This is a genomic window from Streptomyces sp. NPDC054757 (genome assembly GCF_053612185.1).
In genome coordinates this window covers 278,853-335,965 of the sequence record NZ_JBSHBW010000003.1, presented here as the reverse complement: position 1 = coordinate 335,965, position 57,113 = coordinate 278,853, and the positions used below count along the sequence as shown (strand labels likewise).

Here is a 57,113-nt window from a genome sequence, read left to right as displayed (position 1 = left end):
CACCCGGTAGGACAGCGCCGAGTAGTCCTTGCGCCAGTCCAGCATCCCGGACTCGATCCGTACGGCGAACACCTCGCCGCCGACGACCAGGACGCGGAGGTCGGCCGCCTTGTCCACGACGGCCTGGAACAGGTGCGGCACCAGGGACACGCTCGCGTCGATCTCGGCCGCGGTGACGCGGTCGGCCCAGCCGGTAACGGCAACCCCATCGCGCTGGTAGGGCGTCCACCGGAGCGTCTTGTAGATCACCCGATCGTGGGCGCCGATGAAGGACCGGGATTCGTCCGGGTCGTTCGTGACCAGCGTCGGCGGCACGGCCAGTCCGAGACGCTGGGCTACGGCGAGCTGGGCGGGCTTGTAGTCCGCGGCGGCATTCCGCAGCGGGTGGTTGACCCACAGCGGTCCGTCGAGGGAGTACAGGGTCCCGCCGAGTCCGTAGCGGGTCTGCGCCGCCGCGAACCGTGCGTCGTCATTGTCGAGGTGGCCGAAGGAGGGCCATACCGGGCGGCGCCAGTACACCGATCGGATATGGGTCAGGTCCACGGTCCGCGATGGTGTCCGGAGCTGCCCGGCCACGGGGGTCGGGCAGCTTCCGAACCGGGCGGAGACCGTCAGAGTCGCCCCGATGTCGGCGGGATTGAACCTGGCCACGGGCACGTTGCGCCGGTTCAGCTGGCTGATCACCATGTCGGCGGTGAGGTCATCCAGCTCCGTGGCCACGAGCACCGCTCTCCCGTCGGTCACCGGTCAGTCCCGCTCTGAGTCGTGGTCGTGGCCCTGGTCGGGCGATGAGTCCGAGTTCGTGGTCGTGTTCGTCTCCGTGCCCTTGCTGGTCCCGTACTTGCCCATCTCGATCACCGTGCCCATCCGGTCGGTGTAGACGCCGAGCTGGGTTTCGGGATCGAGCGTGACCGACGCGTGGGGGCGACGGGCGACGGTCGGGTACGGGGCGGTCGACCGGCCCCCCGTTATGTTTTTCGCGGTCCTGCAACGGGGCCGCTGGCCTCCGGGCCCGGCATGACTGTGTCCCCCTGTCGAAGGCATGACCTGGGGGGTGGTGTCACCGGGTCCGGGGGTGTTCGTCGGAGACGCTGATGAGAGGTCCGGCCACCGTCCGGTCCGGCGCAATGCCGGACAGTTCGCGGGCGGCAGGTCTGCATAACGTGGATGCGTGAGCACGACACCCGAGCCGAGGCCGGCACCGCCAAATCCCCTGGAAGGACGCGATGTTCGAGATTGAAGACGTGGGCGTGTTCCTGGGCCTGGACGTCGGCAAGAGCGCCCATCACGGGCACGGGCTCACCCTGGCCGGGAAGAAGATCTTCGACAAGCAGCTGCCCAACAGCGAGCCGAAGCTGCGGGTCGTGTTCGACAAGCTGACCGCGAAGTTCGGCAGCGTCCTGGTCATCGTGGACCAGCCCGCCTCCATCGGCGCCCTGCCCCTGGCCGTCGCCCGCGACGCCGGCTGCCAAGTGGCCTACCTGCCCGGCCTGGCCATGCGCCGGATCGCCGACCTCTACCCTGGCGAGGCCAAGACCGACGCCAAGGACGCGGCCGTCATCGCCGACGCCGCCCGGACCCTGCCCCACACCCTGCGCTCGCTCGAACTCACCGACGAGATCACCGCCGAGCTCACCGTCCTGACCGGCTTCGACCAGGACCTCGCCGCCGAGGCCACCCGCACCAGCAACCGGATACGCGGCCTGCTCACCCAGTTCCACCCGTCGCTGGAGCGCGTCCTGGGCCCCCGCTTGGACCACCAGGCCGCCACCTGGCTCCTGGAGCGCTACGGGTCCCCGGCCGCCCTGCGCAAAGCCGGCCGACGCCGCCTTGTCGAGCTGATCCGCCCGAAAGCCCCGCGCATGGCCGCACGGCTGATCGACAACGTCTTCGACGCTCTGGACGAGCAGACCGTCACCGTTCCCGGCACCGGCACCCTCGACATCGTGATCCCGTCCCTGGCCCGCTCGCTCGCCGCCGTCCACGAACAGCGCCGGACCCTCGAAGCCCAGATCAACACCCTGCTGGAGGCCCACCCTCTTTCCCAGGTCCTGACCTCGATGCCCGGCGTCGGCGTCAGGACCGCCGCAGTCCTGCTGACCACCATCGGCGACGGCACCAACTTCCCCACCGCCGCCCGCCTCGCCTCCTACGCCGGCCTCGCCCCGACAACGAAGTCCTCCGGCACCTCGATCCACGGCGAACACGCCCCACGAGGCGGAAACCGGCAGCTCAAACGGGCCATGTTCCTGTCCGCCTTCGCCTGCATGAACGCCGATCCCGCCTCCCGCACCTACTACGACAAACAGCGAGCCCGCGGCAAAACCCACACCCAAGCCCTCCTCCGCCTCGCCCGCCAACGCATCAGCGTCCTGTTCGCCATGCTCCGCGACGGAACCTTCTACGAATCCCGGACACCGAAGGACGTCGAACTCGCCGCATAACCCCACCATCCACCCGCCCCCAGACCCCGGCAGGGATGCCTTGACGAACGACATAGAGGCACCCCCCAGACACGAACGCCGGTCTCAACTGCGGTAGCCATTCTGGCCTCCTTATCGCCGCCCGAGGCTGGACATCCCACTGGGCGAGCGCACGGTCAACTGCCGCCGCCTTAGCGCGGCTTGGTGACGGTCAGCCATTACTGGACTTCATCGACCGGGGTCTGGCGGACGACGACATCGCCGAAACCGCTAACCTCAACTACTGGGCCTACTGGCTCGGTTCGATCCGTGAACCGCAGCCAGACGACAGGTTTATGCGACAGGGGTGGACCGGCTGGGAACCCGTGAGTCTCCTGCGTGGGCTCGTGGCCGGCCTCCACGAGGCTCCGGCGTACACGGACCTGTACGTCCACTCGCTCTGGGCCTTGCTGACCACCACACGATGGCTGCCCCTGGCAGACCCTGACCTGGCGGCCAGTCTGAGCGCACACACCGCCCGACTTCTTGATCACGACCGGATCTCCCCGCGATCGAGGCGGGAACTCAGTTCGGTGCATTACGTTCTACGCGAGAACCGCAGATGACACATCGGAGGACGGGTTTCATGGCGGACACAGAGCAGGAGCAGGCGAAGGGCACCACGGGCTTCCTGCTGGAGATGGGGATGCTCAAGCGCGCCAAACGGACAGGATGGTGGATCGCCGGGGTGAAGGACCCCGAGACGATCGCCGAGCACTCGTTCCGCGTGGCTCTCATCGGCTCCGTGCTCGCCATGATGGAGGGCGCCGACCCCGCGAAGACGGCCCTTCTCGGGCTCTGGCACGACACCCAGGAGACCCGTGTCAGCGACATCCCTCATGTCGGTCGCCGCTACCTCGAAGCCACCGGCAACGAAAAGGTCACAGCGGACCAGGTATCCGCCGCGCACCCCGCTGTGAAGGACGGGGCCCAGCGAATCGTGGAGGAGTACGAGAACGGCGACTCCCTCGAAGTGATCTGCGCGCACGACGCGGACAAACTCGAATGCCTCATCCAAGCCGTCGAGTACCGCGAACAGGGCTGCTCGAACGTCCAGCCCTGGATCGACAGCAGCGTCGCCAAGCTCAAGACGGCCTCCGCCCAGTCCCTCGCTGACGCCGCGCTCACCATGACCTCGATCGAATGGCAGCAGACATACCTCCGCTGAGTCCAGACCGCGAAAACGCCGGAGCTCCACGAAACCACGAGGGCGGGCGGAAGAAATTCCGCCCGCCCTCAATGCTGAATGCGCCTGCCTCTACGTACTCATGGCTCGCTGACACTCTTCCAGGGCGAAGGACCCAAAGTTCCCTCCAACCCTCTCCATGCTGTCACGACCCGGAAGTCCGGGATTCCAGGCGAACACTGGGCACTCGCCGTCCTGGTCTCCCTGGGAAGTGTCGAGGACAACATAGGCCCATACGTCATCGACCATGACGACCATCAGGTCGGCCGGCAGACCGATCTGATGACGAGCCTCCAGGGTTTGCTCGACAGTTCCCAAAAGGGCATCCCCTCCGGCAGGCGACTTGTATACGCCAAAGAACTCCTTCCCGGCGATTTCCCAGGTGCCGAATTCTTCGAGGAGACGCCGGTAGGACGGAGGGAATACGAGGCCCATCTCCCGCTCCGCAGCATCCAGCATGTCAACGTCACAGCCGTCGGCATGGTTCGCGCTCTTCTCGTTGCCACAGACCAGCGCGATCACCTTTTCACTTGACTCGAGGGCTCTCGTCATTGGCTGAATCCCTTCGCCCTGGAGCGTTCGGATTTCGGTGCCCGCGACATCAGCCGTACTGCGGCCTCGGCGACGCTGATCCGCCCTCGCACCACGTCGACCACGACCTCCGTGATGGGCATCTCCACTCCGTGGCGACGAGCAAGCTCCAGGATCGATTCGGAAGACTTGACGCCTTCGGCGGTCTGACGGGTGGCGGTGGTGGCCTGTTCGAGGGTCACGCCCCGGCCGAGATGTTCGCCGAAGGTGCGGTTACGGGACTGCGGTGAGGAGCAGGTGGTCGCGAGGTCACCGAGGCCGGCAAGACCGGCGAGGGTCTGCGGGCCGGCTCCAAGTGCCTGCCCGAGGCGGATCGTCTCGGCGAGGCCGCGAGTCATCAACAGCGCACCGGCGTTGTCTCCCAGCTCCATACCGGAGGCGAGACCGATGGACAGGGCGATGACGTTCTTGACCGCGCCACCGAGTTCGCATCCCACGATGTCGGTGTTGGTGTACGGGCGGAAGGACGGCGTCATGCAAGCGGTCTGGAAGGCGGTCGCGGTGTCCTCGTGGCTACTGGCGATGACAGAGGCGGCGGGTCGGCGTGCGGCGATTTCTTCGGCGAGGTTGGGGCCGGACAGCACCACGATCCGCTTGGGGGCAACGCCGGTCACTTCGGTGATCACTTCACTCATCCGCAGACCGGTGCCGACTTCGATGCCCTTCATCAGACTGACGATCACGGTCTGCGGTTCGATCAGCGGCGCCCACCGGATGAGGTTGGTGCGGAGCGACTGGGCGGGGATGGAGATGACGGCGTAGTCGGAGCCCGCCAGCGCCTCCGCCGGGTCCGTGGTCGCTGTCACCTGATGGGCCAGGTGTGCGCCGGGCAAGTAGTCCGGGTTCTCCTGTCGCACATTGATCGCGTCGGCGACTTCGGCCCTGCGGGCGTGCAGAACGACCTCGTTGCCCGCGTCGGTGAGAACGGTGGCGAAGGCCGTGCCCCAGGAGCCGGCGGAGAGCACGGCGACCCGATGTTCAGCGGCAGGCGCCCGGTGGTTCATGGGGTGGTGATCGGCCATCGTCGTCCCGCATCTGTCCCAGGCCCGGTCCGAGGCGACGGGGCGCGGGCAGCATATCGGGCACCCCGCCTGCCGGGGCGGCCCGTTGGGCCCCCAGCGTGAGGGCGACGCCCCGGCGCCCGGGGTATGTGGGCGGGGCTCGGTCGGCATCATGGCGCAGGGGGCCGGCCTGGGTGAGGACGGCGCGTGCCTTCGACGAAGGAACCGTGCGGAGGGGAGTCACGGGGGGGGGACCGCGATCTGTCCTGCCCGCAAGGCGGCTGCTTTCCGTGAGCTGGGCGACCTCGACGGCGCTGTGGGCACCGCCGAGGAGGCAGTGGCTCTCATGGGCGGGGTCAGCTCGGCGAGAGGGAACAGTTGCTCCGGAGGACCTGCGAAGCGATCGTCCGGCACGGGACAGTTCCCGCGGTCGCGGTCTTCCTGAAGGCCACCGGCTGACCCGCGCTGGTGACCGATGTGATGCTCTGCGCCGGCTCCTCGGAGTGCTCGGCGGCAGAAGTCCGATTCACCGTCCAGGCACGGGCATCGGCTCGGTGCCAGGCGGCGGCCACGGGTCGCCCCACGCCGTGTCGCGGGCCGCGCGGTAGAGGTCGCCGTGGCGCTTGGAGACGGTCTCGCGGGTGAGTTCGTCCGCCGCCGTGCAGAGTTCCAGCTGGACCAGGCCCTTGCGGATCTGCGGTCGGCGTACGACCCGGGACGGCACGGTCGCCACCTCGCCCCTGAACGCGGCGACATAGCTGAACTTCTCGTCCTCGTACGCCAGTGAGCCGCCCTTGACCTGGCGGTGCAGCGAGGATCTGCTCACCCGGGCCGAGAAGTGGCACCAGTCCGTGCCGCGCACGATGGGGCAGGCGTCGCTGTGGGGGCAGGGGGCGGCGGTCCGCAGTCCGGCCGCGGCCAGGCGGTCCCGGGCCGCCATGATCCGAAGATAGCCGTCGGGGGTGCCGGGTTCGACCACCACGACCGCCTGGGCGGCCTGGGCCGCGGCGTCCACCACGGCGGTGCGGCCGGCTTCGGTCAGCTCCCCCAGGACGTACGAGACCGTCACCAGATCGGTGCTCTCCAAGGTGAGCCCCGGTCCGATACGGGTGCGCTGCCAGTCGGCCGTGCGCAGTGCGGAGGAGCCGGAGTGCGCGGCCAGTTCACGGCCCAGTACGAGTGCGGGGTCCGCCCAGTCCAGCACGGTGGTACGCCGGGGGCCCTTTGTCCCACCGGCCCCACCAGCACCATCGGTCCCGTCGGCCCCACCGGTCCCGTCGGCCTCCGCCTGCTCGTCCGGGTCGTCCCAGGCCCCGGCCACCGCCCAGCTCGCCGCGCCGGTGCCCCCGCCGATGTCGGTGTGCCGGGCGGGCACCCATCCGGGCACCGCGGCACGGAAGGCGGCGAGCGCCGCCCGTACGGCTTCGAAGGTGGCGGGCATCCGGTACGCGGCGTACGCGGCGACGTCCGAACGGTCGCGCAGCAGCGGGGTCCCGGTGGGGGTGGTCCCCCGGTAGTTGGCGATCAGCCGCTCGACGGCCTGGGCGGCCTGTTTGGGCGGCAGCCCGTCGAGGAGCCCGGCCAGGGCGGTGCGCAGGGCTTCGGCGGTGGGGAGCGAGGCGTTCACCGGAGGAGTCTAGATGCTGGCTGCCCCGGCCCCTTCCGTGCCTGGGGACCCTCCCGGCCCCGGACCCTCCCGGCCCCGGGCGGCCCCGCCCCCGCGCTCTGGCCCGCCAGCCGCACCAGCCCTGCCAGCACCACCAGACGCACCAGCCCCGTCGGCACTGCCAGAAACACCAGACGCACCAACCCCGCCGACCCCCTCAGCAGCCGAGCACAACACCCACCCCGTCAGCCCCGCTCGAAGGCGAGCACGGCATTGTGCCCGCCGAAGCCGAAGGAGTGGCTGACCGCGCGCGACAGCCGTACCCGGCGGGGCTGTTTGGTCACGCAGTCGATGTCGAACTCCGGCGCGGGAGCGGTCAGGTTGGCGATGGGCGGTACGAGTCCGTGCTGGAGGGTGAGGACCGTCAGTCCGGCCTCGATCGCCCCCGCCGCACCCATGCAGTGGCCGAGCACACCCTTGGGCGCGGTCACCGGAGGCCGGTGCGGATAGGCGCGGGCGATCAGCCCGGCCTCGGTGGCGTCGTTGAGCAGGGTCGATGTGCCGTGGGCGTTGACGTGGCCGACGTCCGCCGCGCACCAGCCCGCGTCCCGCAGCGCCGCGTCCACCGCCGCACGGGCGACCGAACCGTCGGGCCGGGGGCTGGTCGGGTGGTACGCGTCGGTGGTGGCGCCCGTCCCGGCCAGCAGGGCGCGCGGGGCGACGTTCCTGGCCAGGGCGTCGGCCTCGCGCTCCAGGACCATGACGGCCGCCCCCTCCCCCATCACGAGGCCCCGGCGGTCGGCGGCGAACGGGCGGCTGATGGCCGGGGGTTCCTCCCCGGCACGCATCGCCCCGGCGCCCGACCGTGCGAACCCGGTCAGGGCCAGCCGGTCGACGATCGATTCGGTGGCACCCGCGACGGCGATGTCGCACTGCCCGGTGACCAGCAGATCGCGCGCCACCGAGAGCGCGGTGGCGCCCGACGAACAGGCCGTGCAGGGCGCCAGGCTCGGCCCCGTGCTGCGCAGCCGTACGGCGACCTCCGCGGCGGCCATGTTGGGGACGGTGAGCAGGGTGCCCAGAGGCGAGATCGCCTCGGGGCCCCGGCGCTCCAGGGCGACCGACTGCTCGTACAGCCCGCTCGATCCCGCGCTGCTGGTCCCGATGACGATGGCGACCCGGGTGCCGTCCCAGCCGGCCGGGGAGAGCCCGGCGTCGGCGACGGCCTCCTCGGCGGCGAGCACCGCGAGCCTGACGTAGCGGCCCATGCGGTAGACGGTCCGGCCGCCGACCGCGTCGGCCAGGTCGATACCGGTGACCCGGCAGGCGAAGTCGATGGCGCAGCCGTCCAGTTCGGGGACGGTACGGGCCGTGGAGCGCCCCGTGCACACCCCCCGCCAGGTGGATTCCGTGTCGTTGCCGGCCGGGGTGATCATGCCAAGACCGGTGACGGCGACAGGGGGAAGCGTCATCGGGAACCGGCCACGGTGGACGCGGTCAGGAAGTCGCTGATGCGGCCCAGAGTGGCCCCCTTGTACGCGGAGTCGGCATCGGCGTCGACACCGAGGGTCTCCTTGACGATCACGCCGAGCTCCGCGACCGCGAGGGAGTCCATCTCCAGGTCTTCCATGGTGGCCTCGGGGCGGAGTTCGGCGGCGGGGACCTTGAAGGTGTGGGTGAGGACGTCGACAAGGGTCGGGTGCAGCTCGGACATGACATTCCCCTTCATTCGGAGCGGACGGGCCTGGTGGAGCAGGCGGGTGGGAGCGGTGGAGCAGCCCGCAAAGCATGCTCAATGCGGATGAATCACAGCTCGTGGACGTCGGTCCAACGGTTGAACGAACCTCCGGTTACGCGGTGAGGGAAGGTTTTTTCACCCCACGGGAACGGGCACCGGCCCCCGTACCGGATCCCACACCCCGATCCCGCACCCGGGCCTCACACCGGATCCCGCACCCGGCCCACACCGGGCCTCAAGCCGGCTCCGGGCCGCTCCCCCTGGCCGGGGCCGCTCTCCGGTCCATGGCCGCCCCCGGGCCCCCGCGGCAGAGGCCGCCGCAGCAGAGGCCCCGGCCTCAGAGGTCCTGGCGGCAGAGACGGGACAGCACATGGACCGTCCCCCAGTACCCGACCAGGACGGTGCGCAGCAGGAACCGGTTCACGGGTACGCCTCCCCCGGCCTACGGTGCCAGGGCCCCTCGGGGTCGTCGTACGCCGACGCGTATCCGGCGCCCGCGACCGGCACATCCGCCAGCCACTCGTCCGGCAGGTCGAACGCGTCGGCCAGCAGCCGTGCCCGCCCCGCGACCCGGGCGGTCAGCCGGTCCACCTCTGCCGGGAGCGCACCGATGTGACGGCCCTCAAGGAAACCCCCGTACAGCAGATCACCGCTCCGGGGCGCGATGCGCTCCAGGGCGAACAGCCGGCCCAAGGTGCGCAGCAGTTCCCCCGCGGCGGAGTCCGGCGGGAGGGTGTCCGCGGCCGCGGCGACAGCCCTGGCGGCCCGGAGCTGGGCGTGCGCGGTGGCGGCCCGCAGGGCGGCGGCCGCCCCCGCGTTCCACCGGCCGAGTGCGTCGCCCGGCGGGGCCTCGCGCATCGCGGCGCGGGCCCGGTCGAGTTCGACGCACTCGATGGCGGCGAGCAGTTCCAGGAGGTAGGCGGGATCGGTCAGTTCGCGGCCGGCCGGGGCCGCGGCGGGCGGTGGCGGGCGGTGGCCCGACACGAGCCCGGCCGCCGCCTTGGCGTGGATGGCGAGGTTGTCGCCCTCGGCGGTGATCGCCCCCTCGATCCCGGTGACCAGGGCGGCGAGGCCGTTGTGCTCCAACAGCCCCTGGGCACCGCACCGTTCACGGCACTCGGCCAGGACGGCACGCGCCTCCCAGGTGATCCACGCCTTGGCGACGGCGACCAGCCGCTCGGCATCGGCGGGGATGTCCTGATGCTCCGTCCAGCTGCGTACGACGTCGCGGTGCAGCAGCGTCATCGCGTACGCGGTGGCCAGCGCGCCCGCGAGGGGTGCGTAGTGGCTGCGGTGCGCCATGACGGGCACCCGCTCGGGCGCCCGTACCCCGCCGATCAACCGGTGCGAGCCATGGCGGACCGCCACCGCCAGCGCCGCCCTGACCGCCCCCACCGCGCAGGCGCTCATGCTCAGCTTGCCCGCGGTGACACGGCCGATCGACAGCAGGAAGCGGCTGCGCCGGCTGACCACCTCACTGCTGAAGGCGCCATCGGCGTCGAGCCGGCCCTGCACCCCGGAGAGCAGCGCCTCGCACGGCACGAAGACATCGTCGAAGGAGGTCAGGCAGTGGTCGACCACGCTGCCTATACGCGGCGGCAGCCGCCTGACGCGTACACCGGGCAGCGGCCCGTCAGCCCCGGTCAGCGGGGTCAGGAACAGGAACACGCCGAGGTCCTTGCCGTCGACCAGCAGCCGGGCCGCCACCACTCCGCTCTTGGGGCCGCCCACCGCACTGGTGTTGGGCATGAACTTCTGCGCGCCCGCATGCGGGGTACGCAGCAGGAATCCGCCCCTGGCCCGGTCGTGGACGGCGGTCGTCTCCAGCGCCGTCGCGTCGTTCCCGTGGTCGATCTCCGTACAGAGGAAGGTCCCGACGCGGGTCAGGTCCGCGAAGTCGGACAGATCCCGCCGCACGTCGGCATCGTGGTCCAGCAGGGTGCCCAGGAACAGGTTGTAGTGGATACCGGCGACTGTGGTCAGCGCGGCGTCGACCGGGCTGAGCCACTCGTGCAGGGCGGCCAGTGCCACGGGGTCGGCGGCCAGCCGGAAGGCGCTGTCCAGCGTGGAGTTGAGGGTGCGCAGCCGGGCGTACGCCAGTCGTAGCTGCTCATCCGGGGTGAGACCGGACCTGCGCCGGAAGGGCTCCGTGGCGAGAAGGGCACGCCAGGGGCCGTGGGTGGCCCGGTGGTCGTCACCGAACAGCACCCGGACCAGATCGCCGTGCACGGCCGGGGGGCACCCGGCCGCCTCAGCAGCCGCATATACCTCAGCCGTCTTTGCTGCTTCAGCCGTCTCTGCTGTCTCAGCCGTCTCTGCTGCCTCAGCCGCCTCTGCTGCCTCAGCCGCCTCTGCTGCCTCCGTCGCTTCTGCTGTACCGGGCGAGGTCGGCGCGGACGGCGCGGACAACGTCTCCATGGCCATGGGTCATTCCCCCCGCTGGAAGGCCAGCACCACGTTGTGCCCGCCGAAGCCGAAGGAGTGGCTGACGGCCCGCTCCACGGACTCGCCGCGCGCCTGCTTGGTCACACAGTTCAGGTCGAACTCCACGGCTGGAGCGTCCAGATTGGCGATCGGCGGGATGACGCCCTCCTCCAGGGTCAGTACGGTCAGCGCGGCCTCGATCGCCCCGGCTGCCGCGAGCGAGTGCCCGAGGACGCCCTTGGCCGAGGTCACCGGTGGCCAGTGCGGGAACACCCGCGAGATCACTTCGGCCTCCATCGCGTCGTTGAGCGGTGTGGAGGTGCCGTGTGCGTTGACGTGGCCGACATCATGCGGGCTCCAGCCCGCGTCGCGCAGCGCCTCTTCGACGGCCGCCTGCGCACAGCGGCCCGCCGGGTCGGGGGCGGTCGGATGGTGGGCGTCGGTGGTGGCGCCCACCCCGGCCAGGAGCGCCCGCGCCCGGTGTCCCCGGGCCGCCGCGTCGGTGGCCCGCTCCAGGACCAGCACCCCGGCGCCCTCGGCGATCACGAATCCGTCCCGGTCCCCGGCGAACGGCCGGGACGCCCCCGCCGGGTCGTCACAGCGCCGCGAGACCGCGCCCATCTGCGCGAAACCGGAGACCACGAGCGGCTGAAGCACCGACTCCGCTCCTCCGGCCACCACCACGTCGCACTGCCCGGAGGCCAGCAGATCGCGGGCGACGGCGATGGCCGTGGCGCCGGACGCGCAGGCGGTGACGGGGGCCAGACTCGGCCCGTGCGCCGACAGCGCGATGGCAACCTCACCCGCGGCCGCGTTGGGGATCATCATCGGCACCAGCAGCGGGGAGACCGCGCCGGGCCCTTCGGCGTCCAGCCGCAGAACGTTGTCGGCGAGTACGGAGACACCTCCGACGCCGACACCGATCACCACCCCCACCCGGGTGGGGTCCCAGCCTGCGGGATCGAGCCCGGCGTCGGCGACGGCCTGCCGGGCGGCGATCAGCGCCAGTTTCACGAAGCGGTGCATACGCCAGGTCTTACGGCCGCCGACCGCCGCGTCCAGATCGACACCGTCCACCGGGCAGCCGAAGTCGACGGGCAGGCCCCGCAGTTCGGGCAGCCGGCGAGCGGTGGGCCGGCCCGCGCACACCTCTTCCCAGGTCTCGGCCGTACCGGCCCCGCCCGGGGTGATCATCCCCAGTCCGGTCACGGCGATCTCGGGTGTCCTCATGAGAGCTCCTCGAAGAGTGCGCCCGCGGCGGGCCGCACGGCGGGGGTACGGGAAGCGGCGGCGGCATCGGCGACGGTCACGGCTCCGGCGACAGGCTCGGATCCGGCGGTACGCACAGCTCCGGCGGCGGGCACGGATCGGGCGGTACGCACAGCTCCGGCGGCGGGCGCGGCCCGGGTGGTGGGCGCGAACCGGACAGCGGGCACAGCGGGCGCGGCCCGGACAGCGGGCGCGGCCCGGACAGCGGGCGCGGCCCGGACAGCGGGCGCGATCCGGACAGCGGGCACAGCGGGCCCGACCGGAGAATCCGTAGGCGCGACGTCCGCGCCCCAGTGCGCGGGTAACACGCCGTCGGCCCCGCTCCACGGCGGCACCCACCCAGCCACCGGCTCGACCACCGACTCGACCAGAGCCACCCCGTCCCCCCTCGTTCGTAAGCTCTCCGCGGCAGCAGAACGGCGTACGGGGGTGAAGGGTTTCGCACCACGGGGCCGAACGGGTGGCCCTTGGTCATTTGTTCGAAGAGAGTGCCGGTACCGCGATGACCTGCGACGCTGCGGTACGGGACCTGCCGGGCGACGGGAGCGGCCGACCTCGGCGCCGCCGGGACGGCCGGCCGGTCACCGGGCGCCCGGCTGCCGCATCCGCCCGGCCGATCGGCCAGGCGGCCCTGTCCGCTCCGCTAAGGGCTGTCCCGTAATCCCTGGTGGATCAGCGCGCGGCGTCAGATGCGGTGCATCGAAAGGCGGAGGGGCGTCCGCATACTGGTTGTATTCGGGAGTTCCGACAACGCGGCGAGGCGCCGTAGCTGTCGTCGTGCGCCCGCCAGGGATTACGGGACAGCCCTCAGCCGGCGACCGTCACCGCCGGCGCCCTGCGCTGCCACGGACGGCACAGCGCCAGGAAGCAGGTCATCGCACCCACTCCGCACACCAGCTGGACCACGGCCATCGGGGCGGCCGTGGCCTCGCCCGCGATGCCGACCAGCGGGGACGTCACCGCGCCGAGCAGGAAGGTGGAGGTGCCGAGCAGCGCCGAGGCGGACCCCGCGGCGTGCGGGGTGCGCATCAGGGCCTGGGCGTTGGTGTTCGGCATGGCCAGGCCCATCGCGGACATCAGGACGAAGAGCCCCGCGGCGATCGGGAAGAGGCCGACATGGCCGAAGACGCCGGACGTCATCAGCAGCAGAGCGGTGGCGGCGAGCGTGATGACGCTCAGCCCGAAGCCGAGGGCCTTGTCCAGACTGACCCGGCCGACGAGCAGCTTGCCGTTGATCTGGCCGACGGCGACCAGACCGACCGAGTTGAGCCCGAAGAGCAGGCTGAAGGTCTGCGGCGACGCGCCGTAGATGTCCTGCACCACGAAGGGGGACGCACTGATGTACGCGAAGAGCGCCCCGAAGGCGAGACCACCGGCGATCAGATAACCGGTGAAGACCCGGTCGGCGAGGAGCGAGCGCATCGTCCGCAGGGCGTGCCCGACACCGCCGGTGTGCCGCCGCTCGGGCGGCAGGGTCTCGTGCAGCCACTTCCACACCACGAGCGTCAGAAGCGTGCCGACCACGGTGAGCAGCACGAAGACCCCGCGCCAGTCGGTGATCTGGAGGATCTGGCCGCCGATGAGCGGGGCGACGATCGGGGCGACCCCGGAGATCAGCATCAGCGTGGAGAAGAACCGGGCCATCTCCATGCCGTCGTAGAGGTCACGCACCACCGCGCGGGCGATCACGATGCCCGCGGCCCCCGCGAGACCCTGCAACAGCCGGAAGCCGATGAGCAGTTCGACGCTGGGCGCGAAGGCGCAGACCGCGGTGGCCGCGACGTACACGGCCATGCCGATGAGCAGCGGCCGGCGCCGTCCCCACTTGTCGCTCATCGGGCCGACGACGAGCTGTCCGAGCGCCATACCGATCAGGCAGGCGGTGAGGGTGAGCTGGACGGTGGCGGCGGGCGAATGCAGCGCGTCCGTGACCTCGGGCAGCGCGGGAAGATACATGTCCATCGAGAGCGCGGGCAGCGCGGTGAGCCCGCCGAGGACGAGGGTGACCAGGATTCCGGTGGTGCGGGCGACGGCAGGGGCGGGGAGCCCGGTGCGTATGTGCTCCGGGGCAGAGGTCTTCGGCATGGCCTCTATGCTCTCAGCTCACAGGGTGTGGTAAAGACGATTTACGGGAGCCGTGATGGAGAAGACTGTGCGCTGGGGTGTGCTCGCCACGGGTGGCATAGCCGCCGCCTTCACCGCTGACCTGCAAGGACTCCCCGGCGCCGAGGTGGTCGCCGTGGGGTCGAGGACGCTCGCGTCCGCGAAGGGATTCGCCGGTCGCTTCGGTGTCCCGCGCGCCCATGGCAGCTGGGCGGAGCTGGCGGCCGACCCGGAGGTCGATGTCGTGTACGTGGCGACGCCGCACTCCGCTCACCGGGCCGCCGCCGGGCTCTGCCTGGAGGCGGGGCGCGCGGTGCTGTGCGAGAAGGCGTTCACGCTGAACGCGCGGGAGGCCACCGAGCTGGCAGATCTCGCCCGTGCCCGCGGCAGCTTCCTGATGGAGGCGATGTGGATGTACTGCAACCCGCTCGTGCGCCGACTGACGGAGCTCGTACGGGACGGGGCGATCGGCGAGATCCGTACCGTACAGGCGGACTTCGGCCTCGCCGGGCCGTTCGGCGCGGGCCACCGGCTGCTCGACCCGGCGCAGGGCGGCGGGGCGCTCCTCGACCTCGGTGTCTACCCGGTCTCGTTCGCGCAGCTGCTGCTCGGCGAGCCCGACCGGGTACGGGCCGACGCGGTGCTCTCGTCGGCGGGCGTCGACCTGGACACCTCGGTGCTGCTGGGCTGGGAGAGCGGGGCGACCGCGCTGCTGAACTGTTCGGTGACCGCGGACACCCCGCGCACCGCGGCGGTGACGGGGACCGGGGGCCGGATCGAGGTCCCGCGCGGCTTCTTCGCCCCGGAACGGTTCGTCCTGCACCGGGACGGCCGGGAGCCCGAGGAGTTCACCGCCGGACAGTACGGCAGCGGGCTGCACGGTATGCAGGACGAGGCGGCCGAGGTGATGCGCGCCCTGCGCGCGGGCGAGACCGAGTCCCCGCTGGTGCCGCTGGACGGCACGCTCGCGGTGATGCGGACGCTCGACGCGGTACGGGAGCGGACGGGCGTCCGGTATCCGGCGGACCCGGCGTAGCGGTCACGCCGTAGCGGACACGGCGTAGCGGACACGCCGTAGCGGACACGGCGTAGCGGACACGGCACAGGGGCGGCACCGGAGATCGTTCCGGGTCAGTCCTGTCGTAATCTGCGCCCCCATGAACACCTCTCGGACGAACACCTCCCGGACGAACACCCCTCGGACGAACGCCTCTCGGACGCAGACAGCCCGGACGCAGACGTCCCGGACACCGCCCTCCCGGAAAACGGCGGTGGTCACGGGCGCGGGCTCGGGCATCGGCCGCAGTGTCGCCCGCACCCTGGCGGACGCCGGCTGGTCGGTCGCGCTGGCCGGACGCCGTACGGAGAAGCTGGCCGCGACGGCCGCGCTCACCGGGGGCGAGACCTTCCCCGTGACGGCGGACGTCACATCCCCCGACGAGGTGGGCGCGCTCTTCGACGCGGTGCGGGAGCGCTGGGGGCGGCTGGACCTGCTCTTCAACAACGCGGGCATCTCGGGCCCCGGCGGGGTGCCGGTGGAGGAGCTTCCGTACGAGGCGTGGCGACAGGTCGTCGACACCAATCTGACGGGTTCGTTCCTGTGCGCACAGGCCGCCTTCCGGCTCATGAAGGAGCAGGATCCGCAGGGCGGCCGGATCATCAACAACGGCTCCGTCTCGGCGCACGCCCCGCGCCCGGACTCGATCGCGTACACCGCGACGAAGCACGCCCTGACGGGCCTCACCAAGTCCCTCTCGCTGGACGGCCGTCCGTACCGCATCGCCTGCGGACAGATCGATATCGGCAACGCCGCCACGGACATGACCGAGCGGATGAGCAGCGGCATCAGACAGGCCAGCGGTGAGGTGCTGGCCGAGCCGGTGATGGACGTGGCGGATGTGGCGCGCACCGTGCTGCACATGGCGGGGCTGCCGCTGGGGGCGAATGTGCAGTTCGCGACGGTGATGGCGACGGCGATGCCGTACGTGGGGCGCGGCTGAGGCGAGGGGGCGGCACGGCGAGGGGTGCGGCTGAGGCGAGGGGGCCGACGTAGTGGGCAGTCGGCGGGGTCTGCTGTTGAGGCAAAGGGGCCACGGCCGCCGCTACTGCCCTCTACACTCCACTACTTCAAGGCTTCTTCACACTTTCCACACCAGGAGCGCACCTTGCGCATACGTTCCACGGCCCCCGCCGCCCTGCTCGTCGCCGCCCTCGCGGGGACGCTGCTCGCCACCGCGCCGAGCGCGTCGGCGGCCACCTCGCCCGTACAGATCAGCAAGGTCCAGTACGACTCGCCGGGCAAGGACACCCGGAGCAACAAGAGCCTCAACGGCGAGTGGGTGCGGCTCCAGAACCGGAGCAGGTCCACCGTCAGCATCAAGGGCTGGAAGGTGACCGACGCGAGCCGGCACAGCTACACCTTCGGCAGCGTCACCCTCAAGCGGAACCAGTCGGTGACCGTCTACACCGGCAAGGGCAAGAACACGACCGCCTCCAAGTACCAGGGCCGCGGCGCGTATGTCTGGAACAACGACCGTGACACGGCGACGCTGACCGACTCCCACGGCAAGAAGAAGGACAGCGTCTCGTGGTCGCACCCCGGCAAGGGGTACATCACCAGCTGAGTATCCGGGCTGAATATCCGGGCTGAGTATCCGGGCTGAATATCCGGGCTGAGTACCCGGGCGCAGGCACCGGCGTGGCAGGGTGCTGTTCATGGACGAACACGCCTGGACCACCGTCGCCCAACTCCGTGCCTGGCTGGACGAGTCCGCCTCCCGGCCGCCTCAGGAGCAGACCCTGCTCAGGATCCTCAAGCTCTCCGAGGAGGTCGGTGAGGTGGCCCAGGCGGTCATCGGCGCCACCGGCCAGAACCCGCGCAAGGGCGCTTCGCACAGCTGGCAGGACGTGGAGGCCGAGCTCTGCGATGTGATCGTGACGGCGATGGTGGCGCTGCGCACCCTGACCCCGGACGCGGCCGACGTCTTCGCCGGCCATCTGGAGCGGGTCGCGGCGCGCTCCCTGAACCGGCCCGCTCCCTGAAACGGCCGGCCCCCTGAACCGGCCCACCGGCCCGCTCCCTGAACCGGCCGGACCCCTGAACCGGCCGGGCCCCGCCGGGGAATGACCCCCGCGCCCCGGCGGTTGGCGACGGACATGACGCCAACCGCACAGCACCGCACCGGAGTACTCCGCTACACCGCGTTCTCCACCGACCCCGCAGGGGGCAATCCGGCCGGGGTCGTACTGGACGCCACCGGTCTCGACGACGCGGAGCAGCTCGCGATCGCCGCGGAGCTCGGATACAGCGAGACCGCGTTCCTGACCGCGCCGCCGGAAGGGCTTGGCGGGGAGCCCGGACGGGCCTTCACCGTCCGGTACTTCAGCCCGAAGGCCGAGGTCTCGTTCTGCGGGCACGCGACCGTCGCCACCGCCATCGCCTTCGCCGAGCGGCACGGCCCCGGGGATCTCCTGCTCGCCACCCGCGCGGGCACGGTCCCGGTGACGGTGGCCGAGGAGGACGGCGCGCTGCGGGCGACCCTGACGAGCGTCGAACCGGCCGTACTCGACGTGGACGGGCACGACGTCGAGGAAGCCCTCGGCGCCCTGGGCTGGCAGGCATCCGACCTCGACCCGGCCCTCCCGCCCCGTATCGGCTACGCGGGCGCGCGCCATCTGGTGCTGGCCGCCGCGACCCGGTCCCGGCTGGCGGACCTCGCGTACGACTTCGACCGGCTGGCCGCGTTCATGCGCACCCTGGACCTGACCACGCTCCAGCTGGTGTGGCGGGAGTCGGAGACGGTCTTCCATGTCCGCGACCCGTTCCCGGTGGGCGGTGTGGTCGAGGACCCGGTGACCGGGGCCGCGGCGGCGGCGTTCGGGGCGTACGCGCGTGAACTGGGCCTCGTCGCGGAGGACGCGGTGCTCACCCTCCACCAGGGTACGGACATGGGCCGCCCCGGCGAGCTGACGGTCACCCTGCGGGCGGACGACGCACGGGTACGGGTCAGCGGCACGGGCACCCGTATCGCGGAGGGCGACTGAGAGCGACTGAGGGCGGTTGAGCAGAACCAAGAGGAGCTGAGGGGAACTGGGGGGAACTGGGGGGGAACTGGGACGGAACCGAGGGGGACGGGCGCGGGGGCGGAAACCTGCCGCCGCCCCCGCACTCGTCCCCTACCGGCGACCGCTCAGTGCTTGCGCCTGCGGCGCGGCTTGCGGTTGCGCAGGGCCACCGTGCCGACGGCGAGCAGCGCCGCCGCCCCGCCGCCCGCGCCGAAAAGCGGCCAGGACGACGAGGAGCCGCCGGAGCCAGTCCCCGCCGCGTTCGGTCCCGGCGCCGGGGAGGGGGCCGCCGAGGGCCGGCCGCCCTCGCTGACCGGGTCGACCAGCTTGCCGACCGGGGTGACCCGGCCCGCGGCCCGGAAGCCCCAGTCGAGGAGCGCCGACGTGTCCTTGTAGACCTGGTCGTACCCGGTCACCGGATGCATGACGGTGACCAGCAGGGTGCGGCCGTCCCGGGTGGCGGCGCCGGTGAAGGTGTTGCCGGCGTGCGTGGTGTAGCCGTTCTTGACGCCGATCATGCCCTTGTACTCGCCGAGCAGCCGGTCGGTGTTCTGGATCTGGAACTTCTTGCCGCCCCGGGCCGGGAACTCGGCGAGCCGGGTGGCGCAGTACTGCCGAAAGTCGTCGTTCCGCAGCCCGTGCCTGGCGAACAGCGACAGGTCGTACGCCGAGGACACCTGCCCGGGGTGGTCGTATCCGTCCGGGCTGACGACATGGGTGTCCAGCGCCTGGAGATCGACGGCCTTGGCCGCCATCTCGCGCACGGTGGCGGGCACTCCGCCGTTCAGGGCGCTCAGCACATGGACGGCGTCGTTGCCGGAGCGCAGGAAGACCCCGTGCCACAACTGGTCGACGGTGTACGACGTCCCGGCCTCGACACCCACCAGACTGCTGCCTTCCGGTATGCCCGCGAGATCGGCGGCGGTGACCCGGTGTTTCTGCTTCTTCTCGAACTTGGGGAGCACGGTGTCCGCGAAGAGCATCTTCAGCGTGGAGGCGGGCGGCAGCCGGTGATGCGCGCGGTAGGCGGCCAGCACCTCCCCGCTCTCGCAGTCCGCGACAAGCCACGACTTGGCATCGGCACGCGGCAGGGCGGGCGCGCCGCTCATCCGCCGCACCTGTACTCCGTCGAGGCCGAGCCGCTCACCCCCCACGGCGGTGGCGGCCGAAGCCGGGGCGGCCCCGGTGGCGAGAAGAGCGGCGGGCACGGCAGCGGCGGCAAGGCCGAGCACTGCGCGCCGGGAGGGCGAAGCGTCGCTGGTCACGGAGGGATCGTACGAACCGGGGCTGTGCGGGGGTGCGCCGGGGGTGCGGATCACCCGAAATGAGTCAACCGGGCGGGAGGGGACGGGCGACCGCACGCCACGGTTCGACAGGGCGAAGCCCGCCGCGATTCGACAGACGGCGGCTGCCGAACGCCGAGGACAACGACGTCGTCCTCGCCGCCTGAGCCGTGTCCGTGAGCGGCCGGGGAACGGTCCGCCCCTCCGCGCAGGAGCGGACCACCGGCAGTGGGGGTCACACAGGCCAAACCCCCTTCCACTAGCAGGAGTTCAACGGAATGTTGAATTCCGTCCGGTGGCGGCCGAAGCCTTGACAGGGTTCCGGGACCGACGGCTACGCTCATCCCCGGAAAGTAAATTCCGCATAGTGGAATAACAACACACCACTACCCCGGGACTACCCCATGCCCCCTGTGCCCAAGCCCCGTCCGGCGGGCGGCGCCCTGCTCCCCCTCATCGGAACGATCCCCTTCATCGGGATCCTCGGCGGAATCTGGTTCGCCGACCGAGTGAGGCCCTACGTCCTCGGAATGCCCTTCATCCTCTTCTGGATCGTCCTGTGGGTGGCCCTGATCTCGGTGGTCATGGCCGTGATCTACAGACTCGACCCCCGCAACCTCGATGCCCGGAGTCTGGATGCCCGCAGCCTCGATGCCGGCAGCCTCGATGCCCGCAACAGCGAGGAGGACCCGGCATGACCGCCCTCGTCGTCATCCTCGGCTTCCTCCTGGTCGCCATCTGCCTCGGCCTCCAGGCCCGCCGCGGCAAGGACATGGACCTCGAAGAATGGTCCGTCGGCGGCCGCAGCTTCGGAACGACCTTCGTCTTCCTGCTGCTCGCCGGCGAGATCTACACCACCTTCACCTTCCTCGGCGCCTCCGGCTGGGCGTACGGAAAGGGCGGCCCCGCCCTCTACATCCTGTGCTACGGCGCGCTGGCGTACGTGATGTCGTACTGGCTGCTCCCGTCGATCTGGCGTTACGCCAAGGAGCACCGCCTCGTCTCCCAGTCCGACTTCTTCGCCAGGAAGTTCGACAGCCCGCTGCTCGGCGCCCTGGTGGCCCTGGTCGGTGTGGTGGCGATGGTGCCGTACCTGGTCCTCCAGCTGACCGGGATGGGGATCATCGTCTCCGAGGCCTCGTACGGGCATATCTCCAAGACCCTCGCGGTGATCATCGGTACGGTCGCCCTGACCGTGTACGTGACCATCTCCGGCATCCACGGCTCGGCCTGGACCGCGGTGCTCAAGGACGTACTGATCCTCTCGGTCGTCCTGTTCCTCGGTATCTACCTGCCGCTGCACTACGCGGGCGGGGTCGGCCACATGTTCCACGCCATCGACACGGCGAAGCCGGGTTTCCTGACCCTCCAGCACAGCGGGCTCAGTCCGTCGTGGTTCGTCTCGACGGTCCTGCTTTCGACGCTGGGCTTCTATATGTGGCCGCACTCGTTCAGCGCCTCGTACAGCGCGCAGAACGAGCGGGTGTTCCGCCGGAACGCCATCTTCATGCCCCTCTACCAACTCGTCCTGCTCTTCGTCTTCCTGGCCGGATTCGCCGCCCTGCTCGCGGTACCCGGCCTGAAGGGCGCCGACGCCGATCTGTCACTGCTGCGGATCACGGTCAAGTCCTTCGACCCGTGGTTCGTGGGGGTCGTCGGCGGTGCGGGCGTACTCACCGCACTCGTACCCGGCTCGCTGCTCCTGCTGACATCCGCGACCTGCCTGGCCAAGAACGTCTACAAGCTCGTCCGTCCGGGAACGACGGAGGAGTCGGTGGGCCGGCTGGCCAAGCTGCTGGTGCCCGTACTGGCGCTGATCGCGCTCTTCTTCACCTTCAACGGCGGCAGCAGCATCGTCAACCTGATGCTCATGGGCTACTCCCTGGTGACCCAGCTCTTCCCTGCGCTGCTGGTCAGCCTGGCGCCGCGCAGGCTGGTCAGCAAACAGGGCGCGGCCGCGGGCATCATCGTGGGCGTCCTGGTCGTCGGGGTGGTGACGGTCACCGGGGCCACTGTCGGCAGCCTGCTGCCGGGGCTGCCGCAGGCGGTCAAGGACCTCAACGTCGGCGTCGTCGCGCTCCTGGTCAACGCGCTGGTGATGTTCGCGGTCTCGGCTCTCACCCGCACCGCGGGGAGCGGCGCGCCCGCGAAGGCCGCACCGCGGGACGGTCTTCCGGCGGCTCGCTGACCTCAACTCGCGTGTTGGGGATGCCTGTTCAGCAGGCCACAGGGCTCGGGTTACGGGTTACGGGATACGGGTTACGGGATACGGGTTACGAGGATCGGCGGCCCTGTGCAGGACCCGGCAGGCGATGAAGGCGATGCCGGCCGCGTCGTCAGCGTCGGCCGGGTCATCGAGCAAGCCGGAGAGTTGGTCACGGTGGGCTTCCAGTCCGGCCGGGCGGCCCGATGAGCCACAGACGCCAGGCACTCACACGGAGGACGGCAGCGGATTCAGTGGCTCCCGGTCAGCTCCCCGCTGAGGCTTCCGTGCATTCTGGCGCTGTCCTCGTTGAGACCGACGATCTCCACGGTCTTTCCGCGGCCGGCGTACGCGAGAGTGATCGCGTCCAGCGCGGCGACGGACGAGGCGTCCCAGACATGGGCGCCGGTGAGATCGATGACGACCCTGCCCGGATCGCCCGCGTAGTCGAACCGGGCGGCCAGTTCGCTGGAGGAGGCGAAGAACAGCTCGCCGGTGACCGCGTACACGACGCTCTCGCCGTCCGGATCGGTGACGGCCGTGACCTGGGTCAGCCGGGCGACCCGGCGAGCGAAGATCGCCATGGCGGTGAGGGTGCCGACGACGACGCCGATGGACAGGTTGCTGGTGGCGACGACGACCGCGACGGTGATGACCATCACCGCGGTCTCGCCGACCGGCATCCGCTTGAGAGTGGCGGGTTTGACGGAGTGCCAGTCGAAGGTACCGACGGAGACAAGCACCATCACGGCCACGAGGGCGGCCATCGGAATGTCGGACACGACCGGCCCCAGCACGATGCACAGAATCAGCAGGAAGAACCCGGCGAGGAACGTGGAAAGGCGGGTACGGGCACCGTTCTTGACGTTGATCATCGTCTGTCCGATCATCGCGCAGCCGCCCATACCGCCGAAGAACCCGGTGACGATGTTGGCGATGCCCTGGCCGATGGCCTCGCGGGTCTTGTTGGAGCGGGTGTCGGTGATCTCGTCCACGAGCTTGGCGGTCATCAGCGTCTCCATCAGCCCGACCAGCGCCATCGCCAGCGCATAGGGCGCGATGACGGTGAGGGTGTGGACGCTGAACGGCACATCCGGCAGCCCCGGTACGGGGAGGGACGAGGGGAGCCTGCCCTTGTCGCCCACGGTGGGCACCGCGATCCCGGCCGCGACCGTGATCACGGTGAGGATCACGATCGACACCAGCGGTGCGGGCACGGCCCTGGTCAGACGGGGGAAGAACACCATCAACGCCAGACCGGCGACGACGAGCGGATAGACCTGCCAGGGGACGCCGTGGAGGTTGGGAATCTGCGCGGTGAACAGCAGGATGCCCAGCGCGTTGACGAAGCCGACCATCACCGAACGCGGCACGAACCGCATCAGCCTGGCCACCCCGAGCGAGCCCAGCACGATCTGGAAGACCCCGGCGAGGATCACGGTCGCGATGAGATAACCCAGGCCGTACTGACGGGCGACGGGAGCGACGACCAGGGCGACGGCGCCGGTCGAGGCCGAGATCATCGCCGGACGGCCACCGGCGAACGCGATGACCATCGCCATCGTGCAGGCGGCGAAGAGCCCCACCTTCGGGTCGACACCGGCGATGACGGAGAACGAGATCGCTTCCGGAATCAGCGCCAGGCCGACGACCAGCCCGGCCAGCACTTCCACGCGGAAGACCTTGGGCGACAGCCAGGGAGGCCGCGGCAGGCCGCGCAGGCGCACGGGCAGGGATGAGGGGAGAGTCTGCAAGACCGGAGGACCTGTCGTGCTCGGGCGCGGCCGGCAGGCGGCCGTGCGGTGGAACGCGCAGGGCCGGGACGGCGGTGCGCGGATCGCCCGCCGGAGCAGGGCGGAAGTCCGGGACAACGGAGCGGCGCCGCACAGCACTTCGCAGAGGGCGCCCGCACACTGTGGGACGGGGCGGCGCGAGCCACCCCAGGATCAACACAGCCACCGACAACTCTACCCTGACGTTAGAGTAGAGATACGGGCAGCCCTACGGGCTGGGCGCCCCAGGCAAGAGAAGGGCCGGGAACACGGTCGTGGACAGAGACAGCAGGGACAAGAAGGGCAGCAGGCGCATGCAGATCGGCGAGGTCGCCGAACGGACCGAGCTCTCCCTGCGGACCATCCGGCACTACGAGGAAACCGGCCTGGTCATCCCTTCCGCCCGCTCCCAGGGCGGCTTCCGCCTCTACACCGAGACCGACGTCACCCGCCTGATGGTCATCCGCCGCATGAAGCCGCTCGGCTTCACCCTGGAAGAGATGCGCGACCTCCTGGACGCCACGGACCGCCTGGACGCGGACGACCAGCCCCCCGGCCAGGATCGCGAGGCACTCCTGGACCGCGTCAGGTCCTACGAACAGACCGCCACCCAGAAGATCCAGGATCTACGGGTCCAGCTGACCAGGGCCGAGGACTTCGCCGCCACCCTCCGCTCCCGGCTGGAGGGCCGGGGGCTTTCCTGACGGTGGCCTTTCCGGCTGTGAAGGGGGTGCCTACCTGGGCCGACGCCGCCGGCCCCGGCATCTGGAACCCCTCACCGCAGACGCCACGTGGCAGCACAACGGGAACGCGTTCACGACTCCGCAGGGTCAGGCCGGTCGACCCGACCAACCTCACCCGCACCTTCACCGCACTCCTGCGCAAGGCCGCCCTTCGCCGCATCCGCGTCCACGACCTCCGCCACTCGACCGCCGCCCTGCACCTAGAACAGGGCGTCGAACTCGTCGTGATCAAGGAACTCCTCGGCCACGCCCACATCGGCTTCACCGCCACCGTCTACGCCCACGTACGTCTCCACCTCCAGCGCCAGGCCATCGACACCCTCGGGGCATCCTCAGCCAGACCGACGCCCCGGACGACCCGCCCACCGCAGCCGTTGCCGTCAAAACCCGGGATGCCCCTTTCCCCGTAACCCGGGGAAAGGGGCATCCCGTTTCGCTCCGCAGGAGCCTCTAGGGTGATTTATTCGTCATTCAGGAGTTGCAAAACTCCTTCAGGTCCACCTGAATCGATAATCCCCTTGAAGGAATCCAGCATCGCTGCCAGACCGCCCTCCGGAATGATCACGAGGTCGGAACACTGGAAGTACGCACCGCTGGCGCATTCTCCAGTCTCCTTCCATCGGTTCATCACTTGTTCGATAGCCCGTAGCGTCATGAACGTGGCGCTCCATCGCGTCCCATCGGGGAGGCTGATTTCTGCGTCAACGTTCTCAACGGTTTCTTTGCTGTCCTCCGCACCCAACATGAAGAGGGCGCTGAACTGTTGGTTCTCTACGCGGTAGAGAGAGTCACTGACCATAGAGCTGGTTCAGCCTCGCAATCACCTTGGACTCGTTTGCCTTATCGGATTTCCCAACGACCTGAATCCCCCCGTCAACGTTCCGGAAGAACAGGCGACCGCCGTTCCGCCCTCGCGCGTAGGTGACATCCGTTCCAGACAATGCCTTGCTCCCGAGACCCGGATTCATATTTCCGCGTGACAGCTGCTGGAACAGGCTATCCAGGTCGGCCTGAACCTTCTGGTTCTTCCCCGCCTGCTGTGCAGCCTTCGCCAGAGACGAGTCCCCGCCAATCGCGGAAGACATCGTGGTGCAGCCGCCGGAATTATGAACGAGGATCGGAGTGGTCCCCGCCAGCACATAGTACGTGTGGATCTCATCCACAGTCAGGTTGTACGTCCGAGCGTGCTTCGTGAAGGCCTTGTTCGCCGTGACGATGACGGTGGAGCCATCATCGCTCCGTAGCGTCATACCGGGAGCAAGGTCTCCAGCCTCCACCCATGCTCGCTCCGACGGAGACCAGAACGGGTGCTCATCCGTGGCCGTGATCGAGTCGATTCCGTCTTTGGTCGCGACGGATATCTTGTTGAAGAATTTGTCGCCGTTGGTTCTGATCAGACGTGTCACCTTGCGGGAGCGGCTCTTCCCGGTGGCGGGGTCGGTCGCCCGGACCTTGTCGCCCACCTTTACGTCCTCGATGTCCTTGGTCGAGCCGTCGGCCATGAGGACGTCAGTGCCGGCGAGGAAGCATTTGCAGTGTTCTGCGACCTTCGCCGCTTTGCTCAGCTTCTCCAGCTTGGCCAGCTTCGCGGCCTTACCGATGGGCAGGTCCGCAAGCAACCAGCCACATTCCGGGGTCACTTCACTGGCGCACTTGGCGGCCAGCTTGGTATCGACAACCAGAAAATCGAACGTGTCCCGCAAGATTTTCAGATACCGGTTCTTACCTTCGGGCAGTACCCCATAGAAGATGCCTGCGTCATTGACCGTGGTGTACCGCTTGGCCACGACTTTTCCGTTTACGTAATGGCGTTGAGTGACAACCGTGCTCCCGTCGCCCCGGGAGTGCATCCCTGTGGTGGAAAGATGCTGGGACCACACTCCGGAGTCGTTGACCGTGAAGTGTTCCCTTGTGCCGTCCGAGCAGATTCCGGCGGGTCCACATGCACCAATGGGTCTGCGCCCATCCGGATCGCTCTTCGTAACCGGGTTGTTGTTGCCGTAGGCGTAGCCGTTCATCTGCTGCGGGTCGGTCAGATCCATGACCGGGTCGACGGAGAGGAAACGACCGGTGGCGGGGTCGTATTCGCGAGCGCCGAGGTGCTGGAGACCGGTGGTCTCCGTGTCGTCGGTGCCTCCGACGAAACCCTTCGTCCCCGGCCAGTCCTTGGGCGCGGTACCGCGCGCACCGCCGAAGGGAGTGGTGCGGCGTTGCTGGATGGCAAGGTTCGCAGCGTCGACGGCGAGCTGGCCGGTCCCCTGGTGGTCCGGGATGGTGTAGGAGAAAGTGCGGTCGTCGTTCTGGACGGCCGTGTTGCCGCCGCCGAGGTCGGTGTAGCGAGTGGCTTTGGGTTTGTCGGCGCCCTTGGCGAGGGTGACTTCGGTCCCACCCAGGTACAGAGTGGCTTCGGTGGGCGTGCGCGCGATGAGCCGGTTGCCGTCCGGATCGTACAGATACTGGGTGGTTCTGCCGCCCTCGGTCACGGATGCGAGATGGCCCTCGGAGTCCCACGTCAGGGTCTGGCCAGGACGGGATTTGGTGTTACCGGCCTGGTCATAGGTGTACTTGTCCGTGGCGGTGCCGGCGGGGCCCGAAGTGGTCACGGAGCCGAGGCTGTGGGCCTGCGACGTACCTGCGGGCGGATAGGTGTAGTCGCGCTTGGTGTCCTTGCCCGTCCGGTGAGCCGGGTCGTGGTCGGTCTCGGCGGTGCGGTTACCGGTCAGGTCGTAGCTGTAGCTCTGCCAGTAAGGGGCAGCTCCTCCGATCGCGGCTGTGCCGGGGGTGTCGGTGCAGGCAGTTGTGGCCTGGGTCCAGGCGTCCGTGAGACGGCCCAGATAGTCATAGCCGTAACACTGGTTGTCGGTGCCGGTGCGGGAGGTGTCTGCAATGGAGGTGACGTTGCCGACGTCGTCGTAGTGGTACACCGCGCTGCGGTCGATCCCCGGTTGCTCCATCCGGGAGACCACGGAGGAAGCGAGACGACGAGTCCCCCATTCGTAGCCGTTCTTGATCTCGGTGGACCGGGCACTTCCGACCAGGCCAAGAGTCACTGTGTCGGCCAGTCCGATATGCGTGTAGGTGGTCTTGCCGGACATCCCGTCAGTGGTGACGCCCGTCTGCCACAGCGTGGTGTCGTCGTAGCTGTAGACAGTTGTTCCTCCCGGCAGGGCCCCCACCGGGGAGGAGGATGTGCCGCCCACCAGGCCTGAGGTTTTGTAGCTCGTGCCGGACTGATAGGTGCCGGCCAGTTTCCCTTCCGCCGCCGGGATGACGACCGCGGTTCTGTACGGGCGGCTGAGTGAGTCGTAGGCCGTCACCTTCGAGGTGTACGGCCGTCCGTTGTCGTAACGGATCGATTCAGCCGGGAGCCCCTTCCCGCCCGGCACCGTGTCGTACGTCCACTTCGCCCGCAGCGTGCCGTCGGGGGCTCCCTCATGCAGTTCGGTCTTGCGGCCCTGATTGTCATAGGCGGTGTAGAGGAGTACGCCGCGGCTGTCCTTGATGTGTTCGACCTGGCCACGGTCGTCGTAGAACGTCTCGGTGGCGCCCTTGTCCGGGTCGACGGCCTTGGTCTGGCGGCCCATCTGGTCGTACGTGTATGTCCAGATGTTCTTCGCCGGGTCGGTGACCGAGGAAAGAGCCCCACGCAGATCGTAGGTGTAGCGGGTCGTGTCCACCGCGGCGCCGAGTGCGCGCTGATGCAGTGTCTGCAGTTGGGTCGTGCGGCCCCGGGCGTCGGTCACCGTGGTGGTCGCGGTGCCCCCCGCCGGGGGTATGACCGTGGTGCGGTCGCCCCCGTACACCGTTCTGGTGGTGTTGAGAACTGCTCCGCCGTCCCCGTTGCCCGCGATCTGCTTGCTCTCGACGGTTCGTCCGAGACCGTCGTATTCCGTGCGGGTCTGGGACTCCACCGAGAGGGCGTTGTCAGGCTGGAAGATCTTCTTGGAGGGAGCGCCCGTGGTGAAGTACGGGGCGAACGTCTTGCTACTGAGGCCTCGTTCGTCGTAGAAGACGTCGCTGACGATGCTGCCGCCGTCCGGACCTGGTTCCTGGGTCTGCCGTTCGCGCAGCAGGCCGTCGTAAAGGGTGTAGGACGGAGGCGTCTGTCCGTCGCTATTGTTGACCTTGCGTGTACCCACGACTGTGGGCTGACCGTCTGCGATTTGGTATGTGAACTGATAGCTCGGGACCCTGGTCGTGGAGCGGTCCGGCTCCCACACATCGGTAGTGCGCCCCAAGGCGTCGTACCGCGTCTGCGAGGTGTTGCCGTTGGGGTCCGTCTCCTTGACCACCTGGCCTCTGGCCGGATCAAGTTCCTGAACGGTCGTGAGGCTTGTGGTGCTGTCACCGACCTTCGCAGGCGGAGTGGTGGTCCTGACCTCGGACGCCCGACCGGTTGCCGGACTGTAGGCGGTCGTGGTCACACGGCCGTCGCCGCGCGCAGTACGCACCGGGGCTGACGACCCGTCGACGATCACATTGGCGGCCAGGTCGTTGACCGTCAGCGGGCGGCCGTAGGAGTCGTAGGTGGTGTCCGCCTCCAGATACGTGGCCTTGACCCCGGTGTGGCTCTTCAGCGTGGCCGTCGCGGTGGCGTCGCCCTTGGTCGGTTCAGCGGCGTAGGCGGCACCGTCGTAGGCCGTACGGACGTCCGAGATGACGTCCTTGGCGCGGTCGGGTGTCTGTGTGCAGGCTTTCGCGACGGTTTCGACGCGATCGACGGCGCCGAGTATGTTCGCCGTCGCGTTGGTGGCATAGGTGGTACGGCTGCACTGATCGTCGGCTGCCGTAGCGGTGTCTCCGAGATCGTTCACCTCGGTCACCCGGCCGGCGACGGTGTCGTGTGCCGTCTCGGTCCTCGTGGTACGCCAGGTGGCCCCCACCCCGTCATCCAGGGATGTCCAGGTACGCGCCTCGGCGGTTCCGACGAAGTCAGCGGTGACTGTGCCCCAGTCACGGACCTTCTTTGCGGTTTCGTGCTGCCAGGGACGGCTCACGGACTTCGTGAGGATCTTGCCGCCCGGTTTGTCGTAGGTGGCTGATTTGTAGGAGAAGCCCGCGAGTGCCGCGTGGTCCGTGATCGCGTCGCCCTCGCCGGATCCCAGGGCAACGCTCACCGACTTGGTACCACCGCTCTTGTCCTTGCGGTCGCCATCCATGCCACGCAGGAAGTAGCTGTCCTTCTGCGACTTCATGGCACCGATGCCACCGCTCTGGACGCTGACCTGCCCGTAGCCACGCCACTGCGACCAGGTGCGGTACTTCTCCTTGGTCAGGCCGTCGTCGTCCGTGTAGTGCCAGGCGGCCGGGCCCTGGTAGGAGTACCGGGTGATCTGGTCGGGCGCGCCACCGGTGCGGTCCGACACCGTGACAGCTGTGGTTACGTACTTGTTGAACCACTGCACGTCCGTTGCGTCGCCTGTCTGGTCCTGGTCCAGGTACTGGGGGAAGCAGCGGGTGGTGTTGGTCTCGGGCTTGGGGAGGGCCTTCCAGTCGCACACGGCATCGGAGTAGTTGACGTCGGTGCGGCTGCCGGTCTCTCCGTCGATGCTCGTCAGCCGGTCCTTGATGAAGGGGGCGTAACCGTCGCCGGTCTTGTCGAGTCTGTTGGCCAGTTGCGCGTAGGCGAACGTGGTCTTCGGCAGAGTCACCTGGGGTGTGGCCGACAGACCCGTGTGCTGCACGCTCTCCAGGAGCAGCTGGTAGTCCGTGTCGGCCATGCCCCACCGGTGGCTGAACGCCCAGGAGTCGGTCTTGTCGAAGCCGCCGGCCGTATTGAGGACCTGTGTCGTGATTCCGGTCAGGCGCTTGCGGGTCCAGAACGTCGGCGAGTAGCGGCCCTTGTCGCACTTCGCTCCGGAGTCACAGTTGAGATCCCAGGGCGTGTCGTACCAATAGAACGCCTTGTCGTTGATCGTCGAAGCGGCACAGGTCACGCCGGACTCCGGCAGGCAGCGCTCGGCGCTGGTGAACAGCGCCTGGGCCAAGGGCTTGTCGGCGAATATGCGATTCGACTTCAGACCGTAGTCGATACGTGTCAGGTAACCACCCCGCGTGTAGCGGGTGTTGTCGTCGTCCTTCAGGTTGCGGCCGTAGGAGTTCGCCTCCTTCGCATAGTGGTAGGCCATGGCGTTGCCGTGGGTGTCCACGACATAGTCCAGGTTCCAGCGCCATGCCTGCTGGCACCAGGACGAGGCGAAGGTGTCCTGGTGACAGGGCTCATCCGCGTTGTTGCCGAATACGGGGACGTTGAAGGTCGAGTTGGTCTCTTCCTTGCCCGTGGCCCAGCCAGGGAGCCTGTTGTAACCGAAGTAGTAGCGGACGCCACTGGGGTCGGTCAGTCTCCAGTACTCGCCGTCGGCGTCCCCGTTGGCCCGTGCCGTCGAACGCAGGCGGGCGATACGGGTTCCGTCATCCTGCTTGAGTTTGAACTCGTCCTTGCCAACGGGTACGAGTTCCCCTCCCTTGCCGTTGAAGCTGAGGAAAGCGTTGTCGTACGACCAGCACAAGTCGCCTGGCTTGCTGCCGTCCGCGTTTTTCACCCCGTCGTCGGAACAGGGCTTGTAGCGACGCTCGATGGAACCGGTACCGAGCTCGAAACCGTCTCCGGCCCAGGCCCCCTGATTGTTGGTGTTGGTAGTGCGGCCGTCGATCGATCCGGAGGAGTAGGAGAGCTTGAGATCGGGCTGGAGGTCGCCGGGAGTGTCCGGGACGTCAAAGTCGTAGGACCAGTTGAAGTCACCCGAGTTCAGACTGGTGGACCAGGAGCCCGAATCCGACAGGGACGTGGCCTTGTAGTCCCCCTTGTCCCCCGCCGGGGCCGCGGCGGCGGCGAGTACCGTCGGACCACTGTGCCCCAGAGTCATCGCGGAGGCAGTGAGGGTGTGCGCCGTCGTGTCGTTCTCGGCCCCCAACGACACCGCTGTACGGCACGCCCGCTTGTCCGGACTCGTGAGAAGACATGCCGGATACCGTACGAGCCGAAGTCGGGACGAATAGGCGCCGCCGTAAGCACCGGAGAACGCGTCATAGTCCACCGAGACGGATACACGTGCCCCCTCTGCCGCCCCCTTCTCGGGCGCCAGTGTGAACAACAGCCCGTCGACACCTGCTTTGCGGGCCTGTCCCCGGCTGAGAACCCGAGCGGTTACCCGCCCCGGCGCCGCGGGCGCGGAGCTGCCCGCCCGCTTCTCCCCGAGTGGCTCATTCGCTCCGTGAAGGGGCGTGAGAGCGACGCTGACGGGACCATCAGTGCTGCCGGCGGCCGGCTTCGGGCCACCGTGCCCAGTCGCCGGAGTGAGGCTTTTCGTGGCTGTGCCGGGCCACGAGTGTCTCGGGGCCTCTGTGGGAGTTCTTGGCCCCTTCGTTACGGCGCGTGGTTCCGCAGCGCTGATCCTTCTGCCTTCGACGGGGCGGTCCGTGGACACTCTGGCCCTGGCCGTGTCCGCTGCGGCCACGTCTTCGGACAGGGTGGTGGCCTGCAGGAGTCCCGCAGCCAGGGTGCCGCACAGCACCAGGGATATCCGGTTCCTCGAAGCGCGGAAGAACCGGGGTGTTCGCTTTCTCATGGGAGGGTCTCTCAGTGCCGAGCGCACAGGTGGCGCGGAAGGGCGGGGAGTCGGAAGTGCGCTTTACGTCTGCTGGACTGCTCTGCCGTGCGTTCAGTCGATGGGAGGGACTTCCGTGGGGACGCCGAACCAGGAAGCAGCCAGGTACTCGACCTGGTTGTCGCTCAGCGCTCCCTGGAAGGCCCACACGTCGTCAACGCTGCCGGGGAAGAACCGGGCGCTCTTACCTGCTGTGACGGCGGCCCCGACCTGGAAGCCCTTTGTCGCCTTGTGCGTCAAAACGTTCCCGGCCCAGGCGATCAGGTCCTCGCAGGCCGAATCATCAGGTTTGCCGTCACCGTTGTCGTCCCCACATGCCACCTCTTGAAGTGCGCCGTTGACAAAGAGACGGGCCTCTTTGGCGAAACCGTCGTAGACGACCGCCAGATGGTTCCAGGAAGTCACATCCTCGAAGGCGGTGGACGAGGCGTGGGAGACCCGAGCATCCGAACTGTCCTTGTCGGAGAGAGACATCTGCCAACTCCCCTGTTCTCCGGAGCCCTTCGAACCGGGTACGAACGAAACGTCCAGAGCACTGTGCCCAGCGCTTTCCGCACTCAGGAGGGTGACTTCCTTCGATGGAGTCGCCGCTGCCTGTGCCCAGGCCGTCACAGTGAAACTCGTGCTGGTGTCCACCGGCATGGAGGCCGTGGCGGCATAAGCGTCGCTTCCGTTCAACTGGAGCCCATGGGCATCGATCCACCCCTTTCCGAGCATCGCACCACCCTTGAGGGCCATGGGCCGGTTCTCCTGCGAGGCGTCCGGTGAGGTGGCAGGGCCCGGTGTCGTTTCCTCGAACTGCCAGCGCCCCTTCAGCAGTGGGTGCTGCTTGAACATCTGCGCGACTTCCTCTGCCGAGACCGGGCGGTCGTACAGACGTACGTCGTCGATCTGGCCAGGGAAGAAGGAGCGTGGTTTCCTCTCGAAGGACCCGGCGCCGATCTGCACGGGCCCACTCGCGTACCAGGTCTTGGAGAGACTGGTGCTTCCTGCCTGAGCACCATTGACGTAAAGAGTGAGCTTGTCGGCAACGGTGTCGTGGACGCCGACGAGGTGCACCCAGTCGCCACCATGCGCCGTGGTTCCCTCGGCCTGGATCGCTCTGATCGGTGTGGCGTCGGGTTCGTCGGCTGAGTACTGGTTGAAGGCCCACCGGTCGTAGGCGGAGGAGTAGTAGAGCTCGAAGCCCGCGGTATGGGCTCCTGCCTGGGTGGCGACCATCGCCGCGTGGTCGGGTTTCGTCTCCGGGAGTTTCACCCAGGCCGAGACCGCGAAGCCGCGCTGGTTGTTGAGCTGTGGCGAGACTGTGGTGGCGTAGCCGTCGGCTCCGTCAAGGGACAGTGATCTTCCGTTGACTCCGGGCCGGCCGGTACTGGCACCTCCCTTGAGCGCCATGGGGTCCACGTCCGCATGGCCCGTGACGCGGGTGGCGCCCGCGGACTCGTCGAGAGGGAAAACCGCGCGGGCCTGGCGCCCCGGGGTCGTCAGCGGCTCGTGGCGGTACAGATGGGAGATGTCTGCCGCGGTCAGAGGTTTGTCGAAGATGCGCAGGTCATCGATTGTTCCCGGGAAGAAGGAAGCAGGTTTGCCGTCGTAGGAGCCGGCGCCGATCTGAAGACCCCGTCGGGCGTCCCAGGGAGTGTCGTAAGCAGTGCTGCCGGCCAGTTGCCCCTGGACGTAGAGCATGAGTTGTTTGGTGGTGCTGCTGTAGGTGCCGACCAGGTGCGTCCACTGCCCCGCTTTCGCTCCGCCGGGCGCGGCTTGCATGGCGCGGGCTATGGGCGCCTTGGGGGTGTCACTCGTGTACTGATTGAAAACCCACCGGTCGTATTCCTTGGAGTAGTAGAGCTCGAAACCCGGGGAATGGTTGCCGGGCTGCGCGGCGATGATGGCGGCCTTCTCCGGCATGGAGGACAGTTTCGCCCAGGCAGAAACAGAGAAGCCGGTATCGGTGGCGACGACCGGGATGTCGGTATCGGCGTAGTCATCGACTCCGTCGAAAGCAACGCCCGTCTTGGTCTCCCCCGGTACGCCAGGAGTGGCGCCGCCGTGCAGGATCGCCTCACGGTCTGGGGTACTGCCCTTGGCCTCGCTCGCTCCGGCTTCTTCGTCCAGTTGCCAGGTGGCCCGTTCAGGCTGCCCGGCCCTGACTCTGAAGAGGTATGTGCGAATCTCACTGCCATTGCCCGCGCTGTCGAAGGCCTGCGCCGTGACGAAGTTCAAGCCAGGGTTCGACGGCAGCATCTTGATGGCCTGTGCCGCCCCCTTTGATGTGCTGATCTTGTTCTTGGCCGTCGGATCCGTGTTGATTCCGTACCAGTAAGACGTCACATCGGTGTCGGCTGCCGTCACATCGAACGTGCCGTACTTGCCGACCCCGTCGTACCAGGGGGCCTCCGAGTCATCCGGATCGAGCGCCGGGTAGTCCCCGGATACCAGTCCCGGTGCTTTGGGGACCTTCGTGTCGTAGGTGAAGTAGCAGGCTTCCGGGTCGCCGGTGGACGACCATGGCGAGTATTGCGCCCCATCCCATACACGCACCTGCCAGCTGATCTTCTTGTTGGCCGGCAGCGACGTGGGCAGGGCCACGGCGAATGCCGAGCCCGACTTCTTTGACGGGGTGCGAGCGGGAGTCCAGTGGGGAGAATTGCCATTGCCGTCCCCCGAATCCCATGAAACCTGGAACTGGACCGCGACTGAGTCCCCGTCAGGGTCGGTGATGTTGTTCGCGTAGATTTTTCCGAGGGTGCGCACAGGAACGGCAAGGGCCGACTTCTTGCAGACACCGCCGTATTCCATGGTGAGTTGCGAGGACTTCACCTGCGCGGGCGGCCGGTTGAACTTGACGCGCAGATAGGCCTTGTCGGAGAACCGCTTCCAGCCCAGACCGTCGGATTCGCTGCCCGCCCGCAGGCCGAACGTCATGCTGGATGACTTGTTCGAGGCAGCCGACTGCACGGCTGACTTCACGTCGAACTCGGCATCCTTGGCGGCACAGCCCGTATACCCGTAAGCGAAGCTGTCGGACTTGAGCTGCTTGATCCAGAACCCTGCGGCGTTCTGGGAATTCCAGGTCGTGGATGCAGAGATGCCCTTCGTCTGCCACAGTTCGACAGCGCGCTTGCTGCACGAGGCCGACCATGTGTTGCGGACGACGAACTCCGCCGAAAGAATCGACTTACCGGAGAACTTGGAAACGGGAATCTGGTAGAAGAGCCGCTTCGTGTCATGCGGCTGGCAGTAGGCCCAGTCGCACAGACCCATGCCGGCGTCCGCGTCACCGTTGAACTTCCACTGCGGCGACGACGCCCAGTACTTCGACGCCATCGTCCACGACGACGCACGCGGTGAATACCACTGCGGGTCGATGAACACCGGGTACTGCGTGTCCGCTCCGCGCAGAACGTCCTGATCCGGAGTCAGGACGAGTTCGTGGCCATCGGCCGGCACTGCCACGTCGACCGGTGCGAGCTTGCCCGACTCCCCTGCCCCCGGTTCACCCTGCAGGCCCGCACTCCGGACACCAGCCCTTTTTGTCCGGACACCCGTACCGCCGGAAGCAGCTTCACCGTCAGAACCAGCACTGGAGTCCCACATCTGCGGAGTCGGCGCCTCGAACACAGCACCGCCGGCCCCGCGGTCGACAGCTTCCAGGCCTCCTTGCTCGGTCTTCCGGACGTCCATGCCGTCCGCAGCCAGCTTCAGCCGAAGGTTCGTCAGCTCATCGCTCCGCGCCGCCTCGGCGTTCTTGACCACCAGAAGCTGCGTGAATCCATCCGCCTGCGCCTCCATCCTGAGGTCCACACCCGGCAGAACGTCACGATAGGAAGCGGTGGCTCCTTCAATTTCTGGCTTCGGCAGCGCCTGCGGCCAGTTGAGGGCCAACTCACGGCCGTTCTTCTCCATCCGCACCAGAGGCTGCTGCCCGCCCGCGGAGAACGCCAGCTCTGACGTGGTGGCTTTTGCCTTGACCCCGTCAGGCGTCATCGTCAAGTCCGTGTCGACCGGCTTCCACTCATGACCGATACGGGTACGGACCGGGCGCAGATACTCCCGTGCTTCCAGATTCCCGTCAGCTGTGGCATACACGTCGCTCGACTCCCCCCGCATGGAAGGGATCTCCACGGACTCGCCGGAACTCTTCGCCTCCGCCAGGGCCTGTTCCGTCGTACGGACTTCGGCCCCCGGCTCAGCGGTCTCGGCCGATGCCGTACTCGGCACGCTTGTAGGTGGGGATGCTGGTGCAGCGCTCGCATCCACAGCGGCGAGCGGCAACAGGCCAACAGTGACAGCCGCCCCCAGCAAGGACGCCGCCCAACGACCGGTTGTTGTGCGCGGATTACCCAATCGCAACACAACGTGGTCGCCTCGCCTGCCCATTCTCCCCACAACCCACCCCTACTTCACAGGAAACACACAAACACGCAGAGTTAATACGTCACCACGCGTCAGCGTCAAGGGTCGCCTCAGTAAGGTTGAACCCGATTCACCCCGGAAAGGACGCATCCTGTCACCGAAAAAAATCAGCCAACTACGGGGCAGGAGGCGGACGCATGCCCGTCAGCCAAGTACGCCAACGGGGCATATCGATGAGCCCCGGAAGGGCCGATGCGGGTGAAGGATCCGAAAATCAGGGCTCGGCCGGCGGGCCGGCGACCCTTTCGGAGCGAAAGGGCGGGTGAAGCGTGAGTGATGGCAGACGAGCCGGCCTGTACGCCGGGTTCTGTCGCCCGGAGACCTCGCGGTCGCCGGGGAGACGGCCATCCATCTACGACCGGCATTGCTGCCGGCCTCCTGCGGTCTACCCGCGAACTCGGGCGAGCAGCCCTCAAACGTCCGCGCAAGGCCGTCCTGCGACGGCCTCTCTTGACCTTGCTCCAGGTGGGGTTTACCTAGCCGCCTGAGTCACCTCAGGCGCTGGTGGTCTCTTACACCACCGTTTCACCCTTACCGGGGGCCTCTCGGACCCCGGCGGTCTGTTTTCTGTGGCACTGTCCCGCGGGTCACCCCGGGTGGCCGTTAGCCACCACCTTGCTCTGTGGAGCCCGGACGTTCCTCGGGAAGGTCCTGGGGACCCTCACGCGGCCGTCCGGCCGACTCGTCTGCCGTACCGCCATGCTACCCGGCGGACCGGGACCGCCCGGTCCGGGACGTCGGAGGGGCAGGCGCGTCAGAGGAATTCAGAGGAATTCCGTGGTCTCCAGATCGAAGGCGAAGGGCTCCGGGAGGGCCAGGGTCTTACCGAACGGGATGGTGCAGTGCTGCCGGTAGTCGTCGTTCTCCGGGTCGCTGAACAGCGTCACCGAGGACTCCTCCCGGTCGACGAGAAGATAGAGCGGGATGGCACCGCGGGCGTAGCAGCGGCGCTTGCCCTCCCGGTCGGTGCGGGGCTTGCTGGAGGTGACCTCGGCCACCAGAGCCACACCGTCGCAGGGCATCCAGGGCTCGGCGCCGCGGAACAGCCGCAGGGCCGTGGGGGCGAAGGTGCCGCCCGGGATGGCGTGGTTCTTGGGGCAGCCACCGCCGCTCCGCAGCTTCAGGCCCTTGTTCCCGGAGAAGTCCATATCTGTCCGCGAGCCTCTGGTCACCTGCTTCGCGATCAAGTTGATGCAGTCCTCATGATCCCCGTCCGGCGGCGGCGTCACGACAATCTCCCCCTCGATCAGCTCCGCGCGGAAACCCTCCGGCGTCTCCAGCGCCAGGAAGCCCTCCAACAGGACCTCTGCCTGCGTGAGCGGTTCATGCGGCATGGCAGTCATGTCACGCCCCCTCCTCGGTCGCTCGTCAGACTGGGACATCTAGGGCTCCACCGTTCATGAGATGGGAGGTCTTCCCCCGATTGTGGCGTACCCCGACCCCGGTTGACGGCTGTCGGCGCTCCGTCCTTCCGCAGGCGTCGGGGAGGGCGGGAGGGAAGGGGCCCCTGGGCCGTCCGTCTACCCTGGCAGTCGCTGTTGTCCGTACGAAGGAGACCCGCTGTGCTCGTGCTCTTGCCGCCGTCCGAGGGAAAGGCCGCGAGCGGCTCCGGGGCCCCGCTGAAGCCGGAGTCCCTCTCGCTGCCCGGACTGGCCGGGGCGCGGGCAGCCGTACTGGACGAGCTCGTCGAGCTCTGCGCGGCCGACGAGGAGAAGGCACGCGAGGTGCTCGGGCTGAGCGAGGGGCTGCGCGGCGAGGTCGCCAAGAACGCCGGTCTGCGGACCGCGGGTGCCCGGCCGGCCGGGCAGATCTACACCGGGGTGCTGTACGACGCGCTCGGCCTCGCCTCGCTGGACGCCGCGGCGCTGCGGCGCGCCGAGGAGTGGCTGATGGTCTTCTCGGGGCTGTGGGGCGCGGTACGGATCGGCGACCGGATCCCCTCGTACCGCTGCTCGATGGGTGTGAAGCTGCCGGGGCTCGGGGCGCTGGGTCCTTACTGGCGCAAGCCGATGGCCGAGGTCATGCCGGAGGCCGCGGGCGAGGGTCTGGTGCTGGATCTGCGGTCCGCCGCGTACGCCTCGGCGTGGAAGCCGAAGGGTGAGGTCGCCGACCGTACGGCTTCGGTGCGGGTGCTCCATGCGCCGACCCGGAAGGTCGTCAGCCACTTCAACAAGGCGACCAAGGGGCGCATCGTGCGGGACCTGCTGCTCGCGGGCGCGGCTCCGGCCGGGCCCGGCGAGCTGGTGGAGACGCTGCGGGAGCTGGGGTACGAGGTGGAGACCCCGGCGCCGGTGAAGCCCGGGAAGCCGCGGGAACTGGATGTTCTGGTGGACGAGATTCACTGAGTCGCGCCCGCTGGGTGGGACGCACCCGGAGTAGTCGGCTGCGATCCGGCGTGCGTTGCACGGTGCGCAACGGGCGTTGCGCATGGCGTGTTCGCCGGGGCAGGATGCCGGTATGACTTCCGTGCTTGACCTCGCCCCCGTCGTTCCTGTTGTCGTGATCGACGATGCCGCCGATGCCGTGCCGCTGGCGCGGGCCCTGGTCGCGGGCGGGCTGCCCGCGATCGAGGTGACGCTGCGCACGCCCGCCGCGCTCGACGCGATCCGTGCCATCGCGGCCGAGGTGCCGGAGGCCGTGGTCGGGGCCGGCACGGTGATCTCCTCCGACGGCGTCACGCAGGCGGTGGCCGCGGGGTCGCGGTTCCTGGTCAGCCCGGGCTGGTCGGACCGGCTGCTCGGGGCGATGACCGACAGCGGTGTGCCGTTCCTGCCGGGGGTCTCCACCACCTCCGAGGTCGTACAGCTCCTTGAGCGCGGGATCACCGGGATGAAGTTCTTCCCGGCCGAGGCGGCGGGTGGTACGGCCTATCTCAAGTCCCTGGGCGGGCCGCTGCCGCAAGCCAGGTTCTGTCCCACGGGCGGTATCTCGCTGACCTCCGCGCCCTCGTACCTGGCGCTGCCGAACGTGGCCTGTGTGGGAGGTACGTGGATGCTGCCGGCCGACGCGATGGCGGCGCGGGACTGGGACCGGGTGGAACTGCTGGCCCGGGGCGCCGCCGCGCTGCGCGGCTGAACCGACCCGGGCATCCGCCCCGGCCGCGCCGTGAGGCCAACCCGGGCATCCGCCCCGGCTGCGCCTTGTGCCCGGCCGGGGCAGAGCTCGTGGCTCAGCGCAGATGGGACGTGTCGTTGAAGAGGCGTACGGACGCGTTGCCGTCGGCGTAGTAGGCCACCGTCGACACCGATGCCGCCGACAGTTCCATCCGGAACAGCGACTCCTGCGGTGCGCCAAGGGCGAGGCGTACCAGGGTCTTGATCGGCGTGACATGCGTGACCAGCAGCGTTGTCGTGCCCCGGTGGTGTGCGATCAGGCGGTCGCGGGCCGCCGCGACCCTGCGGGCCACCGTCGCGAAGCTCTCGCCGCCGCCGGTCGGGGCCGCGTCCGGTCCGGCGAGCCAGGCGTCCAGGTCGGCCGGGTACCGTTCGCGTACCTCGCCGAAGGTCAGACCCTCCCAGGCGCCGAAGTCCGTCTCGCGCAGGCCCTCTTCGATCCGTACCTCAAGGCCCAGCCGGTCGGCGACCGCCCGGGCCGTCTCCCGGCAGCGGCGCAGCGGGGAGGAGACCACCGCATCGACCGTGGCGCGGGCCGCGAAGGCGGCGGCGGCGTCGGCCGCCTGGGCCCGCCCGACGGCGGACAGCTCGGGGTCCGTGCCACCGCTGCCGGAGAACCGCTTCTGCGGGGTGAGCGCCGTCTCGCCGTGGCGCAGCAGCACAAAGGTCGCCGGGGCGCCCAGATCGGCCGGGGCCGCCCAGCCGACGGACGGCGCCGTAGCGGCTCTGGGCTCGTCCACCGTCGTACCGCTCGCAACCGCGGTACCGGCAGCAGCCGCGGTACCGCTCGCACCTACGTCTACGCCCGCGTCTCCGTCCGCCGCGCCGCGAACGCCCCCGCCCCCGCCCCGGGCCGTGAGTTCCGCCGTCGAGTCGGACGGCTCCCACGGCCGGCCGTCGCGGCCCGCGTCCATCGCCTCGTTGGCGAGCCGGTCCGCGTGTTTGTTCTGCGCGCGCGGGATCCACTCGTACGTCACTTGCGGGCCAGGCAGCACCGCTGCCGCCTCGGCGGCCAGCGGCTTCATGTCGGGGTGCCTGATCTGCCAGCGCCCCGACATCTGCTCGACGACGAGCTTGGAGTCCATCCGGACCCGGACCCGGGCCGACGGGTCCAGCGCCGCAGCCGCACGCAGTCCGGCGATCAGCCCCCGGTACTCGGCCACGTTGTTCGTCGCGATGCCGAGGTACTCCGCGGCCTCGGCGAGCGTCTCCCCGCTGGCCGGGTCGAGCACGACGGCGCCGTAGCCGGCCGGCCCCGGGTTGCCCCGGGAGCCGCCGTCCGCCTCCACGACGAACTCCCGCATCAGATGCCCGAGTCGGCCGTACGCACCAGGATGCGGCGGCAGTTCTCGCACCGCAGCACCGTGTCCGGGGAGGCCGCCTTGACCTCGTTGACCTCGGTGATGTTGAGCTCCAGGCGGCAGCCCTCGCAGCGCCGCTGGTAGAGCCGGGCCGCACCCACGCCGCCCTGCTGCTCCCGGAGCTTCTCGTAGAGCTTCATCAGGTCGGCGGGGACCGAACCAGCCACGATCTCGCGCTCCTTGGTGAGCGTGGCGGTCTCGCGGTCGATCTCCGCGGCGGCCACGTCCCGGCGCTCGGTGGCGTCGGCCACCTTGCCCTCGACGGCCGAGACGCGCTCGGTGAGCTCGGCGGCCCGCTCCTGCGCGGACTCGCGGCGCTCCATGACCTCCAGGACCACGTCCTCCAGGTCGCCCTGGCGCTTGGCCAGCGAGGCGATCTCGCGCTGGAGGTTCTCCAGGTCCTTGGGCGAGCTGACCGCGCCGGAGTCGAGGCGCTGCTGGTCGCGGAGCGAGCGCTGGCGGACCTGGTCGACGTCCTGCTCGGCCTTGGTCTGCTCGCGGGCGGTGTCGCTCTCCTCCGTCTGCACGGCGACGCGCAGATCACGGAGCTGGGTGAGGTCCTTGGTCAGGGAGTCGATCTCGGCGTGCTCCGGCAGCGACTTGCGCCGGTGCGCGAGCTGCGACAGGCGTACGTCGAGGGCCTGGACGTCGAGGAGTCGGATCTGGTCGGCGTGCGCGGCGTTCAGTTGGGGGCTCCAGAATGATCGGTTGCGGTGGACGCCGCGTGGGCGGTCCAGGGGTCTGTGACCGTACGGGACACGTGGGTGCGCAGACCCCATCCGTTGCGGTCGGAAATCTCGTCGAGCTGGGCGGCGGCCTGGGTGCACCAGGGCCACTCGGTGGCCCAGTGCGCCGCGTCGAGCAGGCCGAGCGGCGACTGCTGCACGGCCTCGGACACCGGGTGGTGGCGCAGGTCCGCGGTGAGGAGGGCGTCGACTCCGGCGGCGCGTGCCCGGCCGAAGAGGCTGTCCCCGGAACCGCCGCTGACCGCGACGGTGCGGACGAGCGCGTCGGGGTCGCCCGCGGCGCGTACTCCTTGCGCGGTGGCGGGCAGCCGGGCGGCGGCCAGGGCGGCGAACTCCCGCAGCGGCAGCGGGTGGTCCAGCTCGCAGACACGGCCGAGACCGCGGCGGCCGAGCGGATCGGTGGGGTCCGGTACGAGCGGCCCGACCACCCGGAGGTCCAGCGCGCCCGCGAGGGCGTCGGAGACCCCGGGGTCGGCGGTGTCGGCGTTGGTGTGCGCGACATGCAGGGCCACGCCGTGTCTGATCAGGGTGTGGACGACCCGGCCCTTGAAGGTGCCGGCCGCGACCGTCGTCGTACCGCGCAGATAGAGCGGGTGGTGCGTGACGACCAGCTGGGCGCCGAGACGTACGGCCTCGTCGGCGATCTCCTGGACGGGGTCGACGGCGAAGAGGACACGGTCGACCTCGTCGTCGGGGTCGCCGCAGACCGTGCCGACGGCGTCCCAGGACTCGGCCCGCTCGGGCGGCCACAGGGCGTCGAGTGCGGAGAGGACTTCAGACAGGCGGGGCACGGCTACAGGTTACCCGCGCTCCGTGCCCCGGCCTCCGGTCGGTCCCGCCGGACCCGGCGGTCCGTTCCCGCCGGACCTGCCTGTCGGTCCTTCCGAAGCCGCCGGCCGGTCCCGACGGAGCCGCCGGCCGGTCCCGACGGCCTGCTTTCCAGCCGCCCCCGCCCGGTGGCTGCCCACCTGGGTGACTGCCCCGCCCGGTGACTGCCCCGCCGGGTGACTGCCCCGCCCGGTGACTGCCCCGCCGGGTGGCTGCCCACCTGGGTGGCCGTCCTACTTGACGAGATAGCTCTGCAGGTCGTCGAGGACCTTGTTGGCCGCGGTCACTCCGAGGCCGAGGTACCAGGTCTCGTCCGGGACGTTCTTCGCCCGGCCGTCCTTGACCGCCTTGAGGTTCTTCCAGAGCGGGTTGGCCTGGACGGTGTCCCGCTTGGTGGCCTTGGGGTCGCCGTACACCCCGGTGAAGATCCAGTCGGCGTCGGCGGAGTCGATCTTCTCGGGGCTGATCTCCACCGCGAGGTCCTTCACCTGCTGGCTCTTGGGCCGCGGCAGCCCGGCGTCCTTGAGGATCGTGCCGATGAAGGAGTCCTCGGCGTAGAGGCGGATCCGGTCGGGCATGTAGCGGACCATCGATACGGTGGGCTTGTGCGGGCCGACCTCCGTGCCCAGCTTCTTCGCCCGCTTCTCGTACGCGCCGAGCTCGGCCTCGGCCCGGTCGGTGCGGTCCAGGGCCGCGGCGTTCAGCAGGTAGTTCTGCTTCCAGGTGAAGCCGGGGCGGATCGAGAAGACGGTCGGCGCGATCTTCTTGAGCTGGTCGTACTTGTCGGCGGCGCGCAGCTGGCTGCCGAGGATCAGATCCGGGTGGAGGTTGGCGATGGCCTCCAGGTTGAGGTTGTTGATCGTGCCGACGTTCTTCGGGTGGCCCGCGTTCTTCTTCAGATAGCCGGGGATGCCGTCGCTGCCCTCCGTGGGCGCGTAGCCGACCGGCTTGATGCCGAGCGAGACGACGTTGTCCAGCTCACCGACGTCGAGCACCACGACCCGCTGGGGCTTCACCTTGATCACGGTCTTGCCCATGGCCTGGGTGACGGTGCGCGGGAACTGGCCCGGCTTGGCGTCGGTGCCGAGTGCGGCGGTCTTCGTCGCGGCGTCGCCGAAGTGCTTGCCCCCGGTGGCCACGTCCTTCTTGGCCGCCGCGTCGGCCTTGCCCGATGTCGACCCCCCGTCGCCGCTGTCGCTGCTTCCGCAGGCGGTGAGGGCGAGGGCGCCGGTGAGCGCGAGGGCGGCGGCAGCGGTGCTGCGACGGCGTAGAGACATGGTGAAGCTCCTGACAGAAACCACTTAGGTGTGCCTTACCTTAAGCGGCGGTGCAGACATGAGCACACTCGCCCCCTCCCCCTCAGGCGAATACCAGGACAGCCACCCGTATGTGTGAAGTGCCAGGTACGGGCCGGTTCGGCAGGACGTACGAAAACTAGCTTCGGTGTCCGGAGGTGACCGAAATATGATGGCCACGGCCACGAAGACCGCGACCGGGAGCGCCGTACGGACGGCACCGGAGGGCGGCGATGAGGGCAACGCGGGCGACGGCGCCGAAGGCGGCGCCGGGGACTGTGCGCGGGGCGGCGCCGAGGAGTGTGCGCGGGGCGGCTCGGTACCGCGGCCGGACTTCACCATCGCCAACGACGGGTCCTACGCGGCCCGGCTGGCGCGCCGCACCGGGGACGCCTGGTTCCCCGAGCGATGGACGCTGGACGGGCCCGAGCCGTACGCGGTGGAGCTGCCCGGTCATCAGCCCGAGGAGCCCGGATCCGATGTGCTGCCGATGGCCGACGGGCGGGTGCTGATCCGCCGGTCCGTCGAGGCACGGCACACCTTCTCGCTGCTGTACCCGACCGGCCCCGGGACCGGCGAGCTGCCGCTGGGCTCCGTCGCGTGCGAGCGGCTGACGCTGCTGCCGCCGGTGCCGGGCGGCTCCCGTGCGTACGCGCTGGCTCCCGGTACGCACACCACCGCCGTCTGGCTGGTGGCGGGCGGCGCCTTCGGGCCCGAGCATGTCGCCGATGTGCCGGGCCGGTGCACCGGCGGGGTATGGCTGGACCGTACGGGCCGGATGCTGGCGCTGGACCGGGAGGCGGACGGGGTCACCAAGACGGTCGCGGTCGATCTGGAACGGGGCGGCGAGGTCACCCCGCTGCTCCAGATCGCGGAGGGCAGCGACGACCGGCTGCTGCTCGCGGACCCGGACAGCGGTCTGCTGCTCGTACGGTCGGACGCGCCCGGCGACGAGCGGCTGGGCTGGGGGGTGCTGGGGAGCCGTCGGCCCATCAGGTTCCCGGATTCGCTGCGGCTCGACGACGCGGTGCTGACGCCGTTCGCGGTGCAGCCGGGACAGGTGCTGATGCCGGAGAGCTGCGGGGTCGCCCTGCGGATCGCGAGCGCGGCGGGCAGCTGGCTGGGGGTGTGGCGCCCTGCGGGGCGCCGGCTGCTGCAACTCGCCGCCCCCGAGGGGTGGTTGACGGGCGCGGGGCTGTGGAGCACGGAGGGGGTGCTCCGACTGCCCTGCACCACCCGGGCCATGCCGGTCGGCGTGGTGGACATGGCGCCGCTCGACGGACTGCCCGCCGATCCCCGTATGGAGTCGGCCGGTGACGTGACCACAGAACCGGCACAAACGGAAGTCGCTGGTCAGGAACCGGACGGGCCCCTGGTGACTCCTGTTCTGTACAAGCCCGTACCGTTGCAGCAGGCGCCTCTGCCGAGCCGCTCGCAGCCTGGTTAGAATCGCGGGCCTGCACACGCTTGCGGTGATCGATTACGCATGATCACGGCGGGCACGGGAACAGGCACGGCACAGCACGAAAAATGTAGCGATCACAGCGATTTGACGGGGGAGATTTCCCATCATGTCTGAAGCCAGGACCGACACCGCCCAGTCGCGCCCGCAGCCTGCGGCCGCCGACCGGGGCGAAGCCGGAGGCTCCGGAAAGCACCGGGGGGGTGCGGCGCCCGTCGAGGCGTCCGAGGCGGAGACCAACGGCCGCCATCGCCGCTCGGGGGAGCAGCACTCGAACGCGGCCTGACGGGCCGCACACGCGACACCGTTCACGTACCACCGCTCAAGCACAACCGAAGGGCCGGTTCCCGTTCAGGCGGGGACCGGCCCTTCCGCCGTACCGGGAACCGGCCGGGCACCCGGCGGAACTGCGGTCAGGGGATACGGAAGTACGGGGATACGGCGGTACGGGGATACGGCGGTACGGCGATACGGCGATACGGCGATACGGCGATACGGCCGTACGAGGGTCAGCCGTGTTTGAGGCCCAGGATCTCGGCTGCGGCGAAGGTCTCGTTCGGCGGCCGGTCCGCGTAGTACGGCGAGATCACCTCGTCCAGTTCTTCGTACGAGAACGCCGTCTTCGCGGTGTCGAACTTCGCCGCCACCTTGGGGCGTTCCACCACGGCGACCATGCCGCCGTGCACCACGAGCAGCTGGCCGTTGACCTTCGCCGCCGCCGGAGAGGCGAGATAGCCGACGAGCGGTGAGACGTGTTCGGGTGCCAGCGGGTCCAGTTCGCCCGCCTCGGGCTCCCCGAAGCCGGCGAACACGTCCTCGGTCATCCGGGTCCTGGCGCGCGGACAGATCACGTTGGCGGTGACGCCGTACTTGGCGAGCGCCAGCGCGGTCGACGTGGTGAGCCCCACGATGCCGCCCTTGGCCGCCGCGTAGTTCGGCTGGCCGGCCGAGCCCGCGAGGAACGCCTCAGACGAGGTGTTGACGATCCGGCCGTAGACCGGGCCGCCCGCCGCCTTCGACCGTTCGCGCCAGTGCACGGAGGCGAAGTGGGTCGTGTTGAAATGCCCCTTGAGGTGGACCCGGATCACCGAGTCCCACTCGTTCTCGCTCATCGAGAAGACCATCCGGTCGCGCAGGATGCCCGCGTTGTTGACCAGGATGTCGAGCTTTCCGTAGGTGTCGACGGCCAGTTGCACGAGAGCGCGGGCCTCTTCGTGGTCGGCGACGTCGCCGAGGTGGGCGACGGCCTGTCCGCCGGCCGCGCGGATCTCGGCGACGACGTCGTCGGCGGGGGCGGCGGACGACTCACCGGAGCCGTCGCGCCCCGGCCGGCCGAAGTCGTTGACGACGACGCTCGCGCCGAGCCTGGCGAGTTCGAGCGCCTCGGCACGGCCGAGGCCGCGGCCGGCCCCGGTGACGATCGCGGACAGGCCATCAAGTGGCAAGGACATGGACGAGCTCTCCTTACGGTCTGCGGGGTACCGGAGATGCGGGTACCGGAGATGCGGGTACCGGTCTGCGGGTACCGGTCTGCGGGTACCGGCACGGCGGGTACCGGGGCTTCGAGTGCTGCGGCTCCGGCCCCGGTGGTCCGGGTGTCAGATCTCGATGCAGGTGCGCAGCGCCTCGCCTGAGCGCATCTGGTCCAGGGCGTCGTTGATCCCGGCGAGGTTCACCCGGTGGGTGATCAGCCCTTCGAGGTCGATACGGCCCGCCCGCCAGAGCGAGATGGCCCGCTCGTACGAACGGACCACGTCCCCTCCCCCGTACATGGAGGGCAGGATCCGCTTCTCGTCGAAGAACAGCTCGAACATGTTGAGCTGGAGGAAGTCGTCCATGGCGCCCGCGCCCACGATGCAGAGGGTGCCACCGCGCCGGGTGGTCTCGTACGCCTTGCGGGCGGTGGCCGATTTGCCGACGACCTCGAAGACGTAGTCGAAGCCCTCCCCGGCCGTGATGCGCTGCTTGGCGTCGTCCAGCGCGTCCGGCGCCACGGCCTCCGTCGCGCCGAAGTTGAGTGCGGCCTCCCGGCGGGAGGCCACCGGGTCGACGGCGACGATCTGGGAGGCACCCCTGAGCCGTGCGCCCTGGATGGCGGAGATGCCGACTCCGCCGCAGCCGATCACGGCGACCGACGAACCGGCCTCCACATCGGCGGTATTGACGGCGGCGCCGAGGCCGGTGGTCACCCCGCAGCCGATGAGCGCCGCGATCTCGAACGGCACATCGTCGGGGATCGGCACCGCGCACCCGGCGTCCACGACGACCTCCTCGGTGAAGGTGCCGGTCCCGGCGAAGCCGAAGACATCGCCGCCGGGGCGCTTGAAGTTGGGGGTGCCCGCGTTCATGAACCCGGCGAGACACAGCTCGGTCTGGCCGCGTTTGCAGGCCGGGCAGGTACCGCAGGCGGGCAGCCAGCAGAGCACCACCCGGTCGCCCTGCTCGACACCGGTCACACCGTCGCCGACGTCGAGGATCTCGCCCGCGCCCTCGTGGCCGGGCACGAACGGCGCGGGCTGCGGCAGCACCCCGTTCATCGCCGAGACGTCCGAGTGGCAGAGGCCCGTGGCCCGGACCCTGATCCGGACCTTGCCGGGGCCGAAGCCCACCGCCTCGATGTCGTCGAGGACTTCGAGTTTGTCCTGGCCGGTCTCGTGCAGTACGGCTGCGCGCATGGTGCGGCTCCTCACATACGGCTGGGCTGGTGGATCGGGGGGTGGGCTGCGAGAGGACGAGGGGTCGGCGGGGGCGGGGTCAGTGGTGGGTGACCACCGTGTCGGCGAGGACCGGCGCCTCGTCCCGCTCGACGGCCGAGACGGCCACCTGGACCCGGCCCGGCGAATGCCACATCCGGATCCGGAGCGTCTCACCGGGGAAGACCACCCCGGCGAAGCGGGTGGTGTACGAGCCGACCCGGGCCACATCGCCGCCGAGCGCCGTGTCGACGACGGCCTTGAGCGTCATTCCGTACGAGCAGAGCCCGTGCAGGATAGGCCGGTCGAACCCGGCGAGCTTGGCGAACTCCGGGTCGGCGTGCAGCGGGTTCCAGTCGCCCGAGAGCCGGTAGAGCAGTGCCTGGTCCTCCCGGATCGGGCGGTCCTCGGTGCGGTCGGGGGCGCGGTCGGGGAGGTCGAGGCGGGCGGAGGGGCCGCGTTCGCCGCCGAAGCCGCCCTCGCCGCGTACGAAGATCTGTGAGTCGCTGGTCCACAACGGGCCCTGTTCGTCGGCGACTTCGGAGCGCAGCACGATGACGGCCGCCTTCCCCTTGTCGTACACGGCCTGGACCCGGGCGGTGGACCGCGCCGTCGCCGCGACGGGGATCGGCCGGTGCAGGGTGATGGTCTGGCCGCCGTGCAGGACGGCTGCCAGATCCACATCGATGCCGGGGGCCGCGAGCCCGCCCATCAGCGCCATCCGGGCGCCCGCGACGGTCGCGAAGCTGGGCAGGACATGGAGCCTGGACTCCAGGGTGTAGCGCAGTTCGTCGGCGGCGAGGGCGGGCCGGCCCGCACCGATTCCCAGGTGGTAGAGCTGGATGTCCTTGTGGTCCCAGGCGATCTCGCCGGAACGCGGCTCGGCGGCGACGGCCTCTGCGGCATCAATGGGCATGGGGCAAGCGCTCCTTGACGGTGGAAAGACCTCGGTGCGACCGTCCGCACCGTCAGGCGCACCGAGGTCGTACGGGACCGGCCCCCGGCGCCCTTTGTAGAACGCGTTCTAGGCCGATGGCCCCATGTATAACGCACCCCTCGTGAGTTGTGAAGACTGCTGACGGTACGTCAGATAGGCCCGTCCGCGCGGCCCGCTGTATCCGGCCACGACTCACGGCTCACGGCTCGCGGCTCACGGCTCACGGCTCGCAGCTCACGGCCTCACGGCTCGGCCGTGACATTTGTCCCGGGCGGCTGCGTACAACCGCATCTGTCCACGGGCCGCCCGGCTTCGTAGCGTGTGGGGCATGACGCAGACAGCAGACACCGGACCCGCGGTGCGCTTCACGGGGGCGGTCAAGACGTTCGGGGCGGTGCGGGCCGTGGACGGCGCCGACCTGGAGATTCACCGGGGCGAGACCGTCGCCCTGCTCGGGCGCAACGGCGCGGGGAAGTCCACCACCATCAGTCTGCTGCTCGGCCTCGACCAGCCGGACAGCGGGCGGGTGCGGCTCTTCGGCAGGACACCCGCCGAGGCGGTCGGGGCCGGTCTGGTGGGGGCGATGCTCCAGGCGGGGCAGCCGATCCCCCGGGTGACGGTGCGGGAGCTGGTGGCCTTCGTGGCCAGTACGTATCCGCGCCCGCTGCCGGTCGCGGAGGCCCTGGACATGGCCGGGCTCGGCGAGTACGGGGCGCGCCGGGTCGACAAGCTCTCGGGCGGCCAGCTGCAACGGGTCAGGTTCGCTGTGGCGCTCGCCGGGAATCCGGAGCTGATCGTCCTCGACGAGCCGACCGCCGCGCTCGACGTGGAGGCCAGGCGCGCCTTCTGGGACTCGATGCGGGCGTACGCGCGGCGCGGGAACACCGTGCTCTTCTCCACCCACTACCTGGAGGAGGCCGACAGCAACGCCGACCGCATCGTGGTGATCCACCAGGGCCGCATCGTCGCCGACGGCAGCTCCGATGTGCTCAAGCGCGCGGCAGGCGGCAGCCTGGTCTCCTTCGACCTCGCGGGCGCCCCCACCGAGGGGCTCCAGGCACTGCCCGGTGTCACCGCCGTGGAGATCCGCGCGGACCGGGCGTCGCTGCGTACGGACGACTCGGACGCCACCGTCGTCGCCCTGGCGGAACGCGGCGCGATCCGCGGTCTCGCGGTCGCCCCGGCCACCCTGGAGGACGCGTTCCTGGCCCTCACCTCGCGGGAAGCCCCCGACGGGCCGCCTGGCGGCCCCGGATCCGCCGGGGTCTCCCCGCACCACGAAGAGAAGGCCGCGGTCTGATGCTGGAATACGTCAAGCTCGAAGTGCGGCGGACGCTGCGCGACTCCGGGTTCGTGATCTTCGGCATCGGGATGCCGGTGGTGATGTATCTGCTCTTCACCAACATCGGCCCGAGCGACTCCGGCTCGGCGGCCTGGCGGGTCACCTCGATGGTCGGCATGGCGGCGTACGGCGCGCTGGGTGCGGCCCTGGGTGTCGGTACGGGGGTCGCGTCCGACAAGTCCCTCGGCTGGCTGCGCCAGTTGCGGGTCACTCCGCTGCCGCCCACGCAGGTGGTGCTGGGCCGGGCGGTCTCCGGTTCGGTGACCGTGCTGCCGGGGATCCTGGCGGTGCTGCTCGCCGGGGCGCTCGTCAACGGCGTACGGATCGGCGCCTGGCAGTGGGCCGTCCTGACGCTGTTGCTGTGGATCGGCGCGCTGCCGTTCACCCTGCTCGGGATCGCCAACGGCTACCGGCTGACCGCCCAGACCACGGGCGTGGTGAACGTGGCCTCTCTGATGGGGCTCGCCATCGTGGGCGGACTGTGGTTCCCGGTCGACGCCTTCCCCGGCTGGCTGCGGTCCGTGGCCCGCTTCACCCCGGCCAACCGGTTCGCCGAGCTGGGCTGGTCCACCACGCGGGGCAGCGCACCCGCCCTGGGCACGGTGGCGGTGCTCGCCGCCTGGCTGCTGGTGTTCGGCACGTACGCGGTCATCTCGTACCGTCGGTCGGCGAGGACGGTGTGACGGGAGTGATCATGCAGGAGAGACTGGCCCCGCTGAGGCAGCGGCTCGGCGGCTGCGCGGAGCGGCGCAGGGAACGGGTGAGGAACCGGCGGGCGGGCCCGCCGAACGCCTTCACGCTGCTGCCCTGGCTGCTGCTCGGCCTGGGCAGCTTCTCCAACCTGATCGGCGGCGAGGCCCCGAACCCGTGGATCGGCGGGGCCGGGCTGCTGGCCTTCAACTCCCTCTACATCTCCATCGCGTTCCGGGCGTTCGACAAGGAGAAGCGGCAGAGCCGTACGACGCTCTGGCTGCTCGGCACGCTGGCGGCCATCACCTACGGTCTGGCACTCGGCTACGGAGGCAGCTGGCTGCTGTTCTTCCCGCTGCTCTCGCTGGCTGTCGGCACCACCCTGCGCGACCGGCGGCTCGGCTTCACGCTGATGGTGCTCTCCGGCTCCGCCGGGTACATCTCGGGCACCGAGGGGCACAGCCCGTGGGACCCCTGGACGCTCGGGTACGGCACCTTCATCTCGGGTGCGGTGACCGCCGCGATCCTCACCCTCTCCGAGACCGTCATGGAGCTGCGCGCCACCCGTCAGGAGCTGGCCCGTTCGGCGGTCGAGAAGGAGCGGCTGCGTTTCTCGCGCGATCTGCACGATCTGCTCGGCCACACCCTCTCGGTGATCGTGGTGAAGTCGGAGGCGGCCCGCAGGCTGGCCCCGCGTGACATCGACGCGGCGCTCTCCCAGATCTCCGACATCGAGACGGTCGGCCGGCAGGCGCTCACCGAGATCCGCGAAGCGGTCACCGGGTACCGGGACGCCAGCCTCGCCAGCGAACTGGACAGTGCGCGCTCCGCGCTGACCGCCGCCGGGGTCGAGCCCGTCGTACGGCAGTCGGGGCCGCCTCTCGAACCGCAGAGCGCTTCGCTGCTCGGCTGGGTCGTCCGGGAGGCCGTCACCAATGTGGTGCGGCACAGCGGGGCCACCCGGTGCGAGATCACCGTGGACGGCGAGAAGCCCGAACGGGTACGGCTGGTGATCAGCGACAATGGGCGCGGCGTAGGCTCGACGCCACCCGGCAGCGGGCTGAAGGGCCTGACCGAACGCCTGGCGGCGGCGGGCGGCTCGCTGGACGCGGGCCGCGGCCAGCGGTCCGGCTTCCGCCTGGTGGCCGAACTGCCGGTGGAGACCACCGCCGTCGCGGCCCCCGGGCCCGGCGCGCACACCACACAGAGACCAGCAGATCGGGAGAGCAGCGCATGATCCGAGTCCTCCTCGCCGAAGACCAGGGCATGATGCGGGGAGCGCTCGCTCTGCTCCTCGGCCTTGAGGAGGACATCGAGGTGGTCGCCCAGGTGGCCACCGGCGACGCGATCGTCGCGGCGGTCCTGGATGCGGGGCCCGATGTGGCGCTGCTCGACATCGAACTCCCGGGCCGCAGCGGGCTCGACGCCGCCGCCGAGCTGCGCTCGCGGGCGCCGGAGTGCCGGGTGCTGATCCTCACCACCTTCGGCAGGCCCGGCTATCTGCGCCGCGCGATGGAGGCGGGCGCCGCGGGTTTCCTGGTCAAGGACGGTCCGGTGGAGGATCTGGCGGCGGCGATCCGCCGGGTGCTGGCCGGGGAGACGGTCATCGACCCCGCCCTGGCCGCCGCCGCGCTGAGCGCGGGGCCCAGCCCGCTCACGGCACGCGAGTGCGATGTGCTGAACGCGTCGGTGGACGGGGCGACCGTCTCGGACATCGCCGGGAAGCTGCACCTCTCGGAGTCGACGGTCCGCAACTACCTCTCGTCGGCGATCGGCAAGACCGGCACCCGCAACCGGATGGAGGCCGTCCGGTCGGCCCGGCAGCAGGGGTGGCTGTAGCGGCCGGTTCGCGCTGCCCGGCCGGGAGCGGGGGCGCGGTCAGTCGCCGGACGGCGGGTACGAGGAGAGTGGCCGGCCGATGACCGGTCGACGGTCCCCGGGCATCCACACCAGCATCAGCAGCGCACCGGCGAGCAGGATGAACCCGCCGCACCGGAACGCCAGCGCGTATCCCGCGGTCAGCGCCTCCGCTCCGGTGCCGCCCCCGGTGCGGGCGGCGGCGACGGTGGAGAGGACCGCGAGGCCCAGCGAACCGCCCAGTGTCCGGGAGGTGTTGACGAGGCCGGAGACCAGACCGGCGTCGCCCGGTGCGGCGCCCGATGTGGCGAGCGAGGCGAGCGGGGTCATGGCGAGTCCCGCACCGGCCATCATCAGCATGCCGGGCAGCATGATCGAGGTGAGGTACCCGCCGTGCGCGGTCATCGTCGACTGCCAGCCGAATCCGGCCACGGTGATCAGGATGCCGACGACCGCCACGTTCTTGGCGCCGAAGCGCCGCATCAGCCGCGGCGCCGACTTGGACCCGGCGACCACACTCAACGAGCTGGGTATGAGGGCGAGTCCGGCGCCGAAGGGGGTATAACCCAGCACGTTCTGCGCGTACAGCGTCATGAAGAACCACATACCGAAGCTGCCCGCCCCGCAGACGAACATCGCGGCGTTGGCGGCGGCCACCGAGCGCACCCGGAACAGCTTCAGCGGCATCAGGGGCAGCGGGGTGCGCGCCTCGACGGCCAGGAACAGGCCGAGCAGAGCGAGCCCGGCGAGCAGCGGTACCAGGGTCGCCGCCGCCGTCCACCCCTCGGCCTCGGTCTGCACGATGCCGTACGCGAGGGTGGCCGTCCCGGCGGTGACCAGGACCGCGCCGGGCAGGTCGAGCCGGCGCGCACCGGTGGACCGGCTCTCGGAGATCCAGCGTGCCGCGCCCGCCAGGACGAGCGCGCCGACGGGCACATTGATCAGCAGCACCCAGCGCCAGGAGAGCGCGTCGGTCAGCGCCCCGCCGACCAGACCGCCCGCGGCGCCGCCGCCCGCGCCGACCGCCGTCCAGGTGGCGATGGCCCGCGCGCGGGCGGCGCCGTCCGGGACGGCCGAGGTGAGGATGGTGAGCGTAGAAGGGGCCAGCACGGCGGCGCCAAGACCCTGCACGGCGCGCGCCAGGAGGAGTTGCCAGCCCTCCTGGGCGAGTCCCCCGGCGAGCGAGGCGAGCGTGAAGAGCCCGAGCCCGACGAGGAACATCCGCTTACGGCCGAAGAGATCCCCGGCCCGGCCGCCCAGCAGCATGAATCCGGCGAAGGCGATGGCGTACGCGTTCACCACCCACTGCAGTCCGGTGGCGCTGAGGCCCAGGCTGGTGCGCATCGAGGGCAGGGCGACATTGACGACGGAGACATCGAGAACCACGAGGAACTGCCCGGCGCACGCGGCGAATACCACCAGCCAGGTACGGGCAGGGGCGGGACTTCGCACGGTGGTGCGGGCGTTCGAAGAGGTACGCAGCATGAGTGCCATCGTCGCACCCGGGCGCGGCACGGTGCATCCGCATATCGGCCCGGTTCCGGTGGTCCGCAGGTCGTGGTCCGCAGGTCGTGGTCCCCGGAGCCCAAGCCCTTCTCACTCGCCCCAGGTGGTCCGCACGGTGGCGAGCGCGGTCTCCGCCGCAGCCACCGCCTCCTCCCCCGTGTCCGCGCAGGTGATCACATGGCCGATCCGGTCCAGGTTGGAGATCTTGGGCGTGTAGTGGCGGCCGACGACCCCGCGGAACTCCAGGTCCTGAACACCGGGAACCTCTGCCGTTTCAGCGACGCCGCGGATCTCCCGGAGAGTTCCCTCCCCCGGCAGGCACCACATGCGGATCGACGCGGCGCGGCCGACCGGGCTGCGCCGCGCGGGGAGGGGTTCGCCGAGCAGTCGCCGTACGTATGACTCGGCGAAGGAGAAGCCCGTGGTCAGCTCGATGAGGCGGGGAATGCGGTCGCCGGGGATGCGGGCGTTGACCTCGATGACAACCGGGCCGTCGGGGCCGTACCGCATCTCCATGTGGGCCGGCCCCCAGTTCAGACCGAGCTCCGCGGTGGCTCGTCCGGCGGCGTCCAGGACCACGGCCGCGATGTCGTCGCCCACCCGCGCGGGGAAGTCGTGGCCCAGCTCGACGAAGCCGGGGCCCGGCACGAGATGCTTGCCCGTGAGGCCGATGACGGCGCCGTCCATGAACTCGACGCTGAACTCGGGCCCGTCCACGAACTCCTCGATGAGGAGCCCCGCCACCCGGGGGGTGTCGCGGGTGGCCTCCTCCGCGAAGGCCGCCTCCGCGTGGGCCAGCACCTCCTCGTCGCTGCGGCGGACCGCCACGAGCGCACTGCCGGTGAGATTGGTCGGCTTGGCCACCACGGGATAGCCCACCTTGCGCGCGGCCGACACGGCCTCTTGCGGGCTGGTGGCGTACCGCCAGCCGGGACTCAGCTCCGCCGGGAGGGCGCGCCGCAGCGCGTGCTTGTCCCGGCAGGCCGCCGCAACCGACGGGGACGGCCCCGGCAGGCCGAGCCGCTCGGCGACCGCTGCGACGACGGCGCCCGAGTAGTCGTCCGTGGTGCCGACCGCCCGCACATCGGGGAGGTCCGCGATGACGGCGGTGACGGCGTCGGGATCAGTCGTGTCGCAGGTGACGATCCGCAGTCCCAACTCCCCCGCGAAGGCGTACGGGACCGCGTCGCGGCACACCAGGACCACCTCGTGGCCCGAGTCCACGGCGATCCGGGCACAGTCGGCGCCCGCCCCGGTATAAGAGGATTCGACGAAAACAAGCGTGCTCATGCATGGCCCTTCTCTTCGGTCTTGACCCGCTGACCGCCTGTCGGCCGGCCGGTCCGCCGCTCGGCCCGGTCGTGGCGCACCGGAGCCGGGCGGCGGACCGGCCACCGGGCGGAGGACGGCGCCCGCGGGCGCTCAGTACCCACAGGCGCCGTCCTCACCGGGCTCAGGAAACGCCGTACCGGGCCAGGACGTCGGGGTCACCCTCGGTCCAGCTGGTGTCGGTCACCACGGTGTGGTCGGAGGGGCCACGGCTGCACATGCACATGTGCCGCCCCGTCGACTTCACCAGCACGGCACGGGCGTCGCCGGACCCCATGACCTCCTGCGCGATGTCCCGTACCAGGTGCTCCTGTATCTGGAAACGGCGCGCGTACGCGGTCACCAGCCGGGGGAATTTGCCCAGCCCCAGGATGCGGCTGCCGGGCACGTATGCGACGTCGATCTTCCCGTAGAAGGGCAGGAAATGGTGGGCGCAGATGGAGAAGTAGTTGATGTCGTGGACGCGGACGACCCCCGGGTGCTCGTCCTCCACGAGGCAGGTCGTCTTGAGGATCGTGGACGGGTCGATGTCGTACCCGCTCAGTAATTCCTTGTAGCCGCGGACGATCCGGTCCTCGCACTCGGGAGCGCGGAACCAGTCGAGAGCGCGTTTGTCGTCCGTGACGTTCTGCTGGAGCCAGTCGGCGATGGTCATGGGGGGGTGCCTTTCTGTTCTGACGTGCGGGTCAGCGAGAGGGGTGATCGGTTCAGGGCGGCTCAGGTGACGGGCTTCACCTCCTGGGAGGGGGCGTGATGTTCCCGGCGGGGAGTGATCAGGGCCCCGCCGCGGGCAGGCCGGAGACGTCGTCCGCGAGGACGTCGGCTCCGGCTGGTCAGTGGGCCGGCGGGTGCTCCGGGGCCGGGTTCTTCGCCAGTCGGGCGAGTTCCGCGCGCAGTGCGGCGGCGAGCTCCCCGACCCGGTCGTGGTCGAAGTACTCGGTGGCGTGATGGAGATGGAAGTGGATCTCCGGGCCGGTGACGACCGGGTAGAACTCCAGCGGCCACATCCACCGCCGTTCGCCCCAGTCCAGCGCCTGCGCGCGTACGCCGGGCAGATTCACCGCAGTCGAGTAGTCGGACTGCGGCGCGAAGATGACCGGGAACGTGCGGGGGTCGTGCGGGTCGAGATCCGGGCGGTAGCGGCGCAGCAGCCAGAGGAAGGACGGCTGGGACTGCCGGAGCGCCGTGCCGATCTCGTCACCGACGGTACGGGCCGCCGCGGCCGGTGCCTCGGGCAGCGCCCCGTAGGGCAGCACGGTCGAGTCGGTGAAACAGCCCAGGGTGCTGTTGAGACGCGGGTCGGGCCGCTTGGCGTTCGACAGCAGCAACTGCCCGTCCGGCCGGCCCGTCCACTCCTGGAGCCCGCGGATCAGAGCGGCGGCGACAGCGGAGGGCAGCGTGGTCCCGGCGGCGGCACATGCCGTCCGCAGCGCCTGGGACTCCTCGCGGTCCAGGCTCCACGAGACGGTGCGCAGCGCGTGGTTC

At 69.8% G+C, this 57,113-nt stretch carries 46 protein-coding genes, 1 other RNA gene and 1 pseudogene (2 of these 48 cut by a window edge); 19 read left to right on the top strand and 29 right to left on the bottom strand.

Annotation, left to right across the window (positions count from 1 at the left end; all coding sequences use genetic code 11):
• Together tgmB and ACWGKJ_RS06625 are read right to left on the bottom strand one after the other, a co-directional pair.
• On the bottom strand, positions 1–744 hold the 5' portion of the coding sequence (tgmB, locus tag ACWGKJ_RS06630) for an ATP-grasp ribosomal peptide maturase (RefSeq protein ID WP_385023594.1). 216 nt of this gene lie to the left of the window's left edge; only the first 744 of its 960 coding nucleotides appear in the window; it begins with the start codon at positions 742–744; its stop codon lies off the left edge, out of view.
• Positions 745–747: 3 nt separating this feature from the next.
• Complete coding sequence (locus ACWGKJ_RS06625) at positions 748–1,044, bottom strand: putative ATP-grasp-modified RiPP (protein ID WP_385023592.1); 297 nt, start codon at positions 1,042–1,044, stop codon at positions 748–750.
• 182 nt (positions 1,045–1,226) lie between these two features.
• Between ACWGKJ_RS06625 and ACWGKJ_RS06620 the strand changes: the two genes are divergently transcribed.
• Both ACWGKJ_RS06620 and ACWGKJ_RS06615 read left to right on the top strand, forming a co-directional pair.
• Positions 1,227–2,444 (top strand): IS110 family RNA-guided transposase, encoded by a 1,218-nt coding sequence (locus tag ACWGKJ_RS06620; RefSeq protein ID WP_385023590.1) that lies wholly within the window; start codon positions 1,227–1,229, stop codon positions 2,442–2,444.
• A 604-nt stretch (positions 2,445–3,048) separates the two neighbouring features.
• Positions 3,049–3,630: an HD domain-containing protein gene (locus ACWGKJ_RS06615; protein ID WP_385023588.1), complete on the top strand. Its 582-nt coding sequence runs from the start codon at positions 3,049–3,051 to the stop codon at positions 3,628–3,630.
• A gap of 90 nt (positions 3,631–3,720) precedes the next feature.
• Here ACWGKJ_RS06615 and ACWGKJ_RS06610 read toward each other — a convergent pair whose 3' ends face one another.
• The 9 genes from ACWGKJ_RS06610 to ACWGKJ_RS06570 all read right to left on the bottom strand — a co-directional run bounded on the left by ACWGKJ_RS06610 (position 3,721) and on the right by ACWGKJ_RS06570 (position 14,362).
• The gene (locus ACWGKJ_RS06610; RefSeq protein WP_385023586.1) at positions 3,721–4,200 is read right to left on the bottom strand and encodes an SMI1/KNR4 family protein; all 480 of its coding nucleotides are present in this window, start codon (positions 4,198–4,200) and stop codon (positions 3,721–3,723) included.
• Complete coding sequence (locus ACWGKJ_RS06605; protein ID WP_385023584.1) at positions 4,197–5,261, bottom strand: NAD(P)H-dependent glycerol-3-phosphate dehydrogenase; 1,065 nt, start codon at positions 5,259–5,261, stop codon at positions 4,197–4,199. Before ACWGKJ_RS06605 ends, ACWGKJ_RS06610 begins: the two co-directional genes overlap by 4 nt.
• Before the next feature lie 505 nt (positions 5,262–5,766).
• Positions 5,767–6,867 carry a small ribosomal subunit Rsm22 family protein gene (locus ACWGKJ_RS06600; RefSeq protein WP_385023582.1) on the bottom strand — a complete coding sequence of 367 codons (1,101 nt, stop codon included), beginning with the start codon at positions 6,865–6,867 and terminating at the stop codon, positions 5,767–5,769.
• 224 nt (positions 6,868–7,091) lie between these two features.
• Positions 7,092–8,318 (bottom strand): beta-ketoacyl-[acyl-carrier-protein] synthase family protein, encoded by a 1,227-nt coding sequence (locus ACWGKJ_RS06595; protein ID WP_385023580.1) that lies wholly within the window; start codon positions 8,316–8,318, stop codon positions 7,092–7,094.
• A complete protein-coding gene (locus tag ACWGKJ_RS06590; protein ID WP_385023578.1) occupies positions 8,315–8,560 on the bottom strand; it encodes an acyl carrier protein in 246 nt (81 codons plus the stop codon). The genes ACWGKJ_RS06595 and ACWGKJ_RS06590 overlap by 4 nt, the downstream gene beginning before the upstream one ends.
• Positions 8,561–9,004: 444 nt before the next feature.
• Positions 9,005–10,813, bottom strand: a complete 1,809-nt coding sequence (locus tag ACWGKJ_RS06585) for an acyl-CoA dehydrogenase family protein (RefSeq protein ID WP_385023576.1) — start codon at positions 10,811–10,813, stop codon at positions 9,005–9,007.
• 198 nt (positions 10,814–11,011) lie between these two features.
• A complete protein-coding gene (locus ACWGKJ_RS06580; protein ID WP_385023574.1) occupies positions 11,012–12,238 on the bottom strand; it encodes a beta-ketoacyl-[acyl-carrier-protein] synthase family protein in 1,227 nt (408 codons plus the stop codon).
• Positions 12,235–12,372, bottom strand: coding sequence for a hypothetical protein (locus ACWGKJ_RS06575; protein WP_385023572.1), 138 nt, complete (start codon positions 12,370–12,372; stop codon positions 12,235–12,237). Before ACWGKJ_RS06575 ends, ACWGKJ_RS06580 begins: the two co-directional genes overlap by 4 nt.
• Positions 12,373–13,084: 712 nt before the next feature.
• Positions 13,085–14,362, bottom strand: a complete 1,278-nt coding sequence (locus ACWGKJ_RS06570; protein WP_385023570.1) for a multidrug effflux MFS transporter — start codon at positions 14,360–14,362, stop codon at positions 13,085–13,087.
• Positions 14,363–14,417: 55 nt separating this feature from the next.
• Between ACWGKJ_RS06570 and ACWGKJ_RS06565 the strand changes: the two genes are divergently transcribed.
• The 5 genes from ACWGKJ_RS06565 to ACWGKJ_RS06545 all read left to right on the top strand — a co-directional run bounded on the left by ACWGKJ_RS06565 (position 14,418) and on the right by ACWGKJ_RS06545 (position 18,424).
• Entirely contained in the window at positions 14,418–15,416 is a 999-nt protein-coding gene (locus ACWGKJ_RS06565) for a Gfo/Idh/MocA family protein (protein WP_385023568.1), read from the top strand.
• Positions 15,417–15,537: 121 nt separating this feature from the next.
• Complete coding sequence (locus tag ACWGKJ_RS06560; RefSeq protein ID WP_385023566.1) at positions 15,538–16,380, top strand: SDR family oxidoreductase; 843 nt, start codon at positions 15,538–15,540, stop codon at positions 16,378–16,380.
• A gap of 165 nt (positions 16,381–16,545) precedes the next feature.
• Positions 16,546–17,004, top strand: a complete 459-nt coding sequence (locus ACWGKJ_RS06555) for a lamin tail domain-containing protein (RefSeq protein WP_385023564.1) — start codon at positions 16,546–16,548, stop codon at positions 17,002–17,004.
• 91 nt (positions 17,005–17,095) lie between these two features.
• Entirely contained in the window at positions 17,096–17,422 is a 327-nt protein-coding gene (locus ACWGKJ_RS06550) for a MazG-like family protein (RefSeq protein WP_385023562.1), read from the top strand.
• Positions 17,423–17,536: 114 nt separating this feature from the next.
• Positions 17,537–18,424, top strand: coding sequence for a PhzF family phenazine biosynthesis protein (locus ACWGKJ_RS06545; RefSeq protein WP_385023560.1), 888 nt, complete (start codon positions 17,537–17,539; stop codon positions 18,422–18,424).
• Between the two features lie 146 nt (positions 18,425–18,570).
• On the opposite strand, the gene ACWGKJ_RS06540 is transcribed toward ACWGKJ_RS06545, so the two are convergent.
• A complete protein-coding gene (locus ACWGKJ_RS06540; protein ID WP_385023558.1) occupies positions 18,571–19,710 on the bottom strand; it encodes a D-alanyl-D-alanine carboxypeptidase family protein in 1,140 nt (379 codons plus the stop codon).
• A 431-nt stretch (positions 19,711–20,141) separates the two neighbouring features.
• Between ACWGKJ_RS06540 and ACWGKJ_RS06535 the strand changes: the two genes are divergently transcribed.
• Both ACWGKJ_RS06535 and ACWGKJ_RS06530 read left to right on the top strand, forming a co-directional pair.
• Positions 20,142–20,426, top strand: a complete 285-nt coding sequence (locus ACWGKJ_RS06535; protein WP_385023556.1) for a DUF3311 domain-containing protein — start codon at positions 20,142–20,144, stop codon at positions 20,424–20,426.
• Entirely contained in the window at positions 20,423–21,916 is a 1,494-nt protein-coding gene (locus tag ACWGKJ_RS06530; RefSeq protein WP_385023554.1) for a sodium:solute symporter family protein, read from the top strand. Before ACWGKJ_RS06535 ends, ACWGKJ_RS06530 begins: the two co-directional genes overlap by 4 nt.
• Before the next feature lie 266 nt (positions 21,917–22,182).
• Here the strand turns inward: ACWGKJ_RS06530 and ACWGKJ_RS06525 are convergent, their stop codons facing one another.
• Positions 22,183–23,685, bottom strand: a complete 1,503-nt coding sequence (locus ACWGKJ_RS06525; protein ID WP_385023552.1) for a SulP family inorganic anion transporter — start codon at positions 23,683–23,685, stop codon at positions 22,183–22,185.
• A 332-nt stretch (positions 23,686–24,017) separates the two neighbouring features.
• On the opposite strand from ACWGKJ_RS06525, the gene ACWGKJ_RS06520 reads away from it, so the two are divergent.
• Both ACWGKJ_RS06520 and ACWGKJ_RS06515 read left to right on the top strand, forming a co-directional pair.
• Positions 24,018–24,407, top strand: coding sequence for a MerR family transcriptional regulator (locus ACWGKJ_RS06520; protein WP_385023620.1), 390 nt, complete (start codon positions 24,018–24,020; stop codon positions 24,405–24,407).
• A 76-nt stretch (positions 24,408–24,483) separates the two neighbouring features.
• Positions 24,484–24,856, top strand: a pseudogene (locus tag ACWGKJ_RS06515) (tyrosine-type recombinase/integrase); the annotation flags it as partial.
• A gap of 50 nt (positions 24,857–24,906) precedes the next feature.
• On the opposite strand, the gene ACWGKJ_RS06510 reads toward ACWGKJ_RS06515, so the two are convergent.
• The 5 genes from ACWGKJ_RS06510 to ACWGKJ_RS06490 all read right to left on the bottom strand — a co-directional run bounded on the left by ACWGKJ_RS06510 (position 24,907) and on the right by ACWGKJ_RS06490 (position 37,803).
• Entirely contained in the window at positions 24,907–25,245 is a 339-nt protein-coding gene (locus ACWGKJ_RS06510; RefSeq protein ID WP_385023548.1) for a hypothetical protein, read from the bottom strand.
• Positions 25,235–31,360, bottom strand: a complete 6,126-nt coding sequence (locus ACWGKJ_RS06505) for a polymorphic toxin-type HINT domain-containing protein (protein ID WP_453315679.1) — start codon at positions 31,358–31,360, stop codon at positions 25,235–25,237. The genes ACWGKJ_RS06510 and ACWGKJ_RS06505 overlap by 11 nt, the downstream gene beginning before the upstream one ends.
• 747 nt (positions 31,361–32,107) lie before the next feature.
• Positions 32,108–36,433 carry a LamG-like jellyroll fold domain-containing protein gene (locus tag ACWGKJ_RS06500; protein ID WP_453315678.1) on the bottom strand — a complete coding sequence of 1,442 codons (4,326 nt, stop codon included), beginning with the start codon at positions 36,431–36,433 and terminating at the stop codon, positions 32,108–32,110.
• Between the two features lie 316 nt (positions 36,434–36,749).
• Positions 36,750–37,154: RNase P RNA component class A (rnpB, locus tag ACWGKJ_RS06495), an RNA gene on the bottom strand.
• Between the two features lie 79 nt (positions 37,155–37,233).
• The gene (locus ACWGKJ_RS06490; RefSeq protein ID WP_385023616.1) at positions 37,234–37,803 is read right to left on the bottom strand and encodes a Uma2 family endonuclease; all 570 of its coding nucleotides are present in this window, start codon (positions 37,801–37,803) and stop codon (positions 37,234–37,236) included.
• 228 nt (positions 37,804–38,031) lie between these two features.
• On the opposite strand from ACWGKJ_RS06490, the gene yaaA reads away from it, so the two are divergent.
• Both yaaA and eda read left to right on the top strand, forming a co-directional pair.
• On the top strand, positions 38,032–38,814 hold the full coding sequence (gene yaaA, locus ACWGKJ_RS06485) for a peroxide stress protein YaaA (protein ID WP_385023544.1): 783 nt from the start codon (positions 38,032–38,034) through the stop codon (positions 38,812–38,814).
• A 112-nt stretch (positions 38,815–38,926) separates the two neighbouring features.
• Entirely contained in the window at positions 38,927–39,544 is a 618-nt protein-coding gene (eda, locus tag ACWGKJ_RS06480) for a bifunctional 4-hydroxy-2-oxoglutarate aldolase/2-dehydro-3-deoxy-phosphogluconate aldolase (protein ID WP_385023542.1), read from the top strand.
• Positions 39,545–39,638: 94 nt separating this feature from the next.
• On the opposite strand, the gene ACWGKJ_RS06475 is transcribed toward eda, so the two are convergent.
• The 4 genes from ACWGKJ_RS06475 to ACWGKJ_RS06460 form a co-directional block, all read right to left on the bottom strand.
• Positions 39,639–40,886 (bottom strand): bifunctional RNase H/acid phosphatase, encoded by a 1,248-nt coding sequence (locus ACWGKJ_RS06475; RefSeq protein ID WP_385023614.1) that lies wholly within the window; start codon positions 40,884–40,886, stop codon positions 39,639–39,641.
• Entirely contained in the window at positions 40,886–41,629 is a 744-nt protein-coding gene (locus ACWGKJ_RS06470; RefSeq protein WP_385023612.1) for a zinc ribbon domain-containing protein, read from the bottom strand. Before ACWGKJ_RS06470 ends, ACWGKJ_RS06475 begins: the two co-directional genes overlap by 1 nt.
• Positions 41,626–42,480: a Nif3-like dinuclear metal center hexameric protein gene (locus tag ACWGKJ_RS06465; RefSeq protein WP_385023540.1), complete on the bottom strand. Its 855-nt coding sequence runs from the start codon at positions 42,478–42,480 to the stop codon at positions 41,626–41,628. Before ACWGKJ_RS06465 ends, ACWGKJ_RS06470 begins: the two co-directional genes overlap by 4 nt.
• Before the next feature lie 270 nt (positions 42,481–42,750).
• On the bottom strand, positions 42,751–43,794 hold the full coding sequence (locus ACWGKJ_RS06460; protein ID WP_385023538.1) for an ABC transporter substrate-binding protein: 1,044 nt from the start codon (positions 43,792–43,794) through the stop codon (positions 42,751–42,753).
• A 187-nt stretch (positions 43,795–43,981) separates the two neighbouring features.
• On the opposite strand from ACWGKJ_RS06460, the gene ACWGKJ_RS06455 reads away from it, so the two are divergent.
• Together ACWGKJ_RS06455 and ACWGKJ_RS06450 are read left to right on the top strand one after the other, a co-directional pair.
• Positions 43,982–45,259, top strand: coding sequence for a hypothetical protein (locus ACWGKJ_RS06455; protein WP_385023536.1), 1,278 nt, complete (start codon positions 43,982–43,984; stop codon positions 45,257–45,259).
• Between the two features lie 124 nt (positions 45,260–45,383).
• The gene (locus tag ACWGKJ_RS06450) at positions 45,384–45,560 is read left to right on the top strand and encodes a hypothetical protein (RefSeq protein ID WP_385023534.1); all 177 of its coding nucleotides are present in this window, start codon (positions 45,384–45,386) and stop codon (positions 45,558–45,560) included.
• A gap of 223 nt (positions 45,561–45,783) precedes the next feature.
• Here ACWGKJ_RS06450 and ACWGKJ_RS06445 read toward each other — a convergent pair whose 3' ends face one another.
• The 3 genes from ACWGKJ_RS06445 to ACWGKJ_RS06435 form a co-directional block, all read right to left on the bottom strand.
• Entirely contained in the window at positions 45,784–46,725 is a 942-nt protein-coding gene (locus ACWGKJ_RS06445) for a 3-oxoacyl-ACP reductase (RefSeq protein ID WP_453315677.1), read from the bottom strand.
• Positions 46,726–46,872: 147 nt separating this feature from the next.
• Complete coding sequence (locus ACWGKJ_RS06440; protein WP_385023532.1) at positions 46,873–47,949, bottom strand: Zn-dependent alcohol dehydrogenase; 1,077 nt, start codon at positions 47,947–47,949, stop codon at positions 46,873–46,875.
• 79 nt (positions 47,950–48,028) lie between these two features.
• A complete protein-coding gene (locus ACWGKJ_RS06435; protein WP_385023530.1) occupies positions 48,029–48,883 on the bottom strand; it encodes a MaoC/PaaZ C-terminal domain-containing protein in 855 nt (284 codons plus the stop codon).
• Between the two features lie 379 nt (positions 48,884–49,262).
• On the opposite strand from ACWGKJ_RS06435, the gene ACWGKJ_RS06430 reads away from it, so the two are divergent.
• The 4 genes from ACWGKJ_RS06430 to ACWGKJ_RS06415 are packed head-to-tail and all read left to right on the top strand — an operon-like array spanning position 49,263 to position 52,775.
• Complete coding sequence (locus ACWGKJ_RS06430; RefSeq protein ID WP_385023610.1) at positions 49,263–50,204, top strand: ABC transporter ATP-binding protein; 942 nt, start codon at positions 49,263–49,265, stop codon at positions 50,202–50,204.
• The gene (locus tag ACWGKJ_RS06425; protein ID WP_385023528.1) at positions 50,204–50,929 is read left to right on the top strand and encodes an ABC transporter permease; all 726 of its coding nucleotides are present in this window, start codon (positions 50,204–50,206) and stop codon (positions 50,927–50,929) included. The genes ACWGKJ_RS06430 and ACWGKJ_RS06425 overlap by 1 nt, the downstream gene beginning before the upstream one ends.
• An 11-nt stretch (positions 50,930–50,940) precedes the next feature.
• Complete coding sequence (locus ACWGKJ_RS06420) at positions 50,941–52,173, top strand: sensor histidine kinase (RefSeq protein WP_385023526.1); 1,233 nt, start codon at positions 50,941–50,943, stop codon at positions 52,171–52,173.
• Complete coding sequence (locus ACWGKJ_RS06415; protein WP_385023524.1) at positions 52,170–52,775, top strand: response regulator; 606 nt, start codon at positions 52,170–52,172, stop codon at positions 52,773–52,775. The genes ACWGKJ_RS06420 and ACWGKJ_RS06415 overlap by 4 nt, the downstream gene beginning before the upstream one ends.
• Positions 52,776–52,814: 39 nt before the next feature.
• Here the strand turns inward: ACWGKJ_RS06415 and ACWGKJ_RS06410 are convergent, their stop codons facing one another.
• The 4 genes from ACWGKJ_RS06410 to ACWGKJ_RS06395 form a co-directional block, all read right to left on the bottom strand.
• Positions 52,815–54,278, bottom strand: coding sequence for an MFS transporter (locus tag ACWGKJ_RS06410; protein ID WP_385023522.1), 1,464 nt, complete (start codon positions 54,276–54,278; stop codon positions 52,815–52,817).
• 111 nt (positions 54,279–54,389) lie between these two features.
• The gene (locus ACWGKJ_RS06405) at positions 54,390–55,589 is read right to left on the bottom strand and encodes an ATP-grasp domain-containing protein (RefSeq protein ID WP_385023520.1); all 1,200 of its coding nucleotides are present in this window, start codon (positions 55,587–55,589) and stop codon (positions 54,390–54,392) included.
• Between the two features lie 163 nt (positions 55,590–55,752).
• Positions 55,753–56,283: a GTP cyclohydrolase I gene (gene folE / locus ACWGKJ_RS06400; RefSeq protein ID WP_385033373.1), complete on the bottom strand. Its 531-nt coding sequence runs from the start codon at positions 56,281–56,283 to the stop codon at positions 55,753–55,755.
• Positions 56,284–56,461: 178 nt separating this feature from the next.
• On the bottom strand, positions 56,462–57,113 hold the 3' end of the coding sequence (locus ACWGKJ_RS06395; RefSeq protein WP_385033370.1) for an AMP-binding protein. Its footprint extends 2,366 nt past the window's final position; only the last 652 of its 3,018 coding nucleotides appear in the window; the start codon falls outside the window, past its right edge; its stop codon occupies positions 56,462–56,464.

Excerpts from the sequence above, each read along its gene's own strand:
- ACWGKJ_RS06440 (WP_385023532.1), bottom strand. The coding sequence starts at position 47,949 with ATGCGCGCAGCCGTACTGCACGAGACCGGCCAGGACAAACTCGAAGTC.
- ACWGKJ_RS06595 (WP_385023580.1), bottom strand. The coding sequence starts at position 8,318 with ATGACGCTTCCCCCTGTCGCCGTCACCGGTCTTGGCATGATCACCCCG.
- ACWGKJ_RS06500 (WP_453315678.1), bottom strand. The coding sequence starts at position 36,433 with ATGGGCAGGCGAGGCGACCACGTTGTGTTGCGATTGGGTAATCCGCGC.
- ACWGKJ_RS06580 (WP_385023574.1), bottom strand. The coding sequence starts at position 12,238 with ATGAGGACACCCGAGATCGCCGTGACCGGACTGGGGATGATCACCCCG.
- ACWGKJ_RS06450 (WP_385023534.1), top strand. The coding sequence starts at position 45,384 with ATGTCTGAAGCCAGGACCGACACCGCCCAGTCGCGCCCGCAGCCTGCG.
- ACWGKJ_RS06405 (WP_385023520.1), bottom strand. The coding sequence starts at position 55,589 with ATGAGCACGCTTGTTTTCGTCGAATCCTCTTATACCGGGGCGGGCGCC.
- folE (WP_385033373.1), bottom strand. The coding sequence starts at position 56,283 with ATGACCATCGCCGACTGGCTCCAGCAGAACGTCACGGACGACAAACGC.
- ACWGKJ_RS06590 (WP_385023578.1), bottom strand. The coding sequence starts at position 8,560 with ATGTCCGAGCTGCACCCGACCCTTGTCGACGTCCTCACCCACACCTTC.
- ACWGKJ_RS06625 (WP_385023592.1), bottom strand. The coding sequence starts at position 1,044 with ATGCCTTCGACAGGGGGACACAGTCATGCCGGGCCCGGAGGCCAGCGG.
- ACWGKJ_RS06490 (WP_385023616.1), bottom strand. The coding sequence starts at position 37,803 with ATGCCGCATGAACCGCTCACGCAGGCAGAGGTCCTGTTGGAGGGCTTC.
- ACWGKJ_RS06560 (WP_385023566.1), top strand. The coding sequence starts at position 15,538 with ATGAACACCTCTCGGACGAACACCTCCCGGACGAACACCCCTCGGACG.
- ACWGKJ_RS06520 (WP_385023620.1), top strand. The coding sequence starts at position 24,018 with ATGCAGATCGGCGAGGTCGCCGAACGGACCGAGCTCTCCCTGCGGACC.
- ACWGKJ_RS06605 (WP_385023584.1), bottom strand. The coding sequence starts at position 5,261 with ATGGCCGATCACCACCCCATGAACCACCGGGCGCCTGCCGCTGAACAT.
- ACWGKJ_RS06545 (WP_385023560.1), top strand. The coding sequence starts at position 17,537 with ATGACGCCAACCGCACAGCACCGCACCGGAGTACTCCGCTACACCGCG.
- ACWGKJ_RS06530 (WP_385023554.1), top strand. The coding sequence starts at position 20,423 with ATGACCGCCCTCGTCGTCATCCTCGGCTTCCTCCTGGTCGCCATCTGC.
- ACWGKJ_RS06460 (WP_385023538.1), bottom strand. The coding sequence starts at position 43,794 with ATGTCTCTACGCCGTCGCAGCACCGCTGCCGCCGCCCTCGCGCTCACC.
- ACWGKJ_RS06435 (WP_385023530.1), bottom strand. The coding sequence starts at position 48,883 with ATGCCCATTGATGCCGCAGAGGCCGTCGCCGCCGAGCCGCGTTCCGGC.
- ACWGKJ_RS06510 (WP_385023548.1), bottom strand. The coding sequence starts at position 25,245 with ATGGTCAGTGACTCTCTCTACCGCGTAGAGAACCAACAGTTCAGCGCC.
- ACWGKJ_RS06475 (WP_385023614.1), bottom strand. The coding sequence starts at position 40,886 with ATGCGGGAGTTCGTCGTGGAGGCGGACGGCGGCTCCCGGGGCAACCCG.
- ACWGKJ_RS06410 (WP_385023522.1), bottom strand. The coding sequence starts at position 54,278 with ATGCTGCGTACCTCTTCGAACGCCCGCACCACCGTGCGAAGTCCCGCC.
- ACWGKJ_RS06615 (WP_385023588.1), top strand. The coding sequence starts at position 3,049 with ATGGCGGACACAGAGCAGGAGCAGGCGAAGGGCACCACGGGCTTCCTG.
- ACWGKJ_RS06415 (WP_385023524.1), top strand. The coding sequence starts at position 52,170 with ATGATCCGAGTCCTCCTCGCCGAAGACCAGGGCATGATGCGGGGAGCG.
- ACWGKJ_RS06620 (WP_385023590.1), top strand. The coding sequence starts at position 1,227 with ATGTTCGAGATTGAAGACGTGGGCGTGTTCCTGGGCCTGGACGTCGGC.
- eda (WP_385023542.1), top strand. The coding sequence starts at position 38,927 with ATGACTTCCGTGCTTGACCTCGCCCCCGTCGTTCCTGTTGTCGTGATC.
- ACWGKJ_RS06570 (WP_385023570.1), bottom strand. The coding sequence starts at position 14,362 with ATGCCGAAGACCTCTGCCCCGGAGCACATACGCACCGGGCTCCCCGCC.
- ACWGKJ_RS06565 (WP_385023568.1), top strand. The coding sequence starts at position 14,418 with ATGGAGAAGACTGTGCGCTGGGGTGTGCTCGCCACGGGTGGCATAGCC.
- ACWGKJ_RS06610 (WP_385023586.1), bottom strand. The coding sequence starts at position 4,200 with ATGACGAGAGCCCTCGAGTCAAGTGAAAAGGTGATCGCGCTGGTCTGT.
- ACWGKJ_RS06445 (WP_453315677.1), bottom strand. The coding sequence starts at position 46,725 with ATGTCCTTGCCACTTGATGGCCTGTCCGCGATCGTCACCGGGGCCGGC.
- ACWGKJ_RS06420 (WP_385023526.1), top strand. The coding sequence starts at position 50,941 with ATGCAGGAGAGACTGGCCCCGCTGAGGCAGCGGCTCGGCGGCTGCGCG.
- ACWGKJ_RS06550 (WP_385023562.1), top strand. The coding sequence starts at position 17,096 with ATGGACGAACACGCCTGGACCACCGTCGCCCAACTCCGTGCCTGGCTG.
- ACWGKJ_RS06455 (WP_385023536.1), top strand. The coding sequence starts at position 43,982 with ATGATGGCCACGGCCACGAAGACCGCGACCGGGAGCGCCGTACGGACG.
- ACWGKJ_RS06425 (WP_385023528.1), top strand. The coding sequence starts at position 50,204 with ATGCTGGAATACGTCAAGCTCGAAGTGCGGCGGACGCTGCGCGACTCC.